The sequence below is a fragment of the Streptomyces sp. NPDC019937 genome (genome assembly GCF_040631655.1).
Lineage (GTDB): Bacteria > Actinomycetota > Actinomycetes > Streptomycetales > Streptomycetaceae > Streptomyces.
In genome coordinates, this window is record NZ_JBEYAL010000051.1 from 1 (window position 1) to 53426 (window position 53426).

The 53426-nt window shown below is 72.0% G+C and carries 61 protein-coding genes and 1 tRNA gene (1 of these 62 running past the window's edge); 40 read left to right on the forward strand and 22 right to left on the reverse strand.

What is annotated here, in order from left to right; all coding sequences use genetic code 11:
- Window positions 1-129: 129 nt before the first annotated feature.
- The 3 genes from ABZ562_RS35750 to ABZ562_RS35760 all read left to right on the forward strand — a co-directional run bounded on the left by ABZ562_RS35750 (window position 130) and on the right by ABZ562_RS35760 (window position 2240).
- Entirely contained in the window at window positions 130-450 is a 321-nt protein-coding gene (locus ABZ562_RS35750; protein ID WP_361488043.1) for a DUF6412 domain-containing protein, read from the forward strand.
- A gap of 97 nt (window positions 451-547) precedes the next feature.
- Window positions 548-1234: a membrane protein insertase YidC gene (gene yidC, locus ABZ562_RS35755; protein WP_361488046.1), complete on the forward strand. Its 687-nt coding sequence runs from the start codon at window positions 548-550 to the stop codon at window positions 1232-1234.
- A 139-nt stretch (window positions 1235-1373) separates the two neighbouring features.
- On the forward strand, window positions 1374-2240 hold the full coding sequence (locus ABZ562_RS35760) for a fumarylacetoacetate hydrolase family protein (protein WP_361488048.1): 867 nt from the start codon (window positions 1374-1376) through the stop codon (window positions 2238-2240).
- 48 nt (window positions 2241-2288) lie between these two features.
- Here the strand turns inward: ABZ562_RS35760 and ABZ562_RS35765 are convergent, their stop codons facing one another.
- The 5 genes from ABZ562_RS35765 to ABZ562_RS35785 all read right to left on the reverse strand — a co-directional run bounded on the left by ABZ562_RS35765 (window position 2289) and on the right by ABZ562_RS35785 (window position 7948).
- Window positions 2289-4235: a sulfatase-like hydrolase/transferase gene (locus ABZ562_RS35765; RefSeq protein WP_361488050.1), complete on the reverse strand. Its 1947-nt coding sequence runs from the start codon at window positions 4233-4235 to the stop codon at window positions 2289-2291.
- Window positions 4236-4334: 99 nt separating this feature from the next.
- Complete coding sequence (locus ABZ562_RS35770) at window positions 4335-4901, reverse strand: GNAT family N-acetyltransferase (protein WP_361488053.1); 567 nt, start codon at window positions 4899-4901, stop codon at window positions 4335-4337.
- 7 nt (window positions 4902-4908) lie between these two features.
- Window positions 4909-6306 (reverse strand): DHA2 family efflux MFS transporter permease subunit, encoded by a 1398-nt coding sequence (locus tag ABZ562_RS35775; RefSeq protein ID WP_361488054.1) that lies wholly within the window; start codon window positions 6304-6306, stop codon window positions 4909-4911.
- A 59-nt stretch (window positions 6307-6365) separates the two neighbouring features.
- Entirely contained in the window at window positions 6366-6848 is a 483-nt protein-coding gene (locus ABZ562_RS35780) for a heme-degrading domain-containing protein (RefSeq protein ID WP_361488056.1), read from the reverse strand.
- On the reverse strand, window positions 6845-7948 hold the full coding sequence (locus ABZ562_RS35785; RefSeq protein WP_361488058.1) for a Gfo/Idh/MocA family oxidoreductase: 1104 nt from the start codon (window positions 7946-7948) through the stop codon (window positions 6845-6847). Before ABZ562_RS35785 ends, ABZ562_RS35780 begins: the two co-directional genes overlap by 4 nt.
- Before the next feature lie 67 nt (window positions 7949-8015).
- Here ABZ562_RS35785 and ABZ562_RS35790 point away from each other — a divergent pair, with 67 nt between their 5' ends.
- Entirely contained in the window at window positions 8016-9116 is a 1101-nt protein-coding gene (locus ABZ562_RS35790; protein ID WP_361488191.1) for an ROK family transcriptional regulator, read from the forward strand.
- Between the two features lie 117 nt (window positions 9117-9233).
- Window positions 9234-10601, forward strand: a complete 1368-nt coding sequence (locus tag ABZ562_RS35795; RefSeq protein WP_361488059.1) for a hypothetical protein — start codon at window positions 9234-9236, stop codon at window positions 10599-10601.
- Between the two features lie 11 nt (window positions 10602-10612).
- Here ABZ562_RS35795 and ABZ562_RS35800 read toward each other — a convergent pair whose 3' ends face one another.
- Window positions 10613-10801: an antitoxin gene (locus tag ABZ562_RS35800; protein WP_361488062.1), complete on the reverse strand. Its 189-nt coding sequence runs from the start codon at window positions 10799-10801 to the stop codon at window positions 10613-10615.
- 139 nt (window positions 10802-10940) lie between these two features.
- On the opposite strand from ABZ562_RS35800, the gene ABZ562_RS35805 reads away from it, so the two are divergent.
- The 5 genes from ABZ562_RS35805 to ABZ562_RS35825 all read left to right on the forward strand — a co-directional run bounded on the left by ABZ562_RS35805 (window position 10941) and on the right by ABZ562_RS35825 (window position 14709).
- Window positions 10941-11723, forward strand: a complete 783-nt coding sequence (locus ABZ562_RS35805; RefSeq protein ID WP_055555290.1) for an HAD-IIA family hydrolase — start codon at window positions 10941-10943, stop codon at window positions 11721-11723.
- Window positions 11724-11819: 96 nt separating this feature from the next.
- Complete coding sequence (locus ABZ562_RS35810; RefSeq protein WP_361488065.1) at window positions 11820-12362, forward strand: hypothetical protein; 543 nt, start codon at window positions 11820-11822, stop codon at window positions 12360-12362.
- On the forward strand, window positions 12355-13074 hold the full coding sequence (locus ABZ562_RS35815; protein WP_361488068.1) for a class F sortase: 720 nt from the start codon (window positions 12355-12357) through the stop codon (window positions 13072-13074). Before ABZ562_RS35810 ends, ABZ562_RS35815 begins: the two co-directional genes overlap by 8 nt.
- Before the next feature lie 51 nt (window positions 13075-13125).
- On the forward strand, window positions 13126-13464 hold the full coding sequence (locus ABZ562_RS35820) for a hypothetical protein (protein ID WP_361488071.1): 339 nt from the start codon (window positions 13126-13128) through the stop codon (window positions 13462-13464).
- Between the two features lie 156 nt (window positions 13465-13620).
- Window positions 13621-14709: a glycoside hydrolase family 6 protein gene (locus ABZ562_RS35825; RefSeq protein ID WP_361488073.1), complete on the forward strand. Its 1089-nt coding sequence runs from the start codon at window positions 13621-13623 to the stop codon at window positions 14707-14709.
- A 7-nt stretch (window positions 14710-14716) separates the two neighbouring features.
- Here the strand turns inward: ABZ562_RS35825 and ABZ562_RS35830 are convergent, their stop codons facing one another.
- The 5 genes from ABZ562_RS35830 to ABZ562_RS35850 form a co-directional block, all read right to left on the reverse strand.
- Complete coding sequence (locus ABZ562_RS35830) at window positions 14717-16681, reverse strand: kelch motif-containing protein (protein ID WP_361488076.1); 1965 nt, start codon at window positions 16679-16681, stop codon at window positions 14717-14719.
- A gap of 3 nt (window positions 16682-16684) precedes the next feature.
- Window positions 16685-18499, reverse strand: a complete 1815-nt coding sequence (locus ABZ562_RS35835) for a cellulose synthase catalytic subunit (protein WP_361488077.1) — start codon at window positions 18497-18499, stop codon at window positions 16685-16687.
- A 339-nt stretch (window positions 18500-18838) separates the two neighbouring features.
- Window positions 18839-19519: a FadR/GntR family transcriptional regulator gene (locus tag ABZ562_RS35840; RefSeq protein ID WP_361488080.1), complete on the reverse strand. Its 681-nt coding sequence runs from the start codon at window positions 19517-19519 to the stop codon at window positions 18839-18841.
- A 74-nt stretch (window positions 19520-19593) separates the two neighbouring features.
- On the reverse strand, window positions 19594-19929 hold the full coding sequence (locus tag ABZ562_RS35845; RefSeq protein WP_361488083.1) for a DUF397 domain-containing protein: 336 nt from the start codon (window positions 19927-19929) through the stop codon (window positions 19594-19596).
- Entirely contained in the window at window positions 19926-20756 is an 831-nt protein-coding gene (locus ABZ562_RS35850) for a helix-turn-helix transcriptional regulator (protein WP_361488085.1), read from the reverse strand. The genes ABZ562_RS35845 and ABZ562_RS35850 overlap by 4 nt, the downstream gene beginning before the upstream one ends.
- A gap of 115 nt (window positions 20757-20871) precedes the next feature.
- Here ABZ562_RS35850 and ABZ562_RS35855 point away from each other — a divergent pair, with 115 nt between their 5' ends.
- Entirely contained in the window at window positions 20872-21309 is a 438-nt protein-coding gene (locus tag ABZ562_RS35855; protein ID WP_361488087.1) for an ATP-binding protein, read from the forward strand.
- A 44-nt stretch (window positions 21310-21353) separates the two neighbouring features.
- On the opposite strand, the gene ABZ562_RS35860 is transcribed toward ABZ562_RS35855, so the two are convergent.
- The 4 genes from ABZ562_RS35860 to ABZ562_RS35875 form a co-directional block, all read right to left on the reverse strand.
- Complete coding sequence (locus ABZ562_RS35860) at window positions 21354-22145, reverse strand: DUF6461 domain-containing protein (protein ID WP_361488089.1); 792 nt, start codon at window positions 22143-22145, stop codon at window positions 21354-21356.
- A 102-nt stretch (window positions 22146-22247) separates the two neighbouring features.
- On the reverse strand, window positions 22248-23042 hold the full coding sequence (locus ABZ562_RS35865; RefSeq protein WP_361488092.1) for an alpha/beta hydrolase: 795 nt from the start codon (window positions 23040-23042) through the stop codon (window positions 22248-22250).
- Window positions 23043-23081: 39 nt separating this feature from the next.
- On the reverse strand, window positions 23082-23783 hold the full coding sequence (locus ABZ562_RS35870) for a hypothetical protein (RefSeq protein ID WP_361488095.1): 702 nt from the start codon (window positions 23781-23783) through the stop codon (window positions 23082-23084).
- Window positions 23759-24637: a helix-turn-helix transcriptional regulator gene (locus ABZ562_RS35875; protein ID WP_361488098.1), complete on the reverse strand. Its 879-nt coding sequence runs from the start codon at window positions 24635-24637 to the stop codon at window positions 23759-23761. The genes ABZ562_RS35870 and ABZ562_RS35875 overlap by 25 nt, the downstream gene beginning before the upstream one ends.
- A gap of 188 nt (window positions 24638-24825) precedes the next feature.
- On the opposite strand from ABZ562_RS35875, the gene ABZ562_RS35880 reads away from it, so the two are divergent.
- From ABZ562_RS35880 to ABZ562_RS35895, 4 genes are all read left to right on the forward strand, one after another.
- Window positions 24826-25575, forward strand: a complete 750-nt coding sequence (locus ABZ562_RS35880) for an SDR family oxidoreductase (RefSeq protein WP_361488101.1) — start codon at window positions 24826-24828, stop codon at window positions 25573-25575.
- Window positions 25576-25618: 43 nt separating this feature from the next.
- Window positions 25619-25834 carry a 4-oxalocrotonate tautomerase family protein gene (locus ABZ562_RS35885; RefSeq protein WP_361488104.1) on the forward strand — a complete coding sequence of 72 codons (216 nt, stop codon included), beginning with the start codon at window positions 25619-25621 and terminating at the stop codon, window positions 25832-25834.
- A 192-nt stretch (window positions 25835-26026) separates the two neighbouring features.
- Window positions 26027-26620 carry a choice-of-anchor C family protein gene (locus ABZ562_RS35890; protein WP_361488105.1) on the forward strand — a complete coding sequence of 198 codons (594 nt, stop codon included), beginning with the start codon at window positions 26027-26029 and terminating at the stop codon, window positions 26618-26620.
- A gap of 153 nt (window positions 26621-26773) precedes the next feature.
- Complete coding sequence (locus tag ABZ562_RS35895) at window positions 26774-27334, forward strand: GNAT family protein (protein ID WP_361488193.1); 561 nt, start codon at window positions 26774-26776, stop codon at window positions 27332-27334.
- Between the two features lie 114 nt (window positions 27335-27448).
- On the opposite strand, the gene ABZ562_RS35900 is transcribed toward ABZ562_RS35895, so the two are convergent.
- Window positions 27449-27522: transfer RNA gene (locus tag ABZ562_RS35900), tRNA-Lys, on the reverse strand.
- Window positions 27523-27680: 158 nt separating this feature from the next.
- Here ABZ562_RS35900 and ABZ562_RS35905 point away from each other — a divergent pair.
- On the forward strand, window positions 27681-28274 hold the full coding sequence (locus ABZ562_RS35905) for a lytic polysaccharide monooxygenase auxiliary activity family 9 protein (RefSeq protein ID WP_361488108.1): 594 nt from the start codon (window positions 27681-27683) through the stop codon (window positions 28272-28274).
- A 95-nt stretch (window positions 28275-28369) separates the two neighbouring features.
- Here the strand turns inward: ABZ562_RS35905 and ABZ562_RS35910 are convergent, their stop codons facing one another.
- Both ABZ562_RS35910 and ABZ562_RS35915 read right to left on the reverse strand, forming a co-directional pair.
- Entirely contained in the window at window positions 28370-28594 is a 225-nt protein-coding gene (locus tag ABZ562_RS35910) for a DUF397 domain-containing protein (RefSeq protein WP_361488111.1), read from the reverse strand.
- Window positions 28595-28611: 17 nt separating this feature from the next.
- Window positions 28612-29496 carry a DUF5753 domain-containing protein gene (locus ABZ562_RS35915; RefSeq protein ID WP_361488113.1) on the reverse strand — a complete coding sequence of 295 codons (885 nt, stop codon included), beginning with the start codon at window positions 29494-29496 and terminating at the stop codon, window positions 28612-28614.
- A 157-nt stretch (window positions 29497-29653) separates the two neighbouring features.
- On the opposite strand from ABZ562_RS35915, the gene ABZ562_RS35920 reads away from it, so the two are divergent.
- The 6 genes from ABZ562_RS35920 to ABZ562_RS35945 all read left to right on the forward strand — a co-directional run bounded on the left by ABZ562_RS35920 (window position 29654) and on the right by ABZ562_RS35945 (window position 34699).
- Window positions 29654-30055, forward strand: a complete 402-nt coding sequence (locus tag ABZ562_RS35920; RefSeq protein WP_361488115.1) for an ATP-binding protein — start codon at window positions 29654-29656, stop codon at window positions 30053-30055.
- Window positions 30056-30104: 49 nt separating this feature from the next.
- On the forward strand, window positions 30105-30497 hold the full coding sequence (locus tag ABZ562_RS35925; protein ID WP_361488117.1) for a hypothetical protein: 393 nt from the start codon (window positions 30105-30107) through the stop codon (window positions 30495-30497).
- Between the two features lie 362 nt (window positions 30498-30859).
- Window positions 30860-31666: a hypothetical protein gene (locus ABZ562_RS35930; protein WP_361488119.1), complete on the forward strand. Its 807-nt coding sequence runs from the start codon at window positions 30860-30862 to the stop codon at window positions 31664-31666.
- 106 nt (window positions 31667-31772) lie between these two features.
- On the forward strand, window positions 31773-32660 hold the full coding sequence (locus ABZ562_RS35935) for a DNA-binding response regulator (RefSeq protein WP_361488122.1): 888 nt from the start codon (window positions 31773-31775) through the stop codon (window positions 32658-32660).
- Window positions 32661-33039: 379 nt separating this feature from the next.
- Complete coding sequence (locus tag ABZ562_RS35940; RefSeq protein ID WP_361488195.1) at window positions 33040-33603, forward strand: ABC transporter permease subunit; 564 nt, start codon at window positions 33040-33042, stop codon at window positions 33601-33603.
- Window positions 33604-33646: 43 nt separating this feature from the next.
- The gene (locus tag ABZ562_RS35945) at window positions 33647-34699 is read left to right on the forward strand and encodes an ABC transporter substrate-binding protein (RefSeq protein ID WP_361488124.1); all 1053 of its coding nucleotides are present in this window, start codon (window positions 33647-33649) and stop codon (window positions 34697-34699) included.
- Here ABZ562_RS35945 and ABZ562_RS35950 read toward each other — a convergent pair.
- The 4 genes from ABZ562_RS35950 to ABZ562_RS35965 form a co-directional block, all read right to left on the reverse strand.
- On the reverse strand, window positions 34681-35940 hold the full coding sequence (locus ABZ562_RS35950) for an MFS transporter (protein ID WP_361488126.1): 1260 nt from the start codon (window positions 35938-35940) through the stop codon (window positions 34681-34683). The genes ABZ562_RS35945 and ABZ562_RS35950 overlap by 19 nt on opposite strands.
- The gene (locus tag ABZ562_RS35955; protein WP_361488129.1) at window positions 35937-36713 is read right to left on the reverse strand and encodes an LLM class F420-dependent oxidoreductase; all 777 of its coding nucleotides are present in this window, start codon (window positions 36711-36713) and stop codon (window positions 35937-35939) included. The genes ABZ562_RS35950 and ABZ562_RS35955 overlap by 4 nt, the downstream gene beginning before the upstream one ends.
- A gap of 531 nt (window positions 36714-37244) precedes the next feature.
- Window positions 37245-38264, reverse strand: coding sequence for a zinc-binding dehydrogenase (locus tag ABZ562_RS35960; RefSeq protein WP_361488131.1), 1020 nt, complete (start codon window positions 38262-38264; stop codon window positions 37245-37247).
- Between the two features lie 85 nt (window positions 38265-38349).
- Window positions 38350-39912, reverse strand: coding sequence for an MFS transporter (locus ABZ562_RS35965; RefSeq protein ID WP_361488133.1), 1563 nt, complete (start codon window positions 39910-39912; stop codon window positions 38350-38352).
- A gap of 375 nt (window positions 39913-40287) precedes the next feature.
- Between ABZ562_RS35965 and ABZ562_RS35970 the strand changes: the two genes are divergently transcribed.
- The 18 genes from ABZ562_RS35970 to fabG form a co-directional block, all read left to right on the forward strand.
- Window positions 40288-41049, forward strand: coding sequence for a LuxR C-terminal-related transcriptional regulator (locus ABZ562_RS35970; protein WP_361488137.1), 762 nt, complete (start codon window positions 40288-40290; stop codon window positions 41047-41049).
- Between the two features lie 263 nt (window positions 41050-41312).
- Window positions 41313-41564: an acyl carrier protein gene (locus ABZ562_RS35975; RefSeq protein WP_361488140.1), complete on the forward strand. Its 252-nt coding sequence runs from the start codon at window positions 41313-41315 to the stop codon at window positions 41562-41564.
- Between the two features lie 37 nt (window positions 41565-41601).
- Window positions 41602-42837: a beta-ketoacyl-[acyl-carrier-protein] synthase family protein gene (locus ABZ562_RS35980; RefSeq protein ID WP_361488143.1), complete on the forward strand. Its 1236-nt coding sequence runs from the start codon at window positions 41602-41604 to the stop codon at window positions 42835-42837.
- Between the two features lie 4 nt (window positions 42838-42841).
- Window positions 42842-43987, forward strand: a complete 1146-nt coding sequence (locus ABZ562_RS35985) for a beta-ketoacyl synthase N-terminal-like domain-containing protein (RefSeq protein ID WP_361488145.1) — start codon at window positions 42842-42844, stop codon at window positions 43985-43987.
- Window positions 43984-45048: a beta-ketoacyl synthase N-terminal-like domain-containing protein gene (locus ABZ562_RS35990; RefSeq protein ID WP_361488148.1), complete on the forward strand. Its 1065-nt coding sequence runs from the start codon at window positions 43984-43986 to the stop codon at window positions 45046-45048. The genes ABZ562_RS35985 and ABZ562_RS35990 overlap by 4 nt, the downstream gene beginning before the upstream one ends.
- Entirely contained in the window at window positions 45048-46028 is a 981-nt protein-coding gene (locus ABZ562_RS35995) for a hypothetical protein (protein WP_361488151.1), read from the forward strand. The genes ABZ562_RS35990 and ABZ562_RS35995 overlap by 1 nt, the downstream gene beginning before the upstream one ends.
- On the forward strand, window positions 46028-47206 hold the full coding sequence (locus tag ABZ562_RS36000) for a beta-ketoacyl synthase N-terminal-like domain-containing protein (protein ID WP_361488154.1): 1179 nt from the start codon (window positions 46028-46030) through the stop codon (window positions 47204-47206). Before ABZ562_RS35995 ends, ABZ562_RS36000 begins: the two co-directional genes overlap by 1 nt.
- On the forward strand, window positions 47206-48153 hold the full coding sequence (locus ABZ562_RS36005; protein ID WP_361488156.1) for a beta-ketoacyl synthase N-terminal-like domain-containing protein: 948 nt from the start codon (window positions 47206-47208) through the stop codon (window positions 48151-48153). Before ABZ562_RS36000 ends, ABZ562_RS36005 begins: the two co-directional genes overlap by 1 nt.
- Before the next feature lie 25 nt (window positions 48154-48178).
- Window positions 48179-48970: an SDR family oxidoreductase gene (locus ABZ562_RS36010; RefSeq protein ID WP_361488159.1), complete on the forward strand. Its 792-nt coding sequence runs from the start codon at window positions 48179-48181 to the stop codon at window positions 48968-48970.
- Window positions 48967-49293 (forward strand): hypothetical protein, encoded by a 327-nt coding sequence (locus ABZ562_RS36015; protein ID WP_361488162.1) that lies wholly within the window; start codon window positions 48967-48969, stop codon window positions 49291-49293. Before ABZ562_RS36010 ends, ABZ562_RS36015 begins: the two co-directional genes overlap by 4 nt.
- Window positions 49293-49700: a hypothetical protein gene (locus ABZ562_RS36020; RefSeq protein ID WP_361488165.1), complete on the forward strand. Its 408-nt coding sequence runs from the start codon at window positions 49293-49295 to the stop codon at window positions 49698-49700. Before ABZ562_RS36015 ends, ABZ562_RS36020 begins: the two co-directional genes overlap by 1 nt.
- Before the next feature lie 4 nt (window positions 49701-49704).
- On the forward strand, window positions 49705-50103 hold the full coding sequence (locus ABZ562_RS36025) for a hypothetical protein (RefSeq protein ID WP_361488167.1): 399 nt from the start codon (window positions 49705-49707) through the stop codon (window positions 50101-50103).
- Between the two features lie 47 nt (window positions 50104-50150).
- Window positions 50151-51332, forward strand: a complete 1182-nt coding sequence (locus ABZ562_RS36030; RefSeq protein ID WP_361488170.1) for a beta-ketoacyl synthase N-terminal-like domain-containing protein — start codon at window positions 50151-50153, stop codon at window positions 51330-51332.
- Window positions 51333-51358: 26 nt separating this feature from the next.
- Window positions 51359-51817, forward strand: coding sequence for a hypothetical protein (locus tag ABZ562_RS36035; RefSeq protein WP_361488173.1), 459 nt, complete (start codon window positions 51359-51361; stop codon window positions 51815-51817).
- Between the two features lie 29 nt (window positions 51818-51846).
- Window positions 51847-52101: an acyl carrier protein gene (locus ABZ562_RS36040; protein WP_361488176.1), complete on the forward strand. Its 255-nt coding sequence runs from the start codon at window positions 51847-51849 to the stop codon at window positions 52099-52101.
- A 1-nt stretch (window position 52102) separates the two neighbouring features.
- On the forward strand, window positions 52103-52513 hold the full coding sequence (locus tag ABZ562_RS36045; protein WP_361488179.1) for a 3-hydroxyacyl-ACP dehydratase: 411 nt from the start codon (window positions 52103-52105) through the stop codon (window positions 52511-52513).
- Window positions 52510-52998, forward strand: coding sequence for a beta-hydroxyacyl-ACP dehydratase (locus tag ABZ562_RS36050; RefSeq protein WP_361488181.1), 489 nt, complete (start codon window positions 52510-52512; stop codon window positions 52996-52998). The genes ABZ562_RS36045 and ABZ562_RS36050 overlap by 4 nt, the downstream gene beginning before the upstream one ends.
- A 4-nt stretch (window positions 52999-53002) precedes the next feature.
- Window positions 53003-53426, forward strand: partial view of a 3-oxoacyl-ACP reductase FabG gene (fabG, locus tag ABZ562_RS36055; protein WP_361488184.1) — the 5' portion only. Its footprint extends 320 nt past the window's final position; 424 of the gene's 744 nt are visible here — the first part of the coding sequence; it begins with the start codon at window positions 53003-53005; the stop codon falls past the right edge of the window.

Genomic DNA, 53426 nt, shown 5'->3' on the forward strand with positions numbered 1-53426 from the left:
CGCACGCAGCGCCGCTGCGCTCTCCTCACGCGGGTTGCGAGCTACCGCACCAGACGCCGCTCGCTGATCCGGCCTGACCCACACGACACCCCCTAGAGTGGTGGTGACCGAGTGGAGAGGGGGAGCCGCATGACGCATCGCGTCGAGACGCTGCGCATGCACCTGGGCGTTCTCCTCTTCCTGCTGACCGGCGCCCTGCTCACCCAGACCGGGCTGCTCAGCGCCGTCGCCCTCGCCGCCACCACCGCTGCCACCGCCGCCGTCGCGGCCGCGCTGCTGACCTGCGCGGTGCTCGCCGCCCGGGCCCGGGTGCCCGTGCCCCCGGGGCGCGTACGCACCGCGATCCGGGACCGGGAGCGCCGCACCGCGTTCCTGCCGCAGCGGGACCCGGATGCCGCGGGCCGCCCCAGGCCCCGGGCGCCCGGCCGTCGTCTCCCGACGGCCGCGTAGGCGCAGGCACCCGCCCGCCGCGTCCACGCGGCTCGTCACGCCGATCCGTTTTCCCTTCGGTCAACCCGGCCCATGACGAGACCCGTGGAGGGCTCCCATGTCTGTTTTCGCATCCCTCGGCACCCTGCTGACCACCCTGGCCGACCGGCTCGATCCGCTGTTCGGGGCCTCGGCGACGGCCGCCGCCATCGTCCTGTTCACCCTGTGCGTCCGGGCCGCGCTCCATCCGCTCGCCCGGGCGGCGGCGCGCGGCGAGAAGGCCCGGGCCGCGCTGGCCCCGAAGATCGCCGAGCTGAGCCGTCAGCACAAGAACGACCCCGAGCGGCTGCGCGGCGCGATGGCCGACCTGCGGGACAAGGAGGGGGCGTCCCCGCTGGCGGGCTGTCTGCCGACCCTCGTGCAGCTGCCGGTCTTCTTCGTGATGTACCACGTGTTCTCCACCGGCAGCGGCGCCGGTGACCTGCTGGACCACACGCTGGCCGGGGCCCCGCTCGACGGCCGCTGGGGCGGGGCGCTCGACGGGCAGCGGGGGCTGGTCTACCTGGGCCTGTTCGCGCTGCTCGCGGCCGTCGCGACCTGGACGTACGTCCGCGCCCGCAAGGCGGCCCGCGCCGCGGCGGTCCCCAGCGCTCCCGGTGCGTCCGGGCTGGCGCGGGTGCTGCCGCTGCTGTCGTTCGGCACGCTCGTCACCGCCGCCGTGGTGCCGCTGGCCGCCGCGCTCTACCTGGCGACCAGCACCACCTGGACGGCGGTGGAGCGGGCCCTGCTGCTCCGCGGACGGTGAGCGGGGGAGACGGGAGGTGAGCCTTCGGTCCAGTCCGTGAACGGGCTCTTGCGGGCTGGATGAGGCTCGTGGAGGATCAAGCGGCCAGAGGCCATGGAGTCGCCTCTGGCCACCGTCCTGAGACCAGGGAGTTGTGAGGATGAAGCTGCTGCGCGTCGGACCGGTCGGGGCGGAACGCCCGGCCCTCCTCGACCAGAACGGCACCCTCCGCGACCTGTCCGGCCTGGTCCCGGACATCGACGGCACCCTGCTCGCGGACGAGGCGGCACTCGCCCGGATCCGCGAGGCAGCCGCGGCCGAGGGCGCCGACGCGCTGCCGGTGATCCAGGACGGCGGCGTACGGGTCGGCCCGCCGCTGGCCCGCATCGGCAAGATCGTGTGCATCGGGCTGAACTACCACGATCACGCGGCCGAGACCGGCGCCGCCCTTCCGGAGGAGCCCATCCTCTTCATGAAGGCCCCCGACACGGTCATCGGCCCCGATGACACCGTGCTGGTGCCGCGCGGCAGCCTGAAGACCGACTGGGAGGTGGAGCTGGCCATCGTCATCGGCCGCACCGCCCGCTACCTCGACTCCGACGAGGCCGCCCTCGCCGCCGTCGCGGGCTACGCGATCGCGCACGACGTCTCCGAGCGGGAGTTCCAGATCGAGCGCGGCGGCCAGTGGGACAAGGGCAAGAACTGCGAGACGTTCAACCCGCTGGGCCCCTGGCTGGTCACCGCCGACGAGGTCCCCGACCCGCAGGCCCTCGGTCTGCGGCTGTGGGTCAACGGCGAGATCAAGCAGAACGGCACGACGGCCGAGCAGATCTTCGGCGTCGCCCATGTGGTCCGCTATCTGAGCCGGTTCATGACCCTCTACCCGGGCGATGTCATCAACACCGGCACCCCGGCGGGCGTCGCCATGGGACGCCCCGAGCCCAAGCCGTATCTGCGGGCCGGGGACGTGGTGGAGCTGGAGATCGACGGGCTGGGCCGCCAGCGCCAGGAGTTCAAGGACGCGTGATGCCCGGCGCGGCCCCCGGACGCCACCGGCGCCCGGGGGCCGCGCGGCTCACTTGACCGCCCGCTTCGCCTGCTGGGGCGTGGCGCTCGGCGTCGAGCCGTACGCCTTCAGGAAGCGGTCGCGGAAGCTGTTCATCTTCCACACCGGGGTGTCCGCGCGGGGCATCAGGCCGTCCGCCCAGTTCCAGCTCGAGATCCGCTTCAGCACCTTCGGGTCATGGGCGACGATGGACACCGGCACGTCCCGGCTCGCGTGGTTGCCGCTGACCCGGGCCAGGGGCTGGTGGTCGCCGAGGAAGACGAGCACGGTGTCCTTGTTGCCGTACTTGATCACGTAGTCGATGAGGGTGTTCACCGAGTACTGGACGGACTTGCCGTACTCCTGCTTCACCTGGGTCGAGTCGGTGAAGACGTCCTCGGGCCGCTTGCCCGCCTTCTCGATGTCCTTGTAGACCGAGCCGTCCCCGACCTCGCTCCACGGGATGGTCTTGGGGATCGGCGCCCACGGCTGGTGGCTGGAGGTCAGGATGTTCAGCGCCATCAGCGGCTTGTCGTGCTTCTTGCCGTGCTCCAGCTGCTCGAACGCCTTCAGCGCGTACTGGTCGGGCATGGTCGACCAGCTGAACTTCGGCCCCTTGTAGCCCAGCTCGCGCGAGTCGTAGACGTGGTCGAGGCCGTAGAACGTGCCCTCCGGCCAGCTCTTCTGCACCCCCGGCATGATGCCGACCGTCCGCCAGGCGCCGGTGCGCTTGAACGCGTGGGTGATGGACAGGTGGTTGCCCGCGGTGACGGTGCGGTAGCGGTTCTGGTTGTCGATCCACAGGCCGGTCAGGAAGGTGGAGTGGCCCAGCCAGCTGTTGCCGCCGTACGTCGCCGAGGTGAGCCAGCCGCTCTTGGCGGCGAATCCGGCCTTGTCCAGCCGCTTGGTCGCCTTCTGGAGCGTCGCGTCGACACCGGGCGCGATCGCCGGGTCCTCGATCGCGCTGCGGCCGTAGCTCTCGATGAAGGTGAAGATCATGTCCTTGCCGCGCAGCCCGGTCAGCAGCTGATCGCCCGGGGTGTTCCCGTACGTGTCGAAGGCGGCCACCTTCTTGAACTCCTGCTCGTCCTTGATGGTCTTCTCCACCCGCTCCGCCCGGTCCTGGACGAGCGCGGAGGTGCTCCTGGACGCCACCGGCAGCCCCGCGACCTGCGCGCCGGCCGACGCGCAGACGACCCAGACGGTCCCCGCCACCAGGGTGGCGCGGGTCGCCACGACGCTGTTGCGGGCCATGACGTCGCCGATCCGGAGGACCGCCAGCGCCATGAGGGCGACCATGGCGAGGGCGAGCACCACGATCCCGACCACCGCGGCCATCGCGGCCGTATGGCCGACCGAGTCCTCCAGGTACGACTGGGCGTCGTCGAACAGGATCCAGTCGAGGACGACGTTGAACCCGCGGCCCAGGAACTCGTTGAAGCCCATGTCGAGCATGTCGAGGATGGCCAGCGCGCCGAGGAACAGCCCCGCCGCCACCGCCACCACTCTCCGGGCCAGGGTCGGCAGGAGGAGCAGCAGACCGGCGCCGAAGATCAGCTCCACCGGGATGCGGGCGAAGTGGTCGACCGTGAGGAGTTCGAGCTTCGTCGGCAGCAGCAGGGCGACGAAGACCAGGGCCACGGACAGGCCGGTCACCGTCCACGACAGGGTGCGCGCGGCGACGGGATACCGGCCGCGCCAGCCGCCGCGGCCGGGCGCGACGGCCTGGTCGGGGCCGGCGTCGTCCTCGGTGCCGTCGCCGGGGGTGGCGCCGCCCAGCAGCTCGGTCCGCCCGTCGGCCTCGTCCCGGGCCCCGGGGGCCTGGCTCTCGGCGCCCTGATCCTTGGTGTCGTCCTGGCCCTTGGTGTCGTCCTGGCCCTTGGCTTCCGGTGTCCGCTCCGGTGGGCGGTCTTCGGGGGTTTCGCCCTCCTCCGGGGCAGCCTTGTCGGCCTCGTCCTTGTCCGGCAGCTGGCGCATCCCGAAGGTCCTTCCGTGCGTGGCCCGGTGTGACACGGCGGACCAGGCTCGGGGGGTCGAGGGCCGCCGTTATCCGTACGGGCCGGCGGCCGCGTGTGTTCAATGACCAGGGGGTCCGCTGTACGCGTGCACCACGGCGAGGCGTCCGTCCGCGGTGTGCCAGTCGGCGGTCATGGCCCTGACGAAGCGCCACCCGGAGCGCTCGTACAGCCCGATGGCCGCGGTGGCGCCCGAGTCGACCTCCAGCACGGGCCGCAGCCCGTCGGCCACCGCCGCCCGGGCCGCGTGCCCGAGCAGACCGGCGGCCAGTCCGCGGCGGCGTGCCGCGGTGGTGACGAACAGCCGGGCGACCGCGGCGAGTCCTTCGGCCGGTGCGCCGATGGCGTCCGCGAGGGCGGGGTCGGCGCGGGTGAGCATCACATGGCCGAGTACGGGTGATTCTTGTACGGCGGGTTCTTGTACGGCGGGTTCTTGTACGGCGGGGTCCTGTACGGCGGGGCCTTCGGCCGCGACCCAGGCGCCGAGCATCCCGCCCGGGGTCAGCCAGCCCTCCGGGTCCTCGGGCCAGTCGACCGGGTAGCGGTCGGCCCGCTGTACGGTCGCCAGCGCGCTGACGCAGGCCGCCAGGTCCTGGCCGGTTCGGGGACGTATCGTCGCTGCGGGCACCGCAGGATCATGGCACGGCGCGGTCGACGGTGCGCAGGGTTATCAGGGCTCCCGCCAGGAAGGCCGACCCCGCGACGGCCAGCGCCGTACGCAGCCCGGTCAGGGTGCCGGCACCGGCCAGGGCGCCCAGGAGGGCGACGCCGATGACGCCGCCGGTCTGGCGGGCCGCGTTGATCACTCCGGAGGCGAGCCCGGCCTGCTCCGCGGGCACGCCGTCGGTGACGGCCGTCGTCGCCGCGGGCATGGTGAACGACATCCCGAAGCCGGTGGCCACCAGCGGGAGCACCATCAGCGGATACGGAACGTGCGCGGCCGCGGCGGTGAGCCCGGTGAGCGCGAGCAGCCCCGCCCCGCCCGTGACCAGGCCGATGAGCAGCGTGGGCCGCGGGCTGCCGGCCCGGGCGGTGAAGCGCCCGGACAGCCAGGAACCGGCCACCGCCATGCCCATCTGCGGCAGCAGCGCCAGCCCGGCGAGCAGCGCGGAGTAGTGCAGGGTCTGCTGGAAGTAGAGGTTGATGACGAACAGTTCGCCGTAGAACCCGAGATTGATGAGCAGGCCGACCGCCGTGCCGCCGGAGAAGGTGGGCGTACGGAACAGCCCGAGCGGCAGCATCGGCGTGCGGACCGTCCGTTCGACGGCCAGGAACCCGGCCACCGCCAGGACGAACACCAGCGCACTGCCCGCCACCAGCGCGTCCACCCCGGAGCGGCCGCCTTCGATCATGGCGAGCGCCAGCGCGGTCAGCGCCGCGACGCCGGTGAGCTGCCCGGCCGGGTCCAGCCCCCTGCCGGTCTGCGCGCGCGGCGCCGGTACGTACCGTGCGGTCAGCGCCATCGCGGCCAGCCCGATGGGCACGTTGACGAAGAACACCCACCGCCAGCCGACCGTGCCGACCAGGACGCCGCCGAGGAGCGGCCCGCCCGCCGCGGCCACCCCGGCGATGCCGCCCCACACCCCGACCGCGCGGGCGCGCGTCGTCCGGTCGGCGTACGCGACCCGCAGCAGCGCCAGCGAGGCCGGTACCGACAGGGCCGCCCCGGCCCCCTGCGCCACCCGCGCGAGCACCAGCACCGGCACATCGGGGGCCAGCCCGCAGCCGAGGGACGCCGCGACGAACACCCCGAGCCCGGTCTGGAACACCCGCCGGGCGCCGAAGCGGTCCGCGAGCGCCCCGCCCGACAGCAGCCCGGCCGCCAGCACCAGCAGATAGCCGTCGACCACCCACTGGAGGCCATTCACGCCCGCCCGCAAATCGCTGCGCAGGGCGGGCAGGGCGACGTTCACGATCGTGCTGTCCAGGATGACCATGAAGTAGCCCGTACACACCGCGACCAGCGCGAACGACAGAACGCGCGCTGGTCCGCGGGTGGTGGATATGCCCGGGGTGCCGGTTTTCGTCGCCATGCGTTTCACCGTAGGCGCGAAAAGCTTCGGCACCCGGCGAAGTGATCACGCTGCCGGTTTCAGGCGGCCAGGAACCGTTCCAAGGCCGCCACCACCAGCGCGTGGTCCTCCGCCTGCGGCAGACCGCTCACGGCGACCGTGCCGACGACGCCCGTGCCCGTCACATGGAGCGGGAAGGCGCCACCGTGCGCGGCGTAGCGGTCGGGGTCGAGCCGGGAGGACTCCTCGAAGGTCGTGCCCTTCGCCCGGAAGCGGGTGCCGACGAGATACGACGAGGCCGCGTACCGGTCGACGACCCGGCACTTGCGCTCCAGCCATTCATCGTTGTCGGCGGAGGTGCCGGGCAGGGCGCGGTGAAAGAGGCGCTGGCCGTTGCGGCGTACGCCGATGGTGACGGCCGCGCCGCGCTCCCGCGCCATGTCGGCGATCAGGCAGCCGAGGCGCCAGGCGTCGTCATGGGACAGGCTCGGCAGGCGCAGCCGGCGCTCCTGCTCCTCCAGGCGGGCGATGAGGTCGGTCAGGTCCGGTGCCGGGGTACTCACGCGGCGCCCCCGATGTGGACCGTACGGCCCTCGGCCGCCGACACCCGGGCCGCCTCCAGCACCCGCAGCGCCGCAGCCGCCTCGGCCGCGGTGACCGGGGGCGGGGTGCCGTCGCGGAGGGCGGCCGCGAGGGCGGCGTAGTACGCGGGGTAGTCGCCGGAGGCGGTGGGGACGGGCCGCCCGCCGCCGGTCAGCGGCGACTCGCCCGCGCCCAGCCGCCCCCACGCGGACTCGGGCTCGGCGCCCCACGCCTCGGCCTCGGAGGGGCGCAGGCCCTCGCGGAGCGCCGCTTCCTGCGGGTCGAGGCCGTACTTCACATAGCCCGCCTCGCGGCCCAGCACCCGGAAGCGCGGGCCGAGCTGGGCGGTGACGGCGCTCATCCACAGCTGTGAGCGGACGCCGTTCGCGTGGCGGATGGCGATGAAGGTGTCGTCGTCCGCTTCCGCCCCGGCGCGGCGTACGTCGACCTCGGCGTAGACGGAGTCGGCCGGGCCGAAGAGGGTGAGCGCCTGGTCGACCAGATGGCTGCCCAGGTCGTACAGCAGCCCGCCGATCTCGGCCGGGTCGCCGGACTCCCGCCAGCCGCCCTTGGGCTGTGGCCGCCACCGCTCGAAGCGCGACTCGAAGCGCAGCACCTCGCCGAGCGAGCCGTCGGCGAGCAGTGAGCGCAGGGTGAGGAAGTCGTTGTCCCAGCGGCGGTTCTGGAAGGCGCTCAGCAGCAGCCCACGGGACTCGGCGAGCGCGGCCAGCTCCTCGGCCTCGGTGGCGGTCCCGGCCAGCGGCTTGTCCACGACGACCGGCAGCCCGGCTTCGAGCGCGGCGCGCGCGAGCGGCACATGGGTGCGGTTGGGGGAGGCGATGACGATCAGGTCCAGCTCATCGGCCCGGGCCCACAGCTCGTCGGCGGACGCGGCGATCCGTACGCCGGGGTGCTCGTCCCGGGCCTGCCGCTGCCGCTCGGGGCTGGAGGTGACGACGGTGTCGAGGGCGAGGCCGTCGGTGGCGGCGATCAGGGGGGCGTGGAAGACGGAGCCCGCGAGGCCGTAGCCGATCAGTCCTGTGCGGAGGGTGCTGCTCTCATCGCTGCTCTTCTCATCCATGCCGCCACTTTGACAACAGCGTTGCCAAAGCGCAAGCGATGACCACAATGGGGGTGTGAACAGCACGATGTCGGGGACGACGACCGGAGGCGGAGCCAATCTGTCCGCCTTGCGCAGCCACAACGCCGCCCTCGTCCTGCGCCTCCTGCGCGACGCGGGCGAGGACGGCGTCAGCAGGCTGGAGCTGGCCGACCGCACCGGCCTCACCCCCCAGGCCGTCAGCAAGATCACGGCGCGGCTGCGGGCCGAGGGCCTGGCGGCCGAGGCGGGCCGTCGCGCCTCGACCGGCGGCAAGCCACGCACCGTCCTCCGCCTCGTTACGGACGCCCGCCACGCGATCGGCCTGCACCTGGACCGCGACGAGCTGACGGCGGTCCTGGTCGACCTCGCGGGCACGCCGGTGGCCCTCCGTACGGCCCGCTTCGACTTCGGCGCCGAGGCGGAGCGGGCCCTGACGGCGGCGGCGTCGGAGGTGGAGGCGCTGATCGCCGACGCCCCCGGGGGCGGGCCCGCAGCTGCCGGGCTCCTCGGGGTGGGGGTCGCCGCGCCCGGGCCGCTCGACCACGGCTCCGGCGTCCTGCACCGGGTCACCGGCTTCCCGCAGTGGGACGGCCTCCCGCTGCGCGACGCGCTCGCCCGGCGGCTCGGCCTGCCCGTCGTCCTCGACAAGGACACCAACGCCGCCGCCCTCGGCCTCGCGGCCCCGGCGGCCGGCTCGTTCGCGTATCTCCACCTCGGCACCGGCCTCGGCGCCGGGCTCGTGCTCGACGGGGGCGTGTACCGGGGCGCGCGGACGGACGCGGGGGAGTTCGGCCACCAGGTGGTCCAGCTCGACGGGCCGCGCTGCGGCTGCGGCAACTACGGCTGCCTCGAAGCCCTGTGCCTGGCCGCCGTCGCCCGCGGCGCACGGGAACAGGCGGCCCGGCTGCTCGGCGTCGGCGCGGCCAACCTCGTACGGCTCCTCGACATCGACCGGGTGCTGCTCGGCGGCCGGATCGTGCTGGCCGCTCCCGAGTCGTACGTACGCGGTGTGGCCGCCGTCCTCGCCGAGGACGCCGCCCGCACCAACCGTCCCACCGTCCCGGTCGACGTCGTACGCGGCGGGACGCGGGCCGTGGTCGAAGGAGCCGCGCAGCTCGTGCTCGCCCCGCTCTTCGCATTGGGCTGATCGAGGGTTTGTTGACGGCCGGTCGGGGGCAATCGGCCGCCCCGCCGGTGTGTCGGCGTGCGGACGCGGAATGTGGCGGAGTGCTCGGGGATACGCCGCTGCCAGCAGAGGTCACCCATGCGCCTGCCCACCGCCCTGTCCTTTCGCGCCGCCTTGCGCACCGCCGTGCCCGCGGCCGCGCTCGCCCTCGCCCCGGCCCTGTACGGCCTGGAAGCGCACGCCGCCGCGGCCCAGCCCGCCCCGGTCTGCGGGGACGAGACCACCTCCGACTTCCCCATCGAGACCCGGCTGCGCGGCGGACCCGACCGCTACGCACGAGGTGCCGGATGGCAACAGTGGCACCTGGAACTGCGCAACACCACGGACACCGGATGCCGGGCGATCCACCCCGTCGCGGTTCTCGTCGACCAGGGCCACGCGCTGCGGCCCCGTCAGATCCAGTTCGAGTTCCTGGACCCGTACGCGGACGGCGGCACCTGGCGGGAGGTCTCCTTCCAGACGACCGACGAGGACGAGAACATCGGGGTGTTCGAGAAGGACTTCAAGGGATTCACCGTGGAGGCGGGCAAGACGGTCGACGTGACGATACGTTCCCGCTTCACCTCCGACGCCCCCTTGGGCCCGGTCACGGCCAACGCCATCGCCGTACAGCGGCGCGCGGACGACGGGGACTGGGTCGGGCAGTCGAACGACTACGCGTTCCGCATCGATACGGGGGCGGCCCCCAGCGCGGACGGCACGGCGGGGGCGGACAGCGCGCCCGTACCGGATACGCAGCCGAGCGCCGTACCGGAGCTGGACCCCGAGCCGAGCACCGAGCCGACCGGCGAACCCAGCGCCACGCCGAGCCCGGAGCGCCGACTGGACCGCAGCCCGGTCGCGGTGCCGCCGAGCCCCGACAGCCCCGACAGCGAGACCAAGACGGATCAGGGCACCCAGGACCCGGCGGATTCCGGCACGGACGAGGACCTGGACGTCGATACGGATCTGGGTACCGAAACGGGCGAGGTGGGCACGGACGAGACGGGCACGGACGAGGCGGGCACGGAGACCGCCCCCGGCACCGACACGAGCGCCGAGGCCGACACCGACACCGACAGCGGTACTGACACCGGTACCGACACCGGTACGGAAACCGGCACCGACACCGACACCGACTCCGGCACCGACCTGGGCACCGGCACCGGCACCGGCACCGAAACCGACCCCGGCACCGAAACAGGAACCGGCACCGGCACCGACCCCGGCTACGAAACCGAAGACCCCGGAACGGACCCCGGCACCGAAACGGGCACCACCACCCCCGACCCCGAGAAGACCGCCGAGGAAGACGAGGAGGACGGCGCCCGCCGCCCCGAACACCGGAAGCCCGAGCTGGCCGCGACGGGCCGTGATGTCCGGCTCGCCGGGCTCGGCGTCGTCAGTGTCGGACTGGTGGCCGCAGGCGCCGCCCTCGTCGTGAAGTCCCGGCGCGTCAGGCGCTGAGGACGCGGCCGCTAACCGCCCCGGGGCCCCTCGCCCCGGCGGCGGAGCTCGTCGTCGAGCTTGTCCGAACCGCGCTGGATCTGCTCCGAGTGCTTGCCACCGGTCCTCTTGTCGGCGGTGTCCGCCCCCTTGCGCGCAGCCTGTCGGCTCTTGTCCGGGTTCTTGCCGATCGCGTCCTTCAGCTTGTCCATGAAGCCCATGGCGGTCTCCTAACCGTCGGCTCGCGTTTCACCTCCCCTCAGGATCGGACAGCTGTGCGGGTCTGTCGCGCTGAGGCCGCGAGGGCCCCGGTTAGGCTGTTGACGTCGCCAGACGGTCAAGCCGAGCGGAGAGCAAGCAGTGGCAGAGCGCAAGCCGATCGAGTCATGGCTTACCGACATGGACGGGGTGCTGATGCACGAGGGCATACCGGTGCCCGGGGCGGACGCCTTCATCAAGCGGCTGCGCGAGTCCGGCAGGCCGTTCCTCGTGCTCACCAACAATTCGATCTACACCCCGCGCGACCTGCACGCCCGTCTGTCCCGCATCGGCCTCGACGTCCCCGTGGACAACATCTGGACGTCGGCGCTGGCCACCGGCCAGTTCCTGGACGAGCAGCGCCCGGGCGGCACCGCGTACGTGATCGGCGAGGCGGGTCTGACCACCGCCCTGCACGACATCGGCTACGTCCTGACCGACGTCGAGCCGGACTACGTCGTGCTCGGCGAGACCCGTACGTACAGCTTCGAGGCGCTGACCAAGGCCATCCGCCTGATCAACGACGGCGCCCGGTTCATCGCGACCAACCCCGACGAGACCGGCCCCTCGGCCGAGGGCGCGCTGCCCGCCACGGGCTCGGTCGCGGCGCTGATCACCAAGGCGACGGGCCAGGAGCCGTACTTCGTCGGCAAGCCGAACCCGCTGATGATGCGCGCCGGGCTGAACGCGATCGGCGCGCACTCCGAGAGCAGCGCGATGATCGGCGACCGGATGGACACGGACGTACGCGCCGGTCTGGAGGCGGGCATGGAGACGTTCCTCGTGCTCACCGGGGTGACCCAGGCCGACCAGGTCGACCGCTTCCCGTACCGCCCGTCCACCGTCGTGAACTCGATCGCGGACCTCGTGGAACGCGTCGTCTGAGCACCCGTCTGAGCACCCATATGGAGCAGGGCCGGGTCCGCAGCGGATGCGGGGTCCGGCCGGGCGCGTGAGCCTCGTGATGTCAGGAGGTTCACGATGCGCATCGCTACCCTCACGCTCTGTACGGTCGTTCTCTGTCTCATCGCCGCAGGTCCCGCGCTCGCCGATCGGCGTCATGACGGCACCGCCACGATCCGGGTCAGCGCGCTGGCCATCGCGCCCGGCAGCGAGGTGGAGGTACGGGCCTTCGGCTGCCAGGGCACGGTGGCGACGGCCACGTCGCCGGTGTTCGTCAGCGACGCCGAGCTGACGCCCGACGGCGACGGGCTGTTCAGCGAGGCGACGATCCGTTCGACGGCGACCCAGGGCGCGCACCGGGTCGCCGTGGACTGTGGCGGCGCGGAGCCGGGCGCCGGGAGGGTGTCGGTCGCCGTGCAGCGCCCGCCCTCGCCCGTCGCGCCCGTGCGGGCGGGCGGCGGTGGCGCGCCACGGCCCGCGCCCGGCAGCGAGGACCGGGCGCCACGGGACGACGTCGGCGGCGCGGAGGCGTACGGCCTGGTGCTGTCCGGCGGTACGGCGGTGGTCGTCGCGGGGCTCGCGGTACGGCGGCGTCGGCAGCGGGTGGGTGGCGATGTCTGAGACGCGCTTCGCGGGGGCCGGACGGCTGGCCATGGGCCTGGCCTGGGTGGCGCTGCTGCTCGGGCTGTGGATGTGGGGCCGGGACATCACCGACGGTACGGGCGCCCCGGCGCCGATGACGGGGGACGCGGCCGCGGTCGGCCGTCCCCCGGCCCATCCGCTGCCGGAGGCGCACGCCCCGCTCGCGGCCGCCCGGCCGCAACGGGTCGACATCGCGGCGGCCGGGGTCCACGCCCCGGTCGTCGGCGCGGGCCTGGACCGCGAGGGGGCGGTGAAGCCGCCGCCGTTCAGCCGCGCGGACTCCGTCGCCTGGTACCGGGGCGGGCCCGAGCCGGGCGCGGTGGGGGCGGCGCTGCTGGTCGGCCATGTCGACACCCGGTCCAGGCCCGCGGTCTTCCACCGGCTGAGCGACCTCCGGCGCGGCGAGACGGTCCGGGTCGCCCGGTCGGACGGTTCGACGGCGGAGTTCACGGTGGAGGACGTGGCGATGGTGACCGCCAAGCGGTTCGACGCGCGCCGGGTGTACGGGGCGCGGACCGCGGACCGGGCGGAGCTGCGGCTGATCACCTGCGGCGGGCGGTTCGACCGGAAGACGCGGACGTACTCGGCGAACGTGGTGGTGTCCGCGTATCTGACGGGCACGACGCGGCCCCCGAGCCACACCACGCCCGGGAACGCGGGGAACGCGGGGAACGCCGGGAACGCGGGGTGATGCCCGCCCGTTCCGGTGTCGGGGGACGCGACGGGCGGGAGGCGTGGCCGTATGGGTGGAGTGCTGCCGTACCTGATCTTCGTCGGCGTGCTGGCCGCCGTCATGGGCTTCTTCGCCTGGCTGGCGGTCCTGGCCCGCCGCCGGGGCGTCGCGGGGTCGGCGATCCGCGCGGCCGTGGCGGCACATGACCAGGCGTGGCAGGTGTCGGGCTATCAGTCCCACCTGGAGATCAGGGCGCAAGCGGAACGTAAAGCGCCGATCGAGTCCCCGGACCGTCCGTGGCGTCCGGCGGGGCGCGGCCTCGGCTCGCCGCGCCCGGCGGCCCGCGCTCCCCGCCGGAGCCGTCCGCTCCGGAGCCTGCGCCGCCGCTTCGGGCGCGGTAAAGCGTAGACGCCGTGCGCATCGCGCCGGACGGGCGAAAACCCGCCCCCGGTTGACGATGCGGACCCGGGCGGCCGGGGCCCTGTGCAAGGATGGATTCGACCGGCTTGTCCCACCCGGGGGCCCACTGCCCTCCCCCCGGAGCGTGCACCCAAGGGGGAGTGGATGTACGGCAGTCACACCGGCCGTCGGCAGCCTGTTGCCCGTCACCACGACCGTAAGCGGAATCTCCGGCACAGCGGCGTGGCGGCCGCCGGAGCGCTGCTGTCGCTCGCGACGCTCACCGGCTGCTTCGGCGCCTCCGAGGGCCCCAGGAAGAACGACCACGCGGCCCCGCCGGTCCGTCAGAAGCAGCGCCCCAAGGCCACCGTCCCCTACTGGGTCAACCCCGACGGCAGCGCCGCGCGGCAGCTCGCCGCGTACCGCAAGAAGGGCGCGAAGGGCAACGCCCAGCTGATCCAGAAGATCGCCGAGCAGCCGGTCGCGGAGTGGCTGGGGGTGGACGACCCGGAGGGGCAGGCGCGCGGCTTCACCGAGGCCGCCAGGCACGCGGACCGTAACGCGTTACTGGTCTTCTACAACATCCCGCACCGCGACTGCGGCCAGTACTCCAAGGGCGGCGCGGCGGACGGCGCCGCCTACCGGGCGTGGCTGGACAAGGCCGTCCGGGGCATCGGGGACCGCCCGGCCACGGTGATCCTGGAGCCGGACGCGCTGCCCCACGTGGCGGACGGCTGCACGCCGAAGAAGTTCCTCGAGGAGCGGTACGACCTGCTCACCGGTGCCGTCGACAAGCTCAAGGGCCTGCCCCGTACCAAGGTCTACCTGGACGCCGGAAACCCGCACTGGATCAAGGACCCGCGGGCGATCGCCGGGCCGCTCAAGCGCGCCGGGATCGCCAAGGCGGACGGCTTCGCGCTCAACATCTCCAACTACCAGACCACCGTGGAGAACAGGGCCTACGGCAAGAGGCTGTCGGCGATGGTCGGCGGCAAGCCCTTCGTGATCGACACCAGCCGCAACGGCAACGGCCCGGCCCCCGGCAAGGACGACCCGGAGGCCTGGTGCAACCCGAAGGGCCGGGCGCTGGGCGAGCCGCCGACGGTCCACACCGGTGACAAGAGCGTCGACGCCTATCTGTGGATCAAGCGTCCGGGCGAGTCGGACGGCCCCTGCAAGGGCGGCCCCAAGGCGGGCCAGTGGTGGCCGCGGTACGCGCTCGATCTCGCCCGGAACGCCCGGAACGCCGAATAGCCGCTGATCAGCGCCGGGAGGCGGCCTTGGGCGCCGCGGGCACCTTCACCCACACCGCCTTCGACGGCGTGCCCCGGCCGTCGACCGCGTTCAGCATGTAGTAGCCCGGCGGCACCAGCGACGGGTCCTTCGGCAGGGTCACCGTGATGCCGTTCTTCGTCCGCTTGAAGTCGAGTGCGATCGACCGCTGCTCGACATTGGTCACATGAGTGAAGGAGCTGGGCCGGATCAGCCGCATCTTCTTGACCGCCGAGGCCTGCGCGGTCTTGTACGTGGCCGTCGCGCCCAGCTTGACCGTCCTCGGCCCGCCCTCGCCGACCAGCTCCGGCCGGGAGGCCCGGTACAGATACGGCGGCGTGTAGAGGTCGATCTGCTGCTGGAACTCACCCGGCCTGGTGTTCGCCTTGTCGCTGAACAGCGAGTCGGAGCCGAAGGTCATGACCCGCCCGTCCGGCAGCAGCAGCGCACCCGAGTGGTAGTTGCGCCCGACCAGCGGATCGGCGACGCCGCGCGTGTGGTTGGTCTTCGGGTCGTACAGCTCGGCCTTCAGCACATTGCTGTCGCCGCGCCCCCGGTAGTCGCCGGAGCCATTGGTGGTCAGGATCGTGTCGTCGGGCAGGATGACGCTGCTCGGATAGCGCACCTTCTCGTACAGATCCGGTCCGTCCTTGAACCGCGGCTGATCGTCCTTCAGGTCGACGATCCGGGTCCCGGCGGTGGATGCGGTGGACTCGCCGACCCCGCCGCCGCCCAGCACCATGAACCGCTGGTCCTGCGCCGGCGGCAGCATGACCGACATCGACGTCTCCAGCACCTTCGGGTCGCTGATGCCCGGCACCACCGTGAACTTGTTGCTCTTCAGATTCCAGATCCCCGGGGTGCGGCCCTTGTCGTCCGGACCATATCCGGCATTCGAACCGGTGTAGAAGATCCGGCCCTTCTCGGTGAGGAAGAGCGCGGGGTAGGTGGGGAAGAAGCGCTGCTTCTTCATGCGCTTCCACTTCTGCGTCTTCGGGTTGTAGATCTCGTTCTTGCCCGGCACGACCTGGCCGATTTCATCGAGCCCGGACACGGCCAGCACCCGCCCGTCCTTCAGGGTCGTCAAGGTCGGATACCAGCGGGCCTCGTTCATGGGGTCCACGGTGATGTACCGCTCCGACTCCGGGTCGAATTCGTAGGCCTGTCTGATGCCCTGGAAGTCCTTCTTGTCGAACGACAGCTTCTGCGCGATGCCGTAGAAGTTCTGCCGGTCCTTGCCCTTCAGCCCGGCGATCCGGTAATTGTCCTCGGTCCCGGTCTGGTACTTCTTCCCCTTGCGGCGCGCCTCGACGTAGACGCGCGCCGTGCTGGCGGTGACGGTGACCTTCCCGGTCTTGGCGTTCGTCTTCTTCTTCGCGCGCGGGACGAGGACCGGGTCCTTGGACTCGAAGGTCTTTCCGTTCTCCTTGCCCGTGAAGCGGGTTCCGGGCGGGAAGGTCTTCGGCTTGTCCGGGTCCTCGTTGTGGACGAACATCAGCCCGCCCGCCTTCTCGACATCGCCCTTGAGCTTCTCGTACCGCTGTGTACCGCCCGCCACCAGCAGCTTTCCGTCCGGTAGCTGGGTGTGCCCGGAGCAGAAGAGGTCCTGGGGCGTGGGGATGTTCCGGTAGGTGTTCTTCTCGGGGTCCCACAGCACGGTGCGGAAGGACTTGGCGTCGAAGTTCTTGGCGTTGTTCCCGGAACCGGCGACCAGCAGCACCTTTCCGGTGTGCAACAGGGCGGCGTGGATCGTATTGATCCGATAAGCCTTCGGGACGTTCACGACGTCCCAGTGGCCGTTCTCGGCCTTGTACTCCGGTTGGTTGATCTGGTAATCGTGATACTGCGCGGAGCTGAATCGGTAGAGCGCCGGTCCGTTCATTCCGGCCAGCACGGTCACGGCCGCCGCACCGATCCCGAAGCGGCGGGTGCGGCGACTCGGTCGGTACTTCACGTCTTATCGTCCCCCAAGAGCGGGCTGCGTTGTCCGTTTCTCCTGGCGGACGGTCCACCGCCAGGCGATGATCGGGGCGGCTGTGATAGCCAGGGCGAGTGATGCCCAAACGGTCATCGCTGGATGACTGTGGCCGAAGTAGAAGGAAGAGGCGAGCGACCCGCCGAAGACCACCAGGAAGAAAAGATGGATCCGGAACGTACCGAAGAGGGTGTCGGGACTCGACGAGTCGCCCTTGGGGGTGACGACGAAGCGGCTCTTCCGGCGCAGTACGGCATCCATCAGGGAGCGCGCGTAAATCGGCGCGGACATCGCGGACATCGCCATTCCGGCCACGCCGCCCGACCCTTCCGGCTCATGCGGGGAAACGTTGTGCCGCCGGTTCCAGACGTAGAGCCCGATCTGCAGCGCGGAGGCATTGCCGTACAGCATCATCCAAATGGCCGGATCGATCTGGATGCCGGACGCCCCGAACCCGAGGAACAGCGCGCAGCTGATCCCGGCGAGGATCCAGTTCAGTGCCGACATCGGATAGAAGATCACCATCAGGGTGTAGTTGAAGAGCTTCCCCACCGGCAGCGAGAACGGCGCCTTCCAGAACTGCTTGAGGATCGTCTCGTAGGTGCCGCGCGACCAGCGCAGCTGCTGGGTGAAGAAGTCCGTCCAGGCGTTCGGCCCCTCGCCCACGGCGAGCACGTCCGGGGTGTAGACCGAACCCCACTTCCGCCCGGTGGAAGGGTTGCGGTGCCGGTGCAGCTCGAAGCCGGTGGCCATGTCCTCGGTGATCGAGTCGTACAGCCCGCCGACGCTCTTGATGGCGCTGATCCGCACCGCGTTGTTGGTGCCGACGAACATCGGCGCGCGGTACGCGTTCCCGGCGCGCTGGATCAGCGCGTGGAACAGGAACTGCTGGCTCTCGGCGGCCTTGGTGACCGCCGCGTCGTAGTTCCCGTACACCTGCGGGCCGACGACGAAGGCGATGTCCGGATCGCGGAAGTAGCCGAGCATCCGTTCCAGATAGTTCGGCAGCGGGACGTGATCGGTATCGACCGAGGCGAAGAAGTCGTAGTCGTCGCCGTGGGCGTCCAGCCAGGCGTTGTAGTTGCCGTGCTTGGTCTTCGCCCGGTACGGGCCCGTGGCCTGGTTCCACCGCTCGACGCCCTTCCGGGTGAAGTGGCGCACGCCCAGGCGCGCACAGATCTCCCGCACCTCAAGGTCGTCCCCCTCGTCCAGCAACCAGACGTCCAGCTCCCCCCGGTGCCGTACCCTGACCGCCGCCCGAAGCGTCTTCGCCACCATCTCGATCGGCTCCTTGCCGGGCACGAACGTGGTGATGAACGCGACCTTGGTGCCGGTCTCGGGCACGACGGGGACCGGATCGCGGGCCACCAGTGTCGCGTGCGCGTTGGACGCGACGTTCATCGTGCGGAACAGCTCGATCAGCCCGATCGAGACCAGCATGACGATGTCCAGTACCGCCATGGCGGGGCCGGCGCCGGTGCGGTCGGTCCAGTGCGCGGGCTGGACCAGCCACACCAGCAGCCCCAGCGACACCAGCGGCGCCGCCCCCAGCAGCAGCGCGGCGCGGATGCGGTGCGGCTCGTCCGCCAGCAGGCTGCGGTACCGCACGCGGTAGGCGGTTGCCGGGTCGGGCTGGCTCAGCGGGCCCGCGAGCCTGCTGTGGTGCTCGTAGTCGTACTTCGGCAGCGGCCGCCGCCGGCTCTTCGGCGCGGTCGGATGCTGCCGCGGGATGCGTAAGCGGGTCGTGGTGGACGAGTCGTACGAGTGCTGCCGGGCGCCTGTCGGCGTCGACGTCATGAGTCATTCCCCCCGCGCGCGGGCTGGCTGCGTGTCGTCACGTATCACTTGCCGGCACGGCCCCCCACGGCCGTACGGGCACGATAGTGGAGGCGATCACTCCGTCGAACGGAATCGAATACGGAATGGTCGCCTTCGGATTGCGAGCACAGTGTGCCGGACCTCTTGCGTCCGGTAACCCCCCGGCGCATCCCAACACCCTGTTTCACGAGGCATGTTGGTGTGGGGTGCACCCAGATCAGGGTCCCGAGGGCGCCTGCGTGACCACAAGGCGAAACGCACCCTTATTCAGACAAGGCGCGCCATGAGGGGTCGTCGCGAATCGGTCGCGAAAACGGCTTATTCGTGATGCGGTGAACGCAGCCTCTTGCGAATGTTGCAGAAGTGGTCGCGAATCGCCTCTTCGGCGCGTAGGGCGTCGCCGGAGCGCACGGACTCCAGAATCCGCCGGTGCTGGGCCAGGGTCACATGGGGATCGGTCGGTACGTCGACCAGGTCCGTACGCACCCGGTGGAACGCGTCCCAGAACGCCTCCAGCACCTCGCTGAGCAGCGTATTGTCCAGGCTCCCGTACAGCGCGGCGTGAAACGCGCGATCCGTCTCCACGTGCACGGCCCCCTCGGCCGCCTCCGCCTCCATGCGCCGCACGATGGCGTCCAGCGCCGTGAGGTCGTCCGCCGGTATCCGCCCGGCCAGCCGGGCGATCAGCCCCGTCTCCACGGCCTCCCGCAGCTCCAGCAACTGCAGCAGGCTGTCCTCGCCCCGGTAGTGACCGGCGACGGTGCGGAAGATCAGCCCTTCGATCATGGGCGCCATCGACATGGGCCCCACGTACGTCCCGAAGCCGTGCCGGATCTCCACGATGCCCATGGCCTGGAGCGCCTTCAGCGCCTCGCGCACGGAGTTACGGCTGACTCCGAGCAAGTGCATGAGGTCCGTCTCGGTGGGCAGCGGGGCCCCGGAGGGGAGCCGTTGGTCGATGATGAGCCGTTTGATGCGCTCCTGGATGTCGCCCGCCATCCCACCCCGCGCCTGCGCCGCCACCGCCACCTCCGATTTCGGTCAGCTTAGCGGCAGCGGCGCCGGGTGTTCCCTCAGAGCTGCGCGGTGAATGCGGCCCAGGCGGCGCGGGGGATGGCCAGCTGGGCGGTGTCGGGGTCCTTGGAGTCGCGGACGTGGACGGTGTCCGGGCGTATGGCCACCTCGACGCAGTTGCCGCCCCCGCTTCCGCTGTAGCTGCTTTTGAGCCAGTCGAGTTCGGTCGTGAATGCCGACCACGCCTGCGGTGAGACGGCTAGCTGGCCGAGCTGGGTGTCCTTGGAGTCGCGGACGTGCACGGCGTGAGGGCTCATGGCGACCTCGACGCACTCGCCACCCCCGCCGCTGCTGTAGCTGCTCTTGAACCAGTCGAGTTCGGTGCTGCCGCTCATAGCGCTCCTCGCATCTGCTCCAGCAGGCTCGTTGTGGCCTGAGGGCTCAGAGCCTGTGAGCGCAGTTTGCCATAGCGCTGGAGCATCGCACTGACCGCTTTCGGGTCGGTGATCAGCACGCTGGTGTCGTGCGTTTCGATATAGCCGATCCATCGGTGGTCCGCCGTCTCGGCGAGGCGCATCGATCCTTCTGCGCCGGAGTGGTCCTCCTGCCGTAGCGGCATGATCTGGATTTCGACGTTCCGGCGGGCTTGCTGCTCAAGCAGGTGGTCGAGGAGGGCCTTGGTGACCTCAGTACCCCCGAAGCCCCTGTCCAGCAAGGCTTGTTCGATCACGAAGCAGAACGAGGTGTTGGGCAGATCGTCGAAGAGCCGTTGCCTTGCCAGGCGCGCGATCACCTGTTGCTCGCACTCCTCCGCAGGAGTGTGTGGGATGTAGCGGTCGAAGACCGCGCGGATGTACGGCTCGGGCTGAAGCAAACCCGGCACAACCGCGCAGTCGTACGCGAGGAGGGATACGGCCTCCTCCTCGAGCGCCGCCCAATGCTGGACCCATGACGCGAGTCCCACCTTCCGCGTCAGGCTGCGATACGCCGCACCCAGGATCCGGGCGGCGGGGGCGCCCAACACCTCCTCCGTCCGTGGGACGAGCTCCTTCGGGGGGAAGCGCCTGCCCTGCTCCATCTTGGCGACGTACGTCACTGAGTACCGGACCCTCGGGGCGAACTGCTCCTGCGTGAGGCTGCCCTCTTCCCGCAGCGCCTTCAAAACGGCGCCAAAGGTCTTGAGGCTGTCCGAGACTTCGGGTTCGCTGTTGTCTGCTCCCATATGCCTATCGTCACGCGCGGTGACCACCCCAGTCCAGCCAGTCAACTGGTACAGCGGAAACTGGGTGGGTGTCATACCTGGCCGGAGCCCCGCCCGCACCGCAACGCTTCCGCCCATGACCGCACCACAGGGCCAAGTCCCCGTCACCGTACGTACGTTCGCACAGCGATTCTCCGCCACCCGACGAGGGGCCCGGCTCGCCCGGCTGCTGGCTGTACACCAGCTCACCGACTGGGGGCTCACCCCCGGCACCGGCGGTCATGACGCCACCGTCCTCGTCGTCGCCGAGCTGGCGGCCAACGCCGCCCTCCACGGCCGCGTCCCGGGGCGGGACTTCGCACTGCTCCTGCGCTACGACCACGAGACGGGCCGTCTGGAGATCGAGGTGTCGGACACCCACGACCGTCCGCCCGCCCCCAAGGCCCCCACCTCCGACGACGAACAGGGCCGTGGCCTGCTCCTGGTCGAGGCACTGGCCGACCGCTGGGGCGTCAAGGAACGCCGGGGCCCGGGCAAGACCGTCTGGGCGCACGTACTGACAGCCCCGAGGTGACGGGGCGGGCTACTCCGACGGGCTTCGCGCGGACGGCCTACGCCCTACCGCCGCCGCTTGTGCCGGCGGGGATCGGTGGCGTGCTCGTAAGCCCGTCGCAGGGTGGCGGGGATCAGGCCGAGGCGGGCGTCGGGGAGCGGGTGACCGTTGGTGGCGGCCCAGTCATGGATGGCCTCGAAGGCGGGAGCCGGGGCACTGTTGGTTACGTACGCGGGAAGGCGGTCCTCGGTGAAGACGGTCCGCGGCAGGGAGAGGCTGAAGCGTTCCTCGACGACCGCCAGAGCCCGGCGGTCACGGGCGACGTAATCCACGGACTCGTCCTCGTCCTCGTCATCGTCCGAGTCCGCGGAGTAGGTGTCCCCGTCGGGATTGAGGATGCCGGCGGCGACGAGATCGGGCAGCAGCAGGTCGGGCTCCTTGCCCCATCGGATGCGCTCCTCGCTCAAGCCGAAGCCGCAGACCTCCTGGCCGTCGCGAGCGTAGAAGACGATGGTGGGCGGGTGTTCCGGGTTGTGCGAGTAGTGGACGGCTTCCACGCCGTCGCGGGAGACCTCCGCCAAGCGGTGAAGCCCGGTGGGGTCGCCGTATTCGATGGCGAACGACCATCCCGCGTGCTCGCCGACCCGGGCTATCGCGTCACCGCGCGTGGGTGGCCGGTAGAAGTCCAGGTCCAAGTCGAGCACCTCGGCGTCTGTGATCGGCTCGGTCACTGCCCCGCGCCGAGCACCCATCCGTAACGCCAACTCCTCCGGGTCGATCCCGTGCGCGAAGATCACATCCACCATCCAGGCCGTGCCCGTGTTCCCGCCCCTCAGCCACTGAATACCGTCACCCATGACGCCCTCCCCAGACCGCAACCTGTGTGTTCGTGCCGAGCCTAGAAGGCGCCACCGACACACCAGGCCGACGGCGCCCGGCCAAGACCGTCTGGGCGCACGTCACCTCACGACGTGAGGAGCCGGGCCTTCATCCGTGAGTGCCGCGGCCGTGGCGCGCGCGAACGCTTCCGGGTTGTCCAGCATGACGTTGTGCCCGCAGTCGGGGATCGCGACGACGGACACCCCGGCTTCGGTAAGGGCGTCGGCGCCCGGAAGCGGACCGTCGGCCTCGGGCAGGAGGTAGGTGCGGGATATCTTCAGGTCCAGCAGCAGCTCACGCATGGTCGGAACGGTGCCGCGGGTGAGGTGGGTCGCGCTGCGATGCAGGGCCTCCCGCCCGGCCAGGCGCATCGTGGACCACCAGTGGGGGCCGACCCGGTCGCGGACCTCTCGCCAGCCGTCCGCCAGGAACTCCTGCTCGGAATAGGCGGCGATGCCGCTGCTGCCGCCGGAGGAGGGCATGCGCGGGATCGGGTCGAGGTTGGCGTCGACCAGTACCAGCCGGGAGACCAGATGGGGGTGCCGGGCCGCCAGCACGATGGCCACCGAGCCGCCCATGCTGTGCGCGATCAGCTCCGCGTTGCTGACACCCGCGCAGGTCAGGGCGGTGGCGAGCGCGTCGGCGTGTGATTCCAGGGTGTAGTCGAAGCCCGTCGGCCGATCGCTGATGCCGTGGCCCAGGAGGTCGATCAGCAGGGAACGGTGACCGGCGAGCAGGGGATGGACCGCGGTGGCCGTGAAGTAGGCGGGTGACGTGGCGCCCAGCCCGTGCACGTAGACGCGGGGTGGCTCCTGCCCCGGCAGCTCGACCCAACGGATCTGGTCGCCCTCGGGCGTCACGGCGGCGTTGCGCACAGTCTGCTCCCCTGTAGGTCGGTGGAGGGACGAGCGTAGCTATGCGCGCCGAGAGACAGGGGCCAGCCGGGCGACGTGAAGGCAGCTTTCGATGAAGTCCCGGGCCGCGCCCGGTGTGACGGTCTCGGCTTGGTGCACGGCCCGGTTGCGGAGGGTGCGCAGTCGGTTGACGACCACGACGATGTCGGGCGGCAGGTCGTTCGGCAGCGTGGTGAGCAGCGCGTTCCACGCCGTGATGATGGCTCCGACGGGGGACGCGTCGGCTATGGTCCGGGCTTCCTGGAGCTGTTCGTGCCAGTGCGGTGGTGCCTCGAACGCGGCCGCGCGCGGTGGGGGTGGCGGGCCCTGCGGGGCCCCTGACGGCGGTGCCTGTGGCTGGGGTTGTGGCGGTGATTGTGCCGGTGCCGGTGCCGGGGGCTCCTCGCGTGCGGAAGGGCCCAGCCCTTCCTCCACGCGCTCCCCGGCCGGCGCGGGGTACGGCGTCCAGGGCTGGGGACGTGGCGTAGGCACCCCTTGGCCGTAGGGCCCCATCGGCGCGTCGGCGATGGCGGCCTCTTCCGCCCGGGTCAGTACGTCCCGTACCTGCGCCTCGAACTCGATCGCTCCCGCCGGCGTCTCCAGGCGGATCATCCGCGAAAACGCCTCGCGGATGTGGCTCCGCAAGCCCCAGACCAGACCCACCGTCACCAAGGGCCAGACCAGCGCCTCTATGTACTTCAGGACGAGTTCGGCGATCTCCACCCAGGCATGATGGCAGGTTCCATGTCCTGCGTGCCGATGACGGAGAGGAGTTCGAGCTGGGAGGCGCCCTCGGTGCCGGGTGGGGCGGTGAACCACAGGAGGCGCTGGCAGCCGTCCTCGCTGAACAGGCTGTGGCAGTCCACTTCGATGACGCCGAGCGCCGGGTGGACGATGCGTTTGTGGTCGGTCCGCCGGAGGGCGACGTCGTGGGTCGCCCAGAGCGCCGCGAACTCCGCGCTGCGGCGACGTAGATCGGCCACCAGCCGGGTCACCGTGGCGTCACCGCCGCGCCGGGCGGCGACGGCCTGGAGGTCGGCGACGAAGACCCGGGAGTGGTGGGGGTGGTCCTCGGCCGGGTAGATGGCGCGGGCGCCGGGGTCGGTGAACCAGCGGTGGACCAGGCTCGCCGCCGGGCCGCGCACCGCCGGGGCCGGGCCGACGAGCGCGGCGGCCAGGGGGTTCTGGACGAGGGTTTCGTGCAGGTCGGTGATGACCTGGGCGGGGGTGGTGGTGAGCCGGTCCAGCAGGCCGAGCAGGGCCGGCTGGACGTGCGCGGCCGGTCCGTGGGCGGCGGGGGGAACGCGGCGGTCGGCGAGGTGGAACAAGTGGTCGCGGGCGTCGCCGTTCAACCGCAGCGCCCGGGCGAGGGCGGCCAGCACCTGGGTCGAGGGCTGGGCCCCGCGTCCGCGTTCCAGCTCCGTGTAGTAGTCCGCGGAGAGCCCGGCCAGCTGGGCGACCTCCTCGCGCCGCAGCCCGGGCACCCGGCGCCGCGGGCCGGTGGGCAGGCCGACGTCGGCCGGGCGGATCCGGTCGCGGCGGGACTTCAGGAATGCGGCGAGTTCCGAGTGGTTCACACCGCTCATCGTCGCGCGTACCGGTGGGCTGAGCCAGGGGACGGCAACCCCCGGGTGGGGACAGCCCTGGCTGGCGCGGGAAGACCGGCCCAGGCTGGAGACGCGAGCCGGTGCTGCCGATGGAGACGTCAACGCCCGGCGCCACGATCCGCGCGTCGCCGCACCCATCCGCCTTCTCAGGAGCGCCCATGTCACCCGAAACCACCGCGAAGAGCCGCGTCGCCATCGTCACCGGAGGCTCACGTGGCATCGGCCGCGCGACGGTGAGCCGGCTGGCCGCCGACGGATGCGCCGTCGTCGTCGGCTACGCGGGCAACCGCGACGCGGCCGAGGCCGCCGTCGAGGAGATCACCGCGGCGGGTGGCCGGGCGGTCGCGGTGCGGGCGGACGTCGCCGACGAGCAGCAGGTGGCCGCGCTGTTCGGCACGGCCGAGGCCGAGTTCGGCGGCGTCGACGTCGTCGTGCACGCGGCCGGGCGGATGCATCTGGCACCGCTCGCCGAGTTGGACCTGGCGGAGCTGGACGCGGTCCACCGCACCAACATCCGCGGGACCTTCGTGGTCGCCCAGCAGGCCGCCCGGACGATGCGCGACGGCGGCGCCGTCGTCACCTTCTCCACGTCCGTGGTGGGCCTGGCCTTCCCCGGCTACGGCGCCTACAGCGCGAGCAAGGGCGCGGTCGAGGCCCTGACGCTGATCCTGGCGCGCGAGATGCGCGGCCGGAACATCACCGTCAACGCCGTCGCGCCCGGCCCCACCGCCACCGACCTGTTCATGGAGGGCAAGGACGAGGAAACCATCGCCCGCCTGGCCGCGCAGCCACCCCTGGATCGCCTCGGCACCCCCGCGGACATCGCCGAGGTGGTGGCCTTCCTGGCCTCGCCGGCCGGCCACTGGGTCAACGGCCAGGTCATCCGGGCCAACGGCGGCATCGTCTGACCGCCGCCGGCTATCCCTGACTCACATCAGAAGGAGAACCACCATGCCTTTCGCCAACTTCAAGGTCCCCGCCGGAAGCCTCGACGAGCAGCAGAAGGAGAAGATCATCACGCGCACGACCGAGCTGTACGCCGAGATCTACGGCGAACGGGCCCGGGCCAACACCCTGGTCCTGGTCGAGGAGGTCACCGACGGCGGCTGGGGCTTCGGCGGCAACGTCCTGACCCTCGCCAAGCTCCAGCAGACCCCCGAGGGCTGACCGCCCTCCCGCGCCCACTGGGTGCGACCCTTCAGGGGCGGGGGCGTCAACTGGGCGGCGCATCCGGGGAGTTCGGGCCGTCGCGCACCACCGTGCGCCCGTGACTCGGTCTTGGTCTCCGTCGGGGGATGCGGGAGATTCGTCCGGGCGGTCAATTCAGACGCTCGCGCATCTTTCATCCAGGAGGGCAACATGTCACCCATTCGCACCTTTGTCGCCGCGGTCATCATCGCCGGTGTTCTCACGGGAGCCGGTACGGGCGCCGCGCTGGCCGCGCCGGCGGCCAGCCATTTCGATGACGGCAGCTTCGAAACGCCCCGGGTGGCGGCCAGCACGTTCGTGAACGTGGGGACGGGAGGATCCATCGGGCCGTGGAAGGTCACCGGGGGGAACGTCGACCTGATCGGGGCCGGGTTCTGGCAGGCGGCCGAGGGGGACCAGTCCGTCGACCTCAACGGGGGCGACGCGGGCACGGTGAGCCAGACCTTCACCACGGTGCCGGGCAAGAGGTACACGGTGACGTACTCGCTCGCCGGTAACCCGGCCGGCGGTCCGGCCGTGAGGACCGGAAAGGTTCTGGTCGACGGTCAGAACTTCCAGGACTTCACCTTCGACGTCACCGGCAAGACGGCCACGAACATGGGCTATGTGACCCACGAGGTGTCCTTCGTGGCCACCGGCGCCACCACGACGCTGGCCTTCGCCAGCACGGTGTCCGGCGCCTATGGTCCGGTCATCGACGACGTGTCGGTCCGCCACTGCGAGCCGTGCCCCTCCTGCGGCTGATCGCCGACCCCGCGGTTGTACGAACGCCCCGGCGCCCTGTGCGCGCCGGGGCGTTCGTGTGCTTCGCACCGCCGGAAAATCACCGGTACCGCCGCTGACGCCCATGAGAAGATCCGTCCCACCGTGGGGTGGGCTGGGTCGTGGAGGGCGATGATGTACGCGATATCCCTGGGGGACGACGGCGCGGAGCTGCGTCCGCTCGAACCGTGGCAGGCCGAGGAGTTCCTGGCCCACATGGAGCGGGGGCGGGATCTCATCGGACGGCACGTCGGGCTGGCCGACGCCGTCACGGACCTGGCGTCGAGCCGGACGTTCCTCGAGTCGTACGCGAAGAAGGCCGCGACGGACACCGGCCGGATCTACGGGATCTGGACGGACGACAAGCTGGTCGGCGGGGTCCTGTTCCGGACGATGGACATCGCGCAGGGGGCGGCCGAGGCGGGCTGCTGGCTGGAGCCGTCGGCGGTGGGCCGGGGGCTGGTGACCAGGGCCTGCCGCGTGATCATCGACTGGGCCGTCGAGGCGCGGGGCATCCACCGCGTGGAGTGGCACGTCTCGGCGGCGAACGAGCCCAGCATCGCCGTGGCCCGGCGGCTCGGGATGACGAAGGACGGCGTGCTGCGGGAGAGCTTCCTGCACCGGGGGAAGCGGGCGGACATGGAGATCTGGTCGGTGCTCGCCCCGGAGTGGCGGGCGGCCCGGCGGGCGGCCTGACCGTCGGCGGCGCCGGAGTCCGCGTCGTCGTGCGGGGGGAGCGGCCGTCACGAAAACACGACTGGGGCTTCCCGGACGAGCCAGGAAACCCCAGGTCAGTGGCGTAAAACCAGGTGCGCCGCCAGGGACTCGAACCCCGGACCCGCTGATTAAGAGTCAGCTGCTCTAACCAACTGAGCTAGCGGCGCCTGCTGACGACGGAATTCTACCGGACCTCGGAGCGTGGTCCGAACCAGCCTGCTGCATTTGGTATGGACATGACCAGACGGGCTGACTACGCTCCGACTTGGTCTAGACCGCATCGCACGGCTCGCAGAAGCACTCCCCACGTCTTCAGGAGCGAAGCATGCGCAAGAAGATCCGCGCCGCCGTCGTCGGCATCGGGCTCGCGGCGGTCACCGTCCTCGCGACCGGCGGCAGCGCCAGCAGTCACGGCTACACCGACTCACCGATCAGCAGGCAGAAGCTGTGCGCCAGCGGGACCGTCGCCAACTGTGGCGAGATCCAGTACGAGCCGCAGAGCGTGGAAGGGCCCAAGGGGTTCCCGTCGGGCGGGCCCGCGGACGGGACGATCTGCGCGGGCGGCAACAGCCGGTTCGCCCAGCTCGACGATCCGCGCGGCGGGGCGTGGCCGGCGACCAAGCTGACCGCCGGGAAGAGCTACACCTTCAACTGGCGGTTCACGGCCTCGCACGCGACCACGGACTTCAAGTACTACATCACCAAGAACGGCTGGAATCCGAGCACCAAGGTGACCCGCTCCAGCCTCCAGTCCCAGCCCTTCCTGACCGTGCCGTACAACGGGCAGCGGCCGCCGTCCACGCTCTCGCACTCGGGGACGATCCCGAGCGGGATGACCGGGCGGCATGTGATCCTCGCCGTCTGGACCATCGCGGACACCGGGAACGCGTTCTACGCGTGCTCGGACGTGCAGTTCTGACGGCCCGCGCCGCTACGGACAGCCCCGCTACGGACAGCCCCGCTACGGACAGGGCCGCCCGGCCATGAGGCCGGGCGGCCGTTCATCGGCTTGCGTCACGCGTCGAACGTGCCCGCCTTCGCACCCCGCAGGAAGGCGGCGAGCGTCGCCGGGGCCGTGGTCAGGACCACGGCCGGGTCGTCGCTCTCCCGGATCAGGAGCCGTCCGCCGCTGGCGGCGATCTCCACGCACTGGCCCTCGCCCACGGAGTACGAGGACTTGCGCCAGCGCGGACGGTGCTGGTTCCCGGCGAACGGGGCAGAGGTACATGAGGTGTTCATGTGTGGGGCCCTCTTTCTCATACGAGATCTGCGATGAGGCCCTTCGTCGCATCCGGTGACAGCGCGCTGTCGGCGATGCGGCCGAAGGCGTCGACGAAAGCGTTGACGTCGTCGACTCCTTCGACGTACGTGGGGCCCCGCAGGTTCTCCTGGGAGACCACATCCGGCATCGGACCGGGGAAGCCCACGAGTGTGAACGCCCCGGCGTCCCCCGGGTTGGGCGCCGCGTCGATCGGCATCACCTGGAGCGTCACCGTCGGCCAGTCCGCGACGTCCAGCAGCCGTCGCAGCTGCTCGGCCATGATGGCCGGGCGGTCGGCGAACCGGCGGCGCAGCGCCGTCTCGTGGATGACGGCCCACAGCTTGAGCGGGGTGTCCGGGCGGGTGAGCACGGCCTGGCGGGCGAGCCGCACCTCGGCCAGGGCGCTCACCTCGGCCGCGCTGCGTGCCCGGGCGTTCGCGGCGATCGTCTCGCGTGCGTATTCGGACGTCTGGAGCAGCCCGGGGATGACCAGCGGGGCGTAGTCGCGGACGGAGTCGGCGTCCGACTCCAGCGATATGTAGTCGGCGTAGGCGGGCGCGACGACTCCGCGGTACGTCTGCCACCAGCCGCGTTTGCCCGCGTCCTTGGCCAGCCCCTCCAGCGCGATCCGGATGTCGCGGTCGGTGACCTCGTACGCCCGCAGCAGGATCTCGACTTCGGTGGTGCGGATGGTCGCGTTGGCGTTCTCGATGCGCGAGAGCTTGGGTGCGGTCCAGTGGCGGGCGCCCGGGGAACCGTTCGCGGTCGCGTTGAGCGCTTCGGCGGCCGCGTCCAGTGTCATCCCCGCTTCGGTGCGCAGCTTCCGCAGAGTCGACCCCAGACGCCTGCGCCGTACGGTGGGCACTGGCTGGTAGGACATGCCGTCAGTCTGGCCTATCGCCAACTGGGGCGACCAGGCGGCATATGCCAGTCTTGAGCCAACGGGTCGAAACATTGCGAGTGACACTCCCGATGGGCCAGGATCGCTCTTGCGAGACGGCGGCAGTGCGCTGCGCATTGGAGGGGCCCCGGACCATATGGCAGACAACATCCCGCAGCGGTACGAGCTTCGCCTCCGTGTCCACCCGCAGGAACTCGCCGAGGTGCGCCGCGTCGTCGGTGCCCGGCTGCGTCTGTGGGGGCGTGAGGAGCTGATCACGCCCGCGGCGATGTGCGTCACCGAGCTGCTGTCCAACGTCCACAAGCACGCGGCCTCGCCCGACTGCGTACTGACGCTCGAGAACCGCCCGCACGGGATACGCGCCGCCGTCTCCGACTCCGAGCCCTCACTGCCGGTGGTCAAGGAGCCGGACTTCCTCTCGGAGTGCGGGCGCGGGATGTTCCTGCTCAGCAAGACCGCCGATGAGTGGGGTACGGATCTTCACGACGACGGCAAGACGGTCTGGTTCACGCTGCGTGCCGAAACGGTGGATCCGTGACCGTCGGCGCCGCTAGCGTGGAGTCGACGGAGCGGCAGGGGGAGGGCCCATGGATCCGGTGACAGCGGGTGCGCTGGTCGCGGCGGTCAACTCGGCGGTGTCGGGCGCCGGGGGCGAGGCGGGGCGGCGGGCCATGGAATCGCTCGGCGCGCTGGTCCGCCGGGTGTGGCGGCGCGGTGACGCCGAACCCGTGGGCGAGCCCGAGCCGGTCGCCATTCCGTACGACGACGAGGAGAGGCTGCGCCGGCTGGCCGATCTGCTGGTCGAACGGGCCGGACGGGACCCGGAGTTCGGGCGCGATCTGGCCGCCTGGCTGCGGGAGTTCGGACGGCCCGCCGAGCGGGAGTCCGGTTCGGTGCACAACACCTTCTCCGGGACCGCCTCGGGCCCGGTCATCCAGGGCCGTGACTTCCACGGTCCGATCAGCTTCGGCCCGCAGTGAGCCGGGCCCGTTCGGGGACAGTGGCAGCAACCGGACACGGTTGCTTTCCTTTGTGGCAGAGCGTTGCCGGTCGCGACTGATCGTGTCCGGATGAACGCCTCGCGAGCTGACGGTTCGTAACTTGATGACAAATCCGGTCACTTGATGAGCGGTCGACCGTCGTGGCGCACTCTGACGCGCCGGACTTGGTCCATTCTTTACTTCACGCCCCGCGTTGACGTCGTCGCTGTGCGCGAATTACTGTCATCAGTGATTTCGCACCATGCTGCCTCCGCTATTGAGGCACGGGAATTCCAAGAGCCAGGCTGGTATTCGCACACCTGGGTAACTGTCGCCCTGCAGGGGAAGTCATGGTTGGTCTTGTGACGAGGTCCGAGCCTTCTCCTGAGCATGAGGCGGACTCCTCGGCCCCCGACCTGCCCGGTGACTATGTCGAGCGGGCCCTGCTGGCCGCCCGCGATCTGATCGAATCCACGGTGACCCGGCACCGGCGTGAGCTGGCCCAGGACTCCTGGGCGGGGAAGGCCCTCGGGCAGGTGCCGCTCGCCGAGGTCGTCGACACCCTCGTGGGTGGGGCCGAACGGACCGTGAGTGTCGTCCTGTCGGGCGGCGAGGAGCAGGCGGAGGTCGTCTGCGCGGCGCTGGCCCGGCCCGTCCGGGGTGGCCGGGGGCGCCGTGCGGTGCGGCTGCTGTGCCTGCCGCGGGCGCTGGACGCGGCCCGGGTGCGGGCGCTGGCGCACACCGACCCGCGCTGCGAAGTCCGCGTCTGTGACGGTGAGTTACCGGAGGCGCTGTTCATCGACGGCCAGATCGTCTACGTACGGAACGAACCGCCGGACCCGGCGCGGGGCGGCGGGCGGCAGGCGTCGCTCGTCGAGGACCCCGCCGCGGTGCAGGCCCTGGAGCTGATGTTCGCGGGGACCTGGGGGAACGCCGTGGCGCTCGAGGACTATCCGCGGCTGGGCGGGCGGCTGTGCCCCACGTCCACGCGGCGCGTCCTGGAATGCCTGCGCACCGGCCACACCGATGAGGTGGCGGCGCGCGAGATGCAGGTGTCCCTGCGGACCTACCGCCGGTATGTCGCGGAGACGATGCGGGAGCTGGGGGCCGGGTCCCGCTTCCAGGCGGGGGCGCGGGCGGTGGAACTGGGGTTGCTGCCGGACCACTGAGACCGCCTTGATCCCTGGCCCACACATCCACACAGCCACATGGCCCATCACCACACAGCTCATGACACTCGAGACCTTGACCACGTCGCGAGGCGGGAATGACGACATGAAGGAACCCGGTGATCCGGGGGACGTTCTGGAGCGGACGTTACGGGAGGTGCGCGCCCTCATCGAGGCCACCGTCGTCGAACATCGGGCCCGCAGAACGAGAACGGGGCAGTTCACCCAGGTCGGCATGACCGACGGGGCGTTCCTGGCCGCCGCCGAACAGGTGATCACCACGGCCCGGCGGCGGGTGGACGCCGTGTTCCCGGAGTCGCCCGGCCGGATGGCGGCGGCGCACGCGGCGCTGACCGCCCTGCTGCTGCACCTGGACGACGACGCGGTGGGAGTGCGGGTGCTGCGCGGCCGCGCCCCGGGTTCCGGACCGGGCGGTGGTCCGGGCGGTGGCGGCGCACTGGCGGGGCCCGCGCCCGTACCCACGCCCATCCCGGGGTCCGCGCCCGTGCCCGTCCCCGTACCGGCGCCCGCCCCCGGATCCGCGCCGGAGCCCGAGGCGGGGGCGGAGGCGCCCGCGCCCGCCCCCCGCCCCGCGCAGGTCCGGATCGCCCCGGTGCCCCTGCCCACGGCCGTGATCGCCGACGGCCGGACCGCGCTGGTGTGCACGGAGTCGGCGAACGGGCGGCACGCCTCGGTCATCGAGGACCAGGTGGTGGTCGGCTCGCTCCACGGCATGTTCCTCTCCATCTGGGCGGGCGCCACCCCGGCCCCGCGCCCGCTCGACTTCGGCAACCGCGCCCGTACGGAGATGGTGCGGCGGGTGCTGGCACGGCTGCGGGACGGGGTGACCGACGAGGCGGCCGCCCGCGATCTGGCGATTTCCGTGCGTACGTACCGCCGCTATGTCACCGGGATCCTGGAACTGCTGGACGCCAACTCTCGCTTCCAGGCCGGGGCGCGCGCCTCCGAGCTGGGCATTCTCGGGGAACGCTGAGGGCGGGGAGGGAAGTCCGGCACCGGAATTGTTTCGTCTTCCCACCGACATTGTGAACCGGTGTGCGCTGGGGATAGGTTGCACGCGGGCGTGCCGCGTCTGGCAACAGCCGGTAATACAAGGGGATTCGGGGATGGGCGAGGGGTACGGGAGAGGCGTGGCGGCCACGGCGGTCGCGCGCGGTGGGCGTCGTACGGGGGTCATGTTCCGGGGAGTGCTTCCGCCGCTCGTATTCGGGTTGGCGTTGCTTCTCGTCTGGGACATCGTGACCCGTACCGGAGCGGTGGCGGAGTTCTACCTTCCGGGGCCGGTCGACTTGGCCCGGCATTTCATCGATGAGTTACTGCACGATTCGCTCGTCGACTACACCTGGGAAACCGTGCGAGAGGCCCTGGCCGGGAGCGGTATGGGAATCGGAGTGGCATTGCCGCTCGGCTATCTCATCGCCCGCAGCGATCTCGCGGCCGCCGCCCTCCAGCCATATATCGCCGCGTCGCAGGCGGTGCCCGCGGTGGCGCTGGCCCCGCTGCTCGCGCTGTGGCTCGGCTACGGACTGCTGCCGATCGCCGTGCTGTGCGCGCTCCTGGTCTTCTTCCCCATCCTCGTCAACACCGTGCTGGGGCTGCGCGCCCTGGACCCCGAGGTGCTGGGCGCGGCCCGCGTGGACGGTGTGGGGTGGTCGGGCATGCTCTGGTACATCGAGCTTCCGCTCGCCCTGCCCAGCATCCTCGCCGGGGTGCGCAACGGGCTCACGCTCTCCATCACCGGCGCCGTGGTCGGGGAGTTCGTCATGGGCGGCGAGGGCCTGGGGCAGCTGCTGTCGGTGCAGCGCCAGGCGGCCGACACCGTCGGCCTGTTCTCCACACTCGTCATGCTCGCCCTGCTCGCCGCCGGTCTGTACGGGGTGGTCCGGCTGGTCGAGCGGTTCGCACAGCGTGACTGACCGGTCCTGTTCGATGCACGAGTCGATTCACGAGGAGAAGTACGTGCGTTCAGTGCAGAAGTCCATGAGGACCGCCCTCGGACAGCGGGTTCTGGGGGCGGCTCTCGTGTCGGTGGTGGCCGCGGCCACCCTGACCTCATGCGCCGAGGAGCCTAAGGACGCGGAGGGCAAGGGCGGCAAGGACATCACCGTCGGGCTGACCTACACCCCGAACATCCAGTTCTCGCCCTTCTATGTGGCCGCCGAGAAGGGCTACTACAAGGACGCCGGGCTCAAGGTGACGTTACGTCACCACGGCGCGGCCGAAGACCTCTTCGGGGCGCTGAAGTCCGGCAAGGAGGACGTCGTCTACGCGGGCGGCGACGAAATGCTCCAGGCGCGCGCCTCCGACAATCTGCCGGTCGTGGACATCGCGACCTTCTACCAGAAGTACCCCGTGGGCCTGATCGTGCCCAAGGACTCCGACATCAGGAAACCGGCCGACCTCAAGGGCCGGAAGATCGGCACTCCGGGGCCCTTCGGTGAGACCTATTTCGGTCTGCTCGCCCTTCTCAAGGAGGGCGGACTTTCCCCGAAGCAGGCCAAGATCCAGAACATTGGATTTACCCAGCAGGCGGCCCTGACAGGAAACAAGGTCGAGGGCGTGATGGGCTATCTCAACAACGACGCCATTTCCTTCGAGGAGGCCGGTAAAGAGGTCCGGGCGATTACGCTCGACTCCGGGGACAAGGGCGATCCGCTGGTCGGGGTCGGGCTGGGAGCCAAGAAAGAGGTGCTGGACAAGCGCGGCGACGACATGAAGAAGTTCGTCGCCGCCACGCTGCGCGGGCTGCGCTACGCGATGGACGACCCGGACGGCACCATCAAGCTCAGCGAGAAATACGTGCCCGGGCTGCGCGGCGAAAAGCAGCGGAAGAACGCGATGGCGGTCCTCAAGGCCACGATGCCGATGATGAAGACCGAGCGGGGCGAGGTCGGCGTCAACGACCCGCAGACCTGGGCCCGGATGGCCGACTTCATGTACGACCAGGGGCTGCTGGAGAAGACGGTCGCCCCGGAGGACGCGTACGACAACGGCTACCTGCCGAAGTCCTGACTCTTCGCGGGAGAGACGGCCGCCGCGCGCCGGTGCAGTGCGGCGGCCACCGCGCACGCGACCCCGGCCCCGGCCGCGAGCGCGGTCCAGCCGCCCGTCGCCGAGAAGTGGGCGACCACGAACAGCCCGAGCGGCGGCCCGGTCGCCGTGCCCAGGTTCCAGGCCAGCGAGGCGAGCGCGCTCGCCCGCCCCACGGCCGCCTCGCCGGACCAGCGCAGCAGCAGCGGATAGAAGGCCGAGGAGTACGTCAGCTCGCCCGCCGCGAAGACCACCGCGAAGGCCAGCAGCAGCCCGTGACGGAGGACCGGCGCCGCCCCGTCCCCGGCCAGCGCCGCCCCGAGGCCGCAGCCGAACGCCGCCACCCACAGCACCGGCCCCGCGGCCAGGCTCACCGTCTCCGGCAGCCGCTCCAGCCAGCGGCTCATCAGCGGCTGGAGGGCGATCAGGGCGAAGGAGTTGGCCGCCACGACGGTGCTCACCCAGCCCAGGGTGACGGCCATGTCGTCGTGCAGGAGCAGCGGGACCGTGGCCTCGATCTGGGTGAAGCCGACGATCGCGAAGAGGGCCTGGGCGAGGATGAGCAGCGCCATGGGGCGGGCGCGCAGCAGGTCGCGGTAGGTGGCGCGCTCGGCGCGCTCCTCCGCTTGTGCGGGCCGTGCGGTGCCATGGGGGCGTACGTACCGGATCGCCGCGACGAGGGGGAGCGCGGCCAGGGCGTTGGCCAGGTACAGGCTGCGCAGGGTGCCGGTCGGGGTGTGCGCGCCGTGCAGCGCGAGCCCGGCGGCCACCGAACCCACCCCGATGCCGACGTTGTTGACGATGTGCCGGACGGAGAACGCGGTACGGCGGCCGCTCTCCGGGACCGCCGCGTCCACGATGCCCACGATCGACGCGTAGAACAGCCCGAAGCCCACGCCCACGCACGCGCCCGAGGCGAGGACCAGGGCGGTGGCGCCGGCCGGGGCCAGCATCCCGTACCCGGCGGCGAGCGCCGCCGCGCCCAGCATCCCCACCCGGTGCGGCCCGCGCCGGTCGGCCAGCGGGCCGCCGACGAGGGCCGCGGCGAAGCTGGCCACGGCCATCGCGACGAAGTACCCGCCTGCGGCCCGGGCGCCGAGGCCCAGCAGCTCCTGGACGTAGATCGCGGTGAACGGGAAGCACAGGCCGTTGCCGAGGGTGGAGACCAGCAGGGCGCCCATGAGCAGGGTGAAGCGGTGCCCCAGCGGCTGCTTGCTGGTCACGGGGTGAGCGCGGCGCGCAGCGCGAGCAGCTTCTCGACCGCCCTGAGGTCGTACGGGGCGGGCAGCGACAGCACGAGGTGCACCGCGCCGGCCTCCGCGAGCCCCTCGGCCAGCGGCAGCTGGTCCGGGTTGACCATGACCGTACGGGCCACCTGCCCGGGGTCGCGGCCGACCCGCTCGCACCACTCGTCCAGGGCCCGGTTCAGCTCCCGGAACTCGGCGACCGGGTCGGTGGCGGCCCAGCCGTACCAGTTCCACCAGTCCGCTTCGCGGGCCACCAGCTCCAGGGTGCGCCGCCGCCCGGCGCCCCCGATGAGCAGCGGAAGCGGTCCGGCGGGGCCGGGGTTGAGCTGGGCCAGCCGCTCCTTGACGGCGGTGATGGAGGCGGCGAACGCGTCCATGCGCCCGGCCGGTCCGGGGAACGGTATGCCGTACGCGGTGTGCTCGGCCTCGAACCACCCCGCCCCCAGCCCCAGCACCAGCCGCCCGCCGCTGAGCTGGTCCACGGTGCGGGCCATGTCGGCGAGGAGGTGCGGGTTGCGGAAGGCGGTGCAGGTGACGAGGGGGCCGATGGTGGCGTGCCGGGTCTCGACCGCCATCGCGGACAGCAGCGACCAGCACTCGTAGTGGGTGCCGTCGGGGTCGCCGGTGTGGGGGAGGAAGTGGTCCCAGGTCCACAGCGAGTCGACGCCGAGCGCGTCGGCCTGCCGCCAGGCGTCGCGGAGTTCCTGGATGCCGGTGTGCTGGGGGTGGAGCTGTACGCCGATGCGCAACGGTGGTCCTTTCGGTGGTCGTTTGTTCCCCACCCCGCCCTTCCCGACCCAAGGGCTCCGCCCCTGGCCCCCCCCGCAGCGCGCTGCGGGGCGCAGGCGGGCTGCGCCCCGGCCCCCGGTCCGCCGGCGGCCGGGGGCTCCCCCAGTGGGGTGGGTGGGCGGTGCCCCCAGCCGGGGCCGGGGCCCGCCCTTGCCGGGCGAGGCGGCGGTGCCCCCTTGCCGGGGATCGGGTCCGTCTTCGTCGGGTGGGCGGGTCGTGCCCCTGCCGGGGCCGGGTCTGCCGTCGTTGGGTGGGGCCGCCCTCCTTCCGGGCGGGGCCGCATGTCCGGTGTCGCGGCGCGTGGTGGGTGGGCGGTGTGTGGCGTGGCCTGCGGGCCACCGTGGCGTGTGGGTTGCCGTGGTCCGCGGGGTCGCCGAGGGGGTCGGGTGGCCGTGGTCCGGGGGCGTGAAGGTCACCGTGGTCCGCGGGCCACCGTGACCCAAGTGGTCGCGTGGCGTACGGGCGGCCGTGGCCCGTGGGCGTTCGCGGGTCTACGGGGTGACGACCACGCGGTAGACCGGGGTTTCCGCGGCCTGCTGCAGAGCCTTCTCCACCTCGTCCAAGCCGTACCGCGCCGTCACCAGGCGCTCCAGGCGGGGCGAGAGCGAGCCGCCGCGGAGGAGTTCGGCGGCCGTGCGCCAGTCGTCCGGTTCGTGGCTGAAGGAGCCCGTCACGGTCAGCTGGCGGCGGTGGACCTCGTAGCCCGGCAGGTCGGCGGGCGGGCCGTCCGGGGCGCCGCCGAAGAGGACGATCGTGCCGCCGTCCGCCACGGCGGCGAGCGCGGCGGCGATGCACTCGGCACTGGCGATGGTGACGAACACGACGTCGGCGGCGGGGAGTCGGGCGACGTCCTCGGGGCGTACGGCCGCGTCGGCGCCCGCCGCCGCGACCGCCGTGCGCCGCTCCTCGTCGCGCTCCACCACCGCGACCCCGCGCGCCCCCAGTTCGCGGGCCACGGCAAGGTGCAGATGGCCCATGTAGCCGGCGCCGATGACGGTCACCCGGTCACCGGCGCGGAAGCCGCCGCGGCGCAGGGAGTGGACGACGCAGGCGAGGGGTTCGCCCATGGCGGCGACCGCGGGGTCGGTGTCGCCGACGGACCAGACCCGGGAGGCGGGGAGCACGATGTGGTCGGCGAGCCCGGCGCCCATGGCGATCGCGCCGTCCGCCTCGCGCACCCGGCCCTGGAGGGCGACGCAGATGGCGGACTGGCCGCGGCGGCAGGCGCGGCAGGCGCCGCAGCGGGGGAGGCCGTCGAGGGTGACGAGGGAGCCGACGGCGGGCATGTCCTCCAGGCCGGCGGCGGTGGCGCCGACCTGTTCGACCCACCCGGAGATCTCGTGTCCGGCGGCGGCCGGGTAGACGGTCATGCGCCCGGCGTACAGGTTGGCCTCCATGGTGCAGATACCGCATGCCGCGATGCGCACCAGCACTTCCGAGTCCCCGACGTCGGGCACGGGTATGCGTCGTAACTCGACCTCGCCTGCGGCGGTGATGACCGCTGTACGCATGGGAACAGCCCTCCGGAATACGGACGTTGTGCCGGGAGGCTATGCCCGTACCCCCGGGGAGGCAAGGAAAGGATCACGGGGGTGATCAGCCGGTGCCCTCGGCGTACGCGGCCCGCCGGAAGGTCCACCAGATGATGACCGCGCCCGCCGCCGCGACGATCGCCCCGACCACGGCGGCGATGTGCATGGCGTGGACGAACCCCTGGTCGGCGAAGTCGGACAGCCGCGGCATGCTCAGCCGCCCGGCGATCAGCCGGGTCGCCTCGGGGGACTCCTCGGCGGCGTCGGCGGCGCCCGGCGGGAGGCCGTCCAGCTTGGGGGTGATCTCGCCGCGGTAGACACCGGCCAGGATGGAGCCGAGGACGGCGACCCCGAGGACGCCGCCGATCTGCCGCATCGCGTTGTTGACGGCGGAGCCGGCGCCGGTGCGGTCGGCGGGCAGGACGGCCATGATGGCCTCGGTGGTGGGGGCGACGGCGGCGCCCATGCCGAGCCCCTGGAGGATGAGGAAGACCCAGAACAGGCCCAGCCCGCTGTGCTCGTCGAGGAAGACGTACGCGAAGAAGCCGGCCGTGGCGATGACCATGGCGACGGCGACGACGCGGCGCACCCCGTACGCCCGGACCAGCTTCGCCGAGAGCGGCGCGCCCAGCAGCACGCCGATCGCGACGGGGGCGATGGACAGCCCGCACTCCAGCGGGGTCTGCCGGTGGACGCCCTGGAGATAGAAGCTGGTGTAGTACATCGAGCCGTTGAGGCCGAAGAAGGTCAGCATGACGGCCACGCTCGCGCCCGTGAACCGGCTGTTGCGGAAGAGCCGGACGTCGAAGCTGGGGTTGTCGACCCGCAGTTCGACCAGGACGAACACCAGGACGAGGACCGCGCCGACGGCGAACGCGCCGAGAATGGCCGGATCGTTCCAGTCGTTGCGGTGGCCGCCCTCGATGACGGCCCAGACGATGGCGAACAGCCCGACGGTGGAGAGCACCACGCCCAGCGGGTCGAACTTCTGCCGCACCTTGGCGGCCGCCCCGGGCAGGAAGAGCAGCGAACCGGCCACGCACAGCACGACGATCGGCACGTTGACGAGGAAGACCGACCCCCACCAGAAGTGGTCGAGCAGCGCCCCGCTGAGCATCGGCCCGGTGGCGATGGCGATACCGCTGGAGCCGGACCAGATGGCGATGGCGGTCGCGCGGTGCCGTTCGTCGAAGACCTGGGCGATCAGCGCGAGGGTGGCGGGCATGATCAGGGCGCTGCCGATGCCCATGGCGCCGCGGGCGACGATGAGTTCGGTGGCCGAGCCCGCGTAGGCGGCCCAGGCGGAGGCCCCGCCGAAGACGAGCATGCCGGTGAGCAGCAGATTGCGGTGACCGTAGCGGTCGGCGAGCACCCCGCCGGTGAAGAGGAGGACCGCGAAGACCAGCGTGTAGGAGCTGATGCTCCACTGCAGCTGGTTGGGGCTGGCGCCGAGCCCCTCGTCCGGATCGGCCAGTGTCTTGAGGGCGACGTTGAGAACGGTGTTGTCGAGCCATACCGCGAGTTGGGAGAAGACCAGCACCGCGAGGGCGAGCCATTGACGGCCGGTGGGCGACCGCGGGGCGCCCGCCGGTGCCGTGTCGGTGATCGCGGTGTTCTGTGCAGCCATGGGGGCGGCGCCTTTCGGGGACCACTGAAGGTGGGGGGTCCGCGCTCGTACGGCAAGGGACGGCTTGCTGGCTCAAGGCTTGCTGGCTCAGGGCTTGCTGGCTCAAGAGGAAGTTACCAATCTGCCGAGCCGGGGCGCAGCCCCTTGACCCCGTCGGGGGGTCTTCCCGCGCGGGAGAGCGATGGTATTTACCCGGCTGAGGGTCCGTTGAGCCATGATGTTCCTTGCCGTTTCGGCAGATGGCTCGTTACTGTGCCTCGATCGGGGAACGGGGGGTGTCCTTTGAGCCATTTTGGAATTCAACCAAATGACCGTACGCCTCTTGAGGGTATCGACGGTATTGACGGCGCGGCGGGCACAAGGAGAGCGGTTCGTATGGAGCCGGAAGCCAGGTCGGACAACCTCGAAGAAGCCCTCGGCCAGGCGTTACGGCTGATCGAGTCCGCGGTGACCCACCACCGCCGCGGCGTGCTCGCCTCGGCGACGGCGGACCTCCCGGTGGACGGGGAGGCCGTGGCCGGATGGGTGGCCCGGCTGGTGCTGCGCGCCGAGCGTGACGTGATCTGGAGCCTGCCGGAGGTCACCGGGGAGGACCATGCGCGGCTGGTCGCGCAGACGCTCGCACAGCTGTCCGGCAAGGGCGTGCGGATCCGGATGCTGTGCCCGCCGCGGGTGATCCGCGGGGCGGGGTGGCAGCGCACGGTCGGCACGGTGCCGCGTCTGGAGGTGCGGGTGTGCGGCTCCGTGCGGCAGGAACTGGTGGCGGTGGACGGCGCGGCGGTGATCGCGCCCGAGGGCTCCCCGGGCGACCCGGGCGGCTCCCGCGCCTCGATGATCCAGAACTCGACGGTGGCCGCGATGCTGCACCGGCTGATGTGCGGGATGTGGGACACCGCGCAGCGCCCGATGCGGCCGCTGTCGTTCGAGGGCGGGGCGCGCGGCCGGGTGCTGCGCGAGGTGCTGACGCTGATGGCCGAGGGCTACAAGGACGACGCGGCCGCCCGGAAGCTGGGCCTTTCGGTGCGGACGTACCGGCGCTACGTGGCCGACATCATGCGGGACCTGAACGTGGAGTCGCGCTTCCAGGCCGGGGTGCGGGCCGTGCGCGCGGGGCTCATGGAGGCGGAGCGCGACTAGTCGACTGCTGTGACGGGTAGTCGGGTTCCGGCTGATTTGCGCGGTCTGTGGGTATCGCCGTGGCAGCTTGCTGCAGATTGGGCATCCTGACGTTCCGGTAACCAGCTGCGCAGTGCAGCTTTATGACAGCGGGGGTTGTCGTCCGGTTGGGTTCACGGGCGGTGTGACAGGTAGTGGACTCGGGGCTTGTCGGCCCCGGAACCGGCGCATAGCGTCATCGGGAGTCGTCGCTTTGCCCATGCCGAAAATGGAGGTGCGCGGTAATGGCCGCCATCGTCGAAGAGCGTCGGGAAACCATCAAGGAAATCGTCACGGATATCCTTGAGATCGATCCGGACGAGGTCACCGAGAGCAGTCTCTTCAAAGAAGAGCATGACGCGGATTCGCTGCGGGCCATTGAAATACTTGCGGCGCTCGAAAAAACGTTCAATGTCGTCATCGACCAGTCCGAGCTGGGCCGGATGGTGAACCTCAAGGGCGTCTACGAGGTCGTTTCCGACGCGGCAGGCTGGTGACGGGGCTCTCGGCCAACTCCTCGGAAGGCAGAGCGATATGCGTGGTGAGTCGGGTCGCAGGGTCGTCGTCACCGGTCTCGGGGCGGTGTCCGGCATCGGCATCGGCACCGCGGAATTCCTCGCCGGACTGCGCGCCGGGAAGAGCGCGGCACGGCCGGTCACCGCGTTCGACACCGAGGGTTTCGAGCATGCGGTGGCATGCGAGGTCCCGGACTTCGAACCCGGGCGGTGGATCCGCAATCTGGACGTGGAGAACCTGGGCCGGGCGAGCCAGTTCTCGGTGGCGGCAGCCCGCATGGCGGTGGCCGACGCCGGTATCGCGGAGGACGCGCTGCGCGCCCTCCCGTCGCTGATCTCCATCGGCACCACCGACGGCGAGTCGGGCGATCTGGACCAGCTCGTCGAGACGGAGGTCGACCTCGGGCCCGAGCGGATGGACCCCACCGTCGCCCGCCGGGTGCCCGCCGGGCGGCTTTCGGCCGTCATCGCGGCGGAGTTCGGCTTGACCCGGACCGAGGCGGTCACCCTCCCCACGGCGTGCGCGGCGGGCAACTACGCCATCGGCTACGGCTACGACGCCATTCGCGCCGGGGACGTGGAGATCGCCCTGTGCGGCGGCGCCGACGCCCTGTGCCGCAAGACCTTCACCGGCTTCTACCGGCTGGGCACCATAGCGCCGGAGCGCTGCCAGCCGTTCGACAAGGACCGCAAGGGCATCCTCACCGGCGAGGGCGCGGGCGTCCTCGTCCTGGAGAGCCTGGAGTCGGCGCTGGCCCGCGGCGCCCGGATCTACGCCGAAGTCCTCGGCTACGGCCTCAACTGCGACGCCGACCACCCCGTCGCCCCCAACCAGGACAGCGTGGCCCGCTGCATGCGGCTCGCCCTCGACGACGCCCGGATCAAGCCGGAGGAGGTCGACTTCATCTCCGCGCACGGCACCGGCACCCGGGCCAACGACATCACCGAGGCCCGCGCCATCCGCCAGGTCTTCGGCGACGCCGCCCCGCCGCGCACCGTGTCCATCAAGTCGATGATCGGCCACTCCATGGGCGCCGCCGGGGCGCTCGCCTCCATCGCCTGCGCGCTGGCCCTCACCGAGGGGTTCATCCCGCCGACCATCAACCACGAGGAGACCGACCCGGAGTGCGGCCTCGACGTCGTACCGAACGAGGCGGTGGACGCCGAGCTGAGGGTCGTACAGAACAACGGGCTCGCCTTCGGCGGCAACAACGCCGTCGTGATCTTCGGCAAGCGCGGCACGGACTGGGATTAAGGCCATGAGTCAGCTGGTGACCGGCGCGGGCGCCGTGGTGAGCGTGGGCGAGGGCGTCGACGAGGTCTTCGCGGCCCTGTGCGCGGGCACCAGCGGACTCGGTGAACTGCGCGGCTTCGACCCCGGGCGCTACCGGGGACGGCACGCGTACGAGATCGACGACCGGCCGGGACCGGGCGCCGATGTGCCCGGCCGGGCCACCGCGTGGCTGCTGCGCGCCGTCGGGGAGGCGGCGCGGCAGGCCGGGCTCGGCGAGGACCTGAGCGGGGTGCCGGTCCTCGTCGGCACCGGGCTGCGGGAGCTGCGCTCGGCGGAGCTGGCCTGGCGCGACGGCACCCCGTTCGACACCGGGGCGCGGCTGCACTTCGGCACCGCGCTGCGCGAGCGGTTCGGCGCGGTGCGCACCCACACCTTCGCGGGGGCGTGCTCGGCCTCGCTGTACGCCCTCGCCCTCGGCAGCGACCTGCTGGCCACCGGAGCCGAGGACACCGTGATCGTGGCCGGGGTCGACACCCTCACCGAGAGCATGTACGGGCTGCTGGACCGGGTGAACGCCGAACCGCCGGACCGGGTACGGCCGTTCGACCGGGAGCGCCGCGGGGTGCTGATGGGCGACGGCGCCGCGGCGGTGGTGCTGCGCCGGGAGGGGTCCGGCGCGCGCTCCGGCGCGCTGGGAAGACTTCGCGCCGTCAGCATGAACTGCGACGCGAGCCATGTCACCGCGCCCGACGCGCGGGGCATCGTGCGGGCGGTGCACGAGGCCCAGCAGCGGGCGGGCGTCACCCCCGGCGACATCGACCTGGTGCTGCTGCACGGCACCGGTACGCAGCTCAACGACAGCGCGGAGGCGGCCGCGATCGCCGAGGTCTTCGGCCCGGACGTCACGACGCCGCGGATGACCGCGATCAAGTCCATGACCGGCCACACCTCGGGCAGTTCGGGGCTGGTCAGCCTGATCGTGGCGCTGAAGTCGCTGACCTCGGGCCGCATTCCGCCGACCCTCGGCCTCAGCGACCCGCTGCCCGAGGCGAAGGGCTTCCGCTTCGTCCGGGAGTCCTGCGGCGGGGAGCCCCTGCGGTTCGCCCAGATCGACGCGTTCGGGTTCGGCGGGGTCAACGCCGTCGCCATCGTGGAGAGGGCCGACCGGTGACCGAGCCCCGAGCGCCCGGCGCCGTCGTCGTCTCCGGGGTCGGCCTGGCCCTGCCCGGCGCGGACACCCCGGACGCGCTGCTGCGCGGCGCGCGCGCACCTGGGCACGCCCCCGAGCCGTTCGACACCGGCGCCCGCATCGGCCGCCGCGGGCACCGCTACAAGGACCGGGCGACCCAACTCGCGCTGTGCGCCGCGCTCGACGCGTTACGCGACGCCGCCCTCGTCCCCGCCGATGATGCCCACGGCGGGACGCTGACCGTGCCGGGCGACACCGTCGGCGTGGTGGCCAGCTCCAACCTGGGCAACCTCGACACCGCGTGCCTCACCGCCGCCGCGATCGCCGAGGGTTCGGCCCGCTCGCTGAGCCCCATGAGCCTGCCCAACGCCTCCAGCAATGTGATCGCCTCCTGGGTCGCGATCCGGCACGGGCTGCGCGGCCCCAATCTGATGCTGTGCAACGGGCCGACGTCCGGTCTCGACGCCGTCCACTGGGCCGCGACGCTCGTGGCCGCCGGCCGCGTCCGCCGCGCCCTGGTGGTCGGCGTCGAAACCCACAACGCCGTCGTGGCCGACCTGCTCGCCCGGCCCGCCGACGACCTGCTGGACGGCGCGGTCGCCCTCGTCGTCGAGGGCGCGCGCTGGGCGGAGGAGCGCGGGGCGCGCGCCCTCGCCGTCCTGGGGCCGTACGAGCGCCGGGCGGGGCTCGCGGGCTGCGTCCGGGCCCTGCTGCCGGAGGGCGGCGACGGGCCGGGCGTCTGGTTCACCCCGGAGCGCTACCAGGAGCCGACAGCCGACGCACCGGTGCCTCCGGCCGTACCGCGGCACGACGTCACCACCACCGTCGGCCGCGCCTCCGGCGCGCTCGGCGTCCTCCAGTGCGCCGCCGCGGTCGGCTGGCTCGGCACGGCAGGGGCCGAAGCCGGGGCGGGCCAGGCGCTGATCACCAGCGGCGACGACACGGCGGACGCCGTGGCCGGGCTGCTGCTGCGCGGGCCGGGCGAGCGGCGGGCGCCAGAGGTTTCAGCGATGTCAGAGATTTCAGCCCTGGAGTGCACCTGATGAGAGCCGCCGCCCCGCCGACGTCGACGAAGGCCCTGCTGGCCGACACCACCACGGTGCGGCTGCGGCCGCGGTACGAGGGCTCCAACATCTGCACCTGGATCGGCTTCAAGCACGTCAACTATCTGATCGAGGAGGCGGTGCTGGTCCACTTCGCCCGCAGCGGGGCGCCCGCCCGCCGGCTGTACGAGGAGTACGGGCTCGGGCTGGACATCGTGGCGCTGGACAGCCGCATCCTGCACGCCCTCCACCTGGACGACGAGGCCGAGGCCGAGGTGGTGCCGTGCACCTCCGACGGCGATACGGCGCTCGCCTTCCGGGTGACGCTGCGGATCGTCCGCGACGGCTCCGTCCTCAAGGCCGTCACCGCCAAGGTCCGGGTCTCGCTGCGTGCCGACACCTATCTGACGGGGGCCGCCGAACCGCCCGGCGAGTTCGGCCGGTTCACGGTGGACCGGCTGGGCGAGGGCGCGCCCGCCGAGCCGCGCCCGGCGGTGCCGGACGGTGACGAGCGGACCGTGCTGGCGGCGCTCACGGAGGGCCGTAACGCCCACGCCTGGAAGTGGAACATCACCTACCCCTACTGCCACTTCACCGAGCGGCTGCAGATGTCCGGCTATCTGCGGCTGATGGAGGAGGCCAAGGACCGGTTCGTGAAGTCCCGCGGCATCTCCATCAAGACGCTGCTGGACGAGCGCGGTTGGATACCGGTCGTGCCGCGCTCCTGGATACGGATCACCGACGAGGCGCTGATGGAGGAGGACCTGTACACCGTCTACACGGTGGAGGAGATCTTCAAGGACCTCACCTACACCGCCCGCATGGACTGTTACGCGGTCCGCGACGGCGCGCTCACCCTCACCGCCACCGGCGGCATCGTGCACGGCTACGCGCTGATCGAGAACCGCCGCGACTGGCATCTGGTCCCCTTCGACCGGCGGGTGCTGGACGCGCTGGCCGGAAAGCCGAGCGCCACCTGATGGACGACGTGCTGGTCACCGGGGTGGGGGCGCTGTCGCCGCTGGGCACGGGCGCGGGCGCCTTCTGGCGCGGTATGCACACCGCGCGCACCGCCCCGTCCCGGGTGCCCGACCCCCTCGCCCACATGGACCATCCGCGGATGTATCTGGTGCCCGGGGCCGATGTGCCGGAGGGGCCCGCGGAGTGGGAGGGGCTGCCGCTGGGGCGCGGCTCGCGGTTCGCGATCGAGGCGGCCCGGGAGGCGGCCCGGGACGCGGGGCTCGCGGAGCCGGGCGGCGTCGACCCGCGCCGGGTGGCCGTCGCGATCAGCAGCGGCATGGGCGACACGGAGCTGCACGAGGCGTGGTGGACGGGCGAGGCCCCGGACTCCGGCCGCTGGGCGCCCGTCTTCCCGGTCGCCTCGGCGGTCGGCGGTCTGCTCGGCGCGCGCGGCCCCAACCTGTGCGTCAGCAATGCCTGTTCGGCCAGTGGTTACGCGCTGTCCATCGCCGCCGACCTGATCCGCTCGGGCGAGGCGGACGTGGTGTTCGCGGGCGGCGCCGAGGCGTACTCCCGGGTCGCGCTCGCCTGCTTCAACCGGCTGGGCGCCATCGACCCCGAGCGCTGCCGCCCGTTCGCCGCCGACCGGCGCGGCACGGTCTTCGGCGAGGGCGCCGCCGTCCTGGTCCTGGAGTCCGCCGCGCACGCCCGCGCGCGGGGCGCCGGGCCCGGCTACGCCCGCCTCGCGGGCAGCGGCTGGAGCTGCGACGCCCACCACGCGACCGCGCCCGAGCCCGGCGGCGGGCAGATCGAGCGCGCGCTGCGCGAGGCGCTGCGCGAGGCGGGGGAGGGCGAGGTCGGGTTCGTGGTGCCGCACGGCACCGGCACCGACCTCAACGACGTGGTGGAGAGCCGGGTGCTCACCACCGTGCTGGGCGCGGCGGCGCCCCCGCTGTACAGCCTGAAGGCGCTCATCGGCCACACCGGCGGCGCGGCGGGCGCGTTCGCCGCGCTGTCCGCCGCCCTGATGCTGCACCACCGCACGCTGCCGCCGAACGTGCCCGTCGGGGCGCCCGATCCGGAGTGCGCGGTGCCGCTGCCGTCGGTAAGCACCCCGCTGAACGGCGGCTACGGGCTGGTCAACGCCTATGCCTTCGGCGGCAACAACATCTCCCTCGTCTTCGCGGAGGCCCGCTGATGGATCTCCTGGTCACGGGCGTGGGCGAGGTGGCGGCGGACGGCTTCGACTTCCGTGCCGAGCTGGGCCGCCGCGGCTACAAGTACCTGCCCAGCGCCTCCCAGTACGTGCTGGCCGCCGCCAAGCGCGCCCTCGCCGACGCGGGCGAGGACGCGCTGACGGCGGCCGGACCCGAGCGCCGTGGCGCCGCGGTGGGCACCAACAGCGCGGCCACCTCCCTGCACCACGCGATGGACCGTACGGTCGTCGGGGCGGGCGGCGCCGGGGCGCTGAGCCCGGTCACCGCGCCCTACTTCTCCATCAACCTCTTCGGCAGCAGGCTGGCCACCGAACACGACCTCAAGGGGTTCAACCTCACCGTCACCAGCCCCCGGGTCGCCGGCCTGGAGGCGCTGCAGACCGGCGCCCGCGCCGTCGCCGCCGGGCGCGCCTCCCGGCTGCTGGCCGGGGCGACGGAGGAGGCGCTGCCGGAGGGCGAGCCGGGCGCGGACACCTCGGAGGCCGGTGCCGTCGCGCTGCTGCTGGAGCCCGCGGCGGCCGTCGCGGAGCGCGGCGGCCGGGCGTACGGGCGCGTCGGGGTCGTCACTTTCTTCCTGCCGCCCGCCCTCGCCGCCCCGGCCGGCGGCGCCGGGGCGGCCGCGGAGGCGCTGCGGGACGCGCTCGCCGCCCTCGGCCACCGGCCGGGCACCCCGCTGACCGTCACCGCCGTCCTGGACGGCTCCCCGGTGGGCGAGGCGGTGGGCGAGGCGGTCGCGGCGGCGTTCCCCGGGGCCGAACGCGTCCCGGCGGGCGCGGGCTGCCTGGCGCCGCTGGCACGCGTCGCCGCCGCCCTGCGGCACCCGGCCGACCACGCACACGCCGTCGTCACCGCGGCGGCCGAGGGAAACACCGCCGTCTGCCTGGTCACCCCCGGCGGATCCGGCGGCGCCGAAGCGAGCAGCCGATGACCGGACTACGGAGGGCGAGCGGCCGATGATCACCTCACTCGAAGGATCCTGGTGCCTGGTCCTGGGCGCCTCCAGCGGCATGGGCCTGGCCATCGCCCACGAGCTGGCCCGCGCGGGCGTCGGCGTCCTGGGCGTCCACTTCGACACCACCGAGGGCCAGGAGAAGGCGGCGGTCGCCCAGGAGGAGATGCGCGCGCACGGCGTCCAGGCGCACTTCTTCAACGCCAACGCCGCCTCCGCCCGCACCCGCGAGGAACTGCTGCCGAGGTTCGCGGAGCTGACCGGCGGCACGGGCATCCGCGTCCTGGTCCACTCCCTCGCGTTCGGCACCCTGCTGCCGTACGTCACCCCCGACGGCGAGGGCAGCGTCACCTCCCGCCAGATGAACATGACGCTCGACGTGATGGCGCACTCCCTCGTCTACTGGACCCAGGACCTGTTCACCGCGGGCCTGCTGCGCCGGGGCGCCAAGGTGTACGCGATGACCTCCGCCGGAGGCACCCGCGTCATGCCCCACTACGGGGCCGTCTCCGCCGCCAAGGCCGCCCTGGAGTCCCACGTACGCCAACTCGCCCTGGAACTCGCCCCCTCCGGCATCGCCGTCAACGCGCTGCGGGCCGGGGTCACCCCCACCCCGTCCATGGAGCGCATCCCGGACAGCGAACAGCTCGCCGCGTACGCCCGCGACCTCAACCCGCACCGGCGGCTCACCCGCCCGGAGGACGTCGCCGAGGCCGTCTCCCTGCTGTCGCGCACCGACTCCTCCTGGATCACCGGCAATGTGATCGGTGTGGACGGCGGTGAACTGCTCACATGACGGACCACCTGCTGATCGAGAGCGGCGGCCCGCAGACCGGGCCCGCCTGCGAGCGCTTCGTCGGCGACGCGGCACGGCTGGCCGGGGACGGCCACCGGGTGGTGCTGTTCCTCGTCGAGAACGGGGTCACCGCCGCCCTCCCCGGAGCCGCGCCCGGCATCGAGACGTTCCTGCGCGACGGCGGCGAGGTGTGGGTGGACACCTTCTCGGCCGCCCAGCGGGCCCTGCCCGCCGCCGACCTCACCCCCGACGTCCGCATGGTGGAGATGGACGACGTGGCCGCCAAGCTGTTGGAACCCCAGGTGCGGGCGGTGTGGCACTGATGGCCCGGCCCATACCCGCCACCGATGTGCTGCTCAACCTCTTCGGCGCGCCCCACCAGAGCGACCTGGTCACCTCGGCGCTCCGGCTGGCCGCCGCGCTGCTCGACCGCGGCGCCCGGGTGCAGATCTGGACCTGCGGCGACGCCACCGGCCTGACCAGCGCGGCCCTCGGCGACACCAAACCGCGCGACCTCACCGACCTGGAGCGCCGCCACCCGTCCACCGCGCTGATCGTCCGCGATCTGCTCGCCGACCACCCCGACCGGCTCTACTGGTACGTCTGCCGCTTCTGCGCCGACGACCGGGGCGCGGCCGACCAGATCCCCCAGGTCAGCAAGCGGTCCCCGTTCCTGTTCGCCGAGCACGTCAAGGCGGCGGACAAAAGCCTGGTCATGGGGGTGTGCTGAACCGATGAAGGAACAGGCGCGCTGGCTGCTGATCATGGAGAAGGCGTATCGCGGATCGGTCGAGACCCAGTTCGCGGACGCCCTCTACGTCGTCCCCGATCTGCACCGGCAGAGCGGCGGCGGCTGCCACCTGGCGCTGCGCGGACCCGCCGTCGGCTACGCCCTGCGCACCCAACCCCAGCCGCCGCTGCGCCTCGGCGGGCGCACCCTGGACACCCTGCCCGATCCGCGCGCGTCGGTCGCGAAGGTGCTCGACGCCGGGGTGACCGTGCTGGTCGAGCGGCCCGACCTGACCGCGCTGGGGCGCACCGCCGCCGACCGGCTGCTGCCCGGCGTGCGGGTGATCGAGGCGCACGGGCTCGCCGCGCGATGGCCCTCCTACGAACAGGTGTGGTTCCTGTGAGCACCCCGTCCGGCCCCCGGGCCACAACCGAAGGAGTATCCACGCCCATGGTCAACGCTCCCGCCGCGGTCAGCCCGGTCATCTCCGCATGGACCGCCGTATCGCCCCTGGGGCTGCGGGCCGCGGACTTCAGCAGCGGGCTGCGGTCCGGCCGCGGCACCGGCAAGCCGCTGGACCCCGAGGAGTGGTCGGTTCCGTTCCGCGAGGCGTGCCTCGTCCCGGACTTCCACATCCGGGAGATCCTCGGCCGCAAGAACACCCGCTCCATGGACCGGGTCACCGGCCTCGCCGTCACCGCGATCCGTCATCTGCTGTCCGGCGAGAGCGAGAGCGAGAGCGGGCGCGGCGGCGTACGAGAGGGCGCACGGGACGGCGAACGCGGCACGGGCGGCGGCGACGGGGCCGCACGGCTGCCGGGCGTCGGCGAGCACACCGGCATCGCGCTCGGCACCAGCACCGGAAGCGCCCAGTCCATCATGGACTTCACCCGCGACTCGCTCGTCGGCGCCAAGCCCTTCTTCGTGGACCCGGCCCGCTTCCCCAACACCGTCATGAACTGCGCGGCCGGGCAGTCCGCCATCTGGCACGGCCTCAAGGGCCCCAACACCACCATCGCGGGCGGCCGCGCCGCCGGGCTGCTCACCCTGCGGTACGCGCTGCGGCTCCAGCGCGCGGGCCGCGCCCGCACCGTGCTGTGCGGGGCGGTCGAGGAGTTCACCTCCGCCCGCGCCTGGCTGGAGTGGCACACCCGCGCCGACGACGACACGACGGCCGTGCTCGGCGAGGGCGCCGCGGTCTGGCTGCTGGAGACCGCCGACGAGGCCCGCGAACACGGCCGCGGCGGGCTCGCCGACGTCGCGGGCGTGGAGTTCGGCTTCGCCACGGACCCGACGGCGGCCCGTACGGCGCTCGCCGACGCCGTGACGCGGCTGCTGGACCGTACCGGCACCGCGCCCGGCGACGTACGGGTCCTCGCCGACGCCCAGGCGCCCGGCGCCGAGGGCGAGGCCGAGCGCGCCGCCCTCGCCGACGTCCTCGGTGGGCACCGGCCGCCGCGGGTGGCGACGGCCGACGTCATCGGCGACACCTGCGCCGCCTCGGCGGCCTTCCAGGTCGCGGCCGTCCTCGCGCTCGCCGAGCACGGCGAGATCGCCCCCGGCAGCCCGGCTCTGGTCACCACGATCGACCGGGACGGCGTGGTCGGCGCGGCCCTGCTGCGGACCCGGTGAGGCGGCCATGAGCACGAGGAGCACGTATGACGGGCCGTGAGATACCCGCGCCGGGCGTGCGCACGGCGCTGGTCTTCCCCGGCCGGGGCGCCCAGAAGGCGGGCATGGGCCGGGCGTGGCGGGACACCGCGTCTTGGCCGCCGGCGGCCGAGATCTCCGGGCACACCGGCGTCGACCGGCTCGCCGCACCGGCCGCCATGGAGTTCGCGCCCGCGCACATCCCGGTGGCGGCCAATGCGGACGCGCGCCCCCACCGCGGTGGCGAGGGCCGGCGGGACCGCGAACTCGCCCAGCTCACCGGCCCGGTGCGCTGGGAGGACGGCGTCCGGACCCTCGAAACCGAGCTGGGCTGCGCCCGGTTCGTGGAGCTGGGCCCCGGCCGCCGGCTGACCGGAATGATCCGCCTGATCGCGGCGGACGCGACGACCGCCCCGGTCGAGTCCCCCGCCGCGCTCGCCGAACCCGCCGAACCCGGAACCCCCTGAACACCCCCGACCTTGGGAAGGAACCCGCCATGGCCGACGCCACCGCCGCCCTGGACCTCGACGAACTGCGCACTTTCGTCGCGGAAGTCCTCGACGTCGAAGAGGAGGAGGTGACCGACGAGGCCGACTTCGTCAAGGACCTCGGCGTCGACTCGCTCATGGCCCTGGAGGTCATGGTCGAACTGGAGAAGAAGTACGCGGTGAAGCTGGAGGAGCGGGAGATGAAGAGCATCACCACCCTGCGGAAGGTGCACGACCTGCTCGCGTCGAAGCTGGAGAAGTGAGGTGACCGCGACCGCGTGCGGACCCGTCGACGGCACCGTCGAGGTGGTCGACCCCGGGGTGCCGGGGGAGCGGCCCGCCCGGTGCGTGGCCGTGATCCGCGGCACGGAGAAGGTGTTCGCCGGTCACTTCCCCGGCTTCCCGATCTTCCCCGGGGTGTGCGTCGTCGAGTACGTCCAGCGCGGCGCCCTCGCCACGCTGCCCGAACCGGGCGGCGCCCCGGCGGCGGTCGAGTCCGCCCGCTTCCTCGGCCCGGTCTTCCCCGGCTCCACCCTGAGCTGCGAGTTCACCTGGTCACGGGACGACGCGACGGGCGACTGGCGCTGCCGGGCCGAGGCCACCACCGAGCGCGGGCTCGCCGCCCGCGTGCGGCTGCGCTTCACCACTCGCGAGAAACGGGAGGCCACCGGGTGATCACCGTGGACGAGATCAAGCGGGTGCTGCCGCACCGCTACCCCATGCTGCTGGTCGACCGGGTCACCGAGCTGGTCCCGGGGATGCGCGCCTCCGGGCTGAAGGCCGTCACCTGCAACGAGCCCTGGTACGAGGCCGTCCCCGACGACGCGCCCGCGGAGGCCTACCACTACCCCTGGACGGTGCTCCTCGAATCCTGGTGCCATGTGGCGGGAGTCCTGGTGGCGTGGGAGGAGCCCAATCCGGATGTGCTGGACGGTATGGCGATGCTGCTCGGCGGGGTCACCGACGCCGGATTCCACCGCCCGGTCCTCCCCGGCGACGTGGTGGAACACCACGTCCGGCTGGCCCGGCGGGTCGGGGAGACGTACATGTTCGAGGGGGAGAGCCTGGTCGGTGACGCGACCGTGCTCACTGTCGGGCGGCTGGTGATGACGATGCGCCCGGCCGCCGAACTCAAGTCCCCGGCAGGAGAGGTGACGTAACACCATGTCCGACGCGCACAGCAAGGTGGCCCTCGTCTCCGGCGGCTCCCGGGGCATCGGCCGCGCGACCGTGCTGCGGCTGGCCCGGGACGGTTTCGACGTGGCGTTCTGTCACCAGTCCAGCCCCGACGCGGCCCGCGCCCTGGAGGAAGAGGCGGCGCGGCTCGGCGGCGGCCGGGTGGTCGGCCGGCAGACGGACGTACGGGACGCGGACGCGGTGCGCGACCTCGTGGCGTTCACCGAGAACCGGCTCGGTCCCCTCGACGTGGCGGTGGTGTCCGCGGGCATCGCGCGGGACAATCCGCTGCTGTTGATGAAGGACGAGGAGTGGCGGGGCGTCATGGAAGTCAACTTGGACGGCACGTACCACATATGCCGTTCGGTCGTATTCGGCATGATGAAGCGCAAGTCCGGATGCATCATCAACA

What these genes read in the sequence shown, in the direction of transcription:
- ABZ562_RS36030 (WP_361488170.1), top strand. Translation starts at nt 50,151, where the DNA reads ATGGTCAACGCTCCCGCCGCGGTCAGCCCGGTCATCTCCGCATGGACC.
- ABZ562_RS35760 (WP_361488048.1), top strand. Translation starts at nt 1,374, where the DNA reads ATGAAGCTGCTGCGCGTCGGACCGGTCGGGGCGGAACGCCCGGCCCTC.
- ABZ562_RS35965 (WP_361488133.1), bottom strand. Translation starts at nt 39,912, where the DNA reads ATGGCTGCACAGAACACCGCGATCACCGACACGGCACCGGCGGGCGCC.
- ABZ562_RS35995 (WP_361488151.1), top strand. Translation starts at nt 45,048, where the DNA reads ATGAGAGCCGCCGCCCCGCCGACGTCGACGAAGGCCCTGCTGGCCGAC.
- ABZ562_RS35785 (WP_361488058.1), bottom strand. Translation starts at nt 7,948, where the DNA reads ATGGATGAGAAGAGCAGCGATGAGAGCAGCACCCTCCGCACAGGACTG.
- ABZ562_RS36010 (WP_361488159.1), top strand. Translation starts at nt 48,179, where the DNA reads ATGATCACCTCACTCGAAGGATCCTGGTGCCTGGTCCTGGGCGCCTCC.
- ABZ562_RS35765 (WP_361488050.1), bottom strand. Translation starts at nt 4,235, where the DNA reads ATGCGCCAGCTGCCGGACAAGGACGAGGCCGACAAGGCTGCCCCGGAG.
- ABZ562_RS35935 (WP_361488122.1), top strand. Translation starts at nt 31,773, where the DNA reads ATGAAGGAACCCGGTGATCCGGGGGACGTTCTGGAGCGGACGTTACGG.
- ABZ562_RS35970 (WP_361488137.1), top strand. Translation starts at nt 40,288, where the DNA reads ATGGAGCCGGAAGCCAGGTCGGACAACCTCGAAGAAGCCCTCGGCCAG.
- ABZ562_RS35905 (WP_361488108.1), top strand. Translation starts at nt 27,681, where the DNA reads ATGCGCAAGAAGATCCGCGCCGCCGTCGTCGGCATCGGGCTCGCGGCG.
- ABZ562_RS35775 (WP_361488054.1), bottom strand. Translation starts at nt 6,306, where the DNA reads ATGGCGACGAAAACCGGCACCCCGGGCATATCCACCACCCGCGGACCA.
- ABZ562_RS35810 (WP_361488065.1), top strand. Translation starts at nt 11,820, where the DNA reads ATGCGCATCGCTACCCTCACGCTCTGTACGGTCGTTCTCTGTCTCATC.
- ABZ562_RS36015 (WP_361488162.1), top strand. Translation starts at nt 48,967, where the DNA reads ATGACGGACCACCTGCTGATCGAGAGCGGCGGCCCGCAGACCGGGCCC.
- ABZ562_RS35845 (WP_361488083.1), bottom strand. Translation starts at nt 19,929, where the DNA reads ATGAGCGGCAGCACCGAACTCGACTGGTTCAAGAGCAGCTACAGCAGC.
- ABZ562_RS35895 (WP_361488193.1), top strand. Translation starts at nt 26,774, where the DNA reads ATGTACGCGATATCCCTGGGGGACGACGGCGCGGAGCTGCGTCCGCTC.
- ABZ562_RS35860 (WP_361488089.1), bottom strand. Translation starts at nt 22,145, where the DNA reads ATGGGTGACGGTATTCAGTGGCTGAGGGGCGGGAACACGGGCACGGCC.
- ABZ562_RS35885 (WP_361488104.1), top strand. Translation starts at nt 25,619, where the DNA reads ATGCCTTTCGCCAACTTCAAGGTCCCCGCCGGAAGCCTCGACGAGCAG.
- ABZ562_RS36040 (WP_361488176.1), top strand. Translation starts at nt 51,847, where the DNA reads ATGGCCGACGCCACCGCCGCCCTGGACCTCGACGAACTGCGCACTTTC.
- ABZ562_RS35890 (WP_361488105.1), top strand. Translation starts at nt 26,027, where the DNA reads ATGTCACCCATTCGCACCTTTGTCGCCGCGGTCATCATCGCCGGTGTT.
- ABZ562_RS35910 (WP_361488111.1), bottom strand. Translation starts at nt 28,594, where the DNA reads ATGAACACCTCATGTACCTCTGCCCCGTTCGCCGGGAACCAGCACCGT.
- ABZ562_RS35835 (WP_361488077.1), bottom strand. Translation starts at nt 18,499, where the DNA reads ATGACGTCGACGCCGACAGGCGCCCGGCAGCACTCGTACGACTCGTCC.
- ABZ562_RS36005 (WP_361488156.1), top strand. Translation starts at nt 47,206, where the DNA reads ATGGATCTCCTGGTCACGGGCGTGGGCGAGGTGGCGGCGGACGGCTTC.
- ABZ562_RS35980 (WP_361488143.1), top strand. Translation starts at nt 41,602, where the DNA reads ATGCGTGGTGAGTCGGGTCGCAGGGTCGTCGTCACCGGTCTCGGGGCG.
- ABZ562_RS35880 (WP_361488101.1), top strand. Translation starts at nt 24,826, where the DNA reads ATGTCACCCGAAACCACCGCGAAGAGCCGCGTCGCCATCGTCACCGGA.
- ABZ562_RS36035 (WP_361488173.1), top strand. Translation starts at nt 51,359, where the DNA reads ATGACGGGCCGTGAGATACCCGCGCCGGGCGTGCGCACGGCGCTGGTC.
- ABZ562_RS35750 (WP_361488043.1), top strand. Translation starts at nt 130, where the DNA reads ATGACGCATCGCGTCGAGACGCTGCGCATGCACCTGGGCGTTCTCCTC.
- ABZ562_RS35825 (WP_361488073.1), top strand. Translation starts at nt 13,621, where the DNA reads ATGTACGGCAGTCACACCGGCCGTCGGCAGCCTGTTGCCCGTCACCAC.
- ABZ562_RS35985 (WP_361488145.1), top strand. Translation starts at nt 42,842, where the DNA reads ATGAGTCAGCTGGTGACCGGCGCGGGCGCCGTGGTGAGCGTGGGCGAG.
- ABZ562_RS35925 (WP_361488117.1), top strand. Translation starts at nt 30,105, where the DNA reads ATGGATCCGGTGACAGCGGGTGCGCTGGTCGCGGCGGTCAACTCGGCG.
- ABZ562_RS36020 (WP_361488165.1), top strand. Translation starts at nt 49,293, where the DNA reads ATGGCCCGGCCCATACCCGCCACCGATGTGCTGCTCAACCTCTTCGGC.
- ABZ562_RS35850 (WP_361488085.1), bottom strand. Translation starts at nt 20,756, where the DNA reads ATGGGAGCAGACAACAGCGAACCCGAAGTCTCGGACAGCCTCAAGACC.
- ABZ562_RS36025 (WP_361488167.1), top strand. Translation starts at nt 49,705, where the DNA reads ATGAAGGAACAGGCGCGCTGGCTGCTGATCATGGAGAAGGCGTATCGC.
- ABZ562_RS35795 (WP_361488059.1), top strand. Translation starts at nt 9,234, where the DNA reads ATGCGCCTGCCCACCGCCCTGTCCTTTCGCGCCGCCTTGCGCACCGCC.
- ABZ562_RS35840 (WP_361488080.1), bottom strand. Translation starts at nt 19,519, where the DNA reads ATGGCGGGCGACATCCAGGAGCGCATCAAACGGCTCATCATCGACCAA.
- ABZ562_RS35915 (WP_361488113.1), bottom strand. Translation starts at nt 29,496, where the DNA reads ATGTCCTACCAGCCAGTGCCCACCGTACGGCGCAGGCGTCTGGGGTCG.
- ABZ562_RS35820 (WP_361488071.1), top strand. Translation starts at nt 13,126, where the DNA reads ATGGGTGGAGTGCTGCCGTACCTGATCTTCGTCGGCGTGCTGGCCGCC.
- yidC (WP_361488046.1), top strand. Translation starts at nt 548, where the DNA reads ATGTCTGTTTTCGCATCCCTCGGCACCCTGCTGACCACCCTGGCCGAC.
- ABZ562_RS35920 (WP_361488115.1), top strand. Translation starts at nt 29,654, where the DNA reads ATGGCAGACAACATCCCGCAGCGGTACGAGCTTCGCCTCCGTGTCCAC.
- ABZ562_RS35800 (WP_361488062.1), bottom strand. Translation starts at nt 10,801, where the DNA reads ATGGGCTTCATGGACAAGCTGAAGGACGCGATCGGCAAGAACCCGGAC.
- ABZ562_RS36000 (WP_361488154.1), top strand. Translation starts at nt 46,028, where the DNA reads ATGGACGACGTGCTGGTCACCGGGGTGGGGGCGCTGTCGCCGCTGGGC.
- ABZ562_RS35855 (WP_361488087.1), top strand. Translation starts at nt 20,872, where the DNA reads ATGACCGCACCACAGGGCCAAGTCCCCGTCACCGTACGTACGTTCGCA.
- ABZ562_RS35960 (WP_361488131.1), bottom strand. Translation starts at nt 38,264, where the DNA reads ATGCGTACAGCGGTCATCACCGCCGCAGGCGAGGTCGAGTTACGACGC.
- ABZ562_RS35815 (WP_361488068.1), top strand. Translation starts at nt 12,355, where the DNA reads ATGTCTGAGACGCGCTTCGCGGGGGCCGGACGGCTGGCCATGGGCCTG.
- ABZ562_RS35975 (WP_361488140.1), top strand. Translation starts at nt 41,313, where the DNA reads ATGGCCGCCATCGTCGAAGAGCGTCGGGAAACCATCAAGGAAATCGTC.
- ABZ562_RS35790 (WP_361488191.1), top strand. Translation starts at nt 8,016, where the DNA reads ATGTCGGGGACGACGACCGGAGGCGGAGCCAATCTGTCCGCCTTGCGC.